62 protein-coding genes, 4 tRNA genes and 1 pseudogene (1 of these 67 cut by a window edge) are annotated in these 54,955 nt (G+C 55.8%); 50 read left to right on the forward strand and 17 right to left on the reverse strand.

The features are described from left to right. The first annotated feature begins 200 nt into the window (after nt 1–200). From birA to AC56DI_RS05590, 50 genes are all read left to right on the forward strand, one after another. A complete protein-coding gene (gene birA, locus AC56DI_RS05345; protein WP_496345269.1) occupies nt 201–1,157 on the forward strand; it encodes a bifunctional biotin--[acetyl-CoA-carboxylase] ligase/biotin operon repressor BirA in 957 nt (318 codons plus the stop codon). Next, on the forward strand, nt 1,147–1,890 hold the full coding sequence (locus AC56DI_RS05350) for a type III pantothenate kinase (RefSeq protein WP_496345270.1): 744 nt from the start codon (nt 1,147–1,149) through the stop codon (nt 1,888–1,890). The genes birA and AC56DI_RS05350 overlap by 11 nt, the downstream gene beginning before the upstream one ends. Nucleotides 1,891–1,904: 14 nt before the next feature. Then, nucleotides 1,905–2,582, forward strand: a complete 678-nt coding sequence (locus tag AC56DI_RS05355; RefSeq protein WP_496345271.1) for an SPOR domain-containing protein — start codon at nt 1,905–1,907, stop codon at nt 2,580–2,582. 140 nt (nt 2,583–2,722) lie between these two features. After that, nucleotides 2,723–2,806: transfer RNA gene (locus AC56DI_RS05360), tRNA-Tyr, on the forward strand. A gap of 22 nt (nt 2,807–2,828) precedes the next feature. After that, nucleotides 2,829–2,902 (forward strand) — tRNA-Gly (locus tag AC56DI_RS05365). Nucleotides 2,903–2,929: 27 nt separating this feature from the next. Then, nucleotides 2,930–3,005 (forward strand) — tRNA-Thr (locus AC56DI_RS05370). 90 nt (nt 3,006–3,095) lie between these two features. Further along, nucleotides 3,096–4,289, forward strand: a complete 1,194-nt coding sequence (gene tuf, locus AC56DI_RS05375; RefSeq protein ID WP_324518793.1) for an elongation factor Tu — start codon at nt 3,096–3,098, stop codon at nt 4,287–4,289. 54 nt (nt 4,290–4,343) lie between these two features. Continuing rightward, nucleotides 4,344–4,419, forward strand: a tRNA-Trp gene (locus tag AC56DI_RS05380). Nucleotides 4,420–4,466: 47 nt separating this feature from the next. Continuing rightward, nucleotides 4,467–4,835: a preprotein translocase subunit SecE gene (gene secE / locus AC56DI_RS05385; RefSeq protein ID WP_324518803.1), complete on the forward strand. Its 369-nt coding sequence runs from the start codon at nt 4,467–4,469 to the stop codon at nt 4,833–4,835. A gap of 10 nt (nt 4,836–4,845) precedes the next feature. Next, the gene (gene nusG / locus AC56DI_RS05390) at nt 4,846–5,379 is read left to right on the forward strand and encodes a transcription termination/antitermination protein NusG (RefSeq protein ID WP_324518802.1); all 534 of its coding nucleotides are present in this window, start codon (nt 4,846–4,848) and stop codon (nt 5,377–5,379) included. Between the two features lie 115 nt (nt 5,380–5,494). Further along, nucleotides 5,495–5,926 (forward strand): 50S ribosomal protein L11, encoded by a 432-nt coding sequence (gene rplK, locus AC56DI_RS05395; RefSeq protein ID WP_324518801.1) that lies wholly within the window; start codon nt 5,495–5,497, stop codon nt 5,924–5,926. After that, complete coding sequence (rplA, locus tag AC56DI_RS05400; protein WP_324518800.1) at nt 5,926–6,621, forward strand: 50S ribosomal protein L1; 696 nt, start codon at nt 5,926–5,928, stop codon at nt 6,619–6,621. The genes rplK and rplA overlap by 1 nt, the downstream gene beginning before the upstream one ends. A gap of 213 nt (nt 6,622–6,834) precedes the next feature. After that, complete coding sequence (rplJ, locus tag AC56DI_RS05405) at nt 6,835–7,335, forward strand: 50S ribosomal protein L10 (protein WP_324518799.1); 501 nt, start codon at nt 6,835–6,837, stop codon at nt 7,333–7,335. A gap of 80 nt (nt 7,336–7,415) precedes the next feature. Further along, on the forward strand, nt 7,416–7,781 hold the full coding sequence (gene rplL / locus AC56DI_RS05410) for a 50S ribosomal protein L7/L12 (RefSeq protein ID WP_324518798.1): 366 nt from the start codon (nt 7,416–7,418) through the stop codon (nt 7,779–7,781). Nucleotides 7,782–8,004: 223 nt separating this feature from the next. Then, nucleotides 8,005–12,078, forward strand: a complete 4,074-nt coding sequence (gene rpoB, locus AC56DI_RS05415; protein ID WP_496345272.1) for a DNA-directed RNA polymerase subunit beta — start codon at nt 8,005–8,007, stop codon at nt 12,076–12,078. 63 nt (nt 12,079–12,141) lie between these two features. Then, nucleotides 12,142–16,341 carry a DNA-directed RNA polymerase subunit beta' gene (gene rpoC, locus AC56DI_RS05420; RefSeq protein WP_496345273.1) on the forward strand — a complete coding sequence of 1,400 codons (4,200 nt, stop codon included), beginning with the start codon at nt 12,142–12,144 and terminating at the stop codon, nt 16,339–16,341. A 150-nt stretch (nt 16,342–16,491) separates the two neighbouring features. Then, nucleotides 16,492–16,863, forward strand: coding sequence for a 30S ribosomal protein S12 (gene rpsL / locus AC56DI_RS05425; RefSeq protein WP_324518795.1), 372 nt, complete (start codon nt 16,492–16,494; stop codon nt 16,861–16,863). A 95-nt stretch (nt 16,864–16,958) separates the two neighbouring features. Beyond that, on the forward strand, nt 16,959–17,429 hold the full coding sequence (gene rpsG, locus AC56DI_RS05430) for a 30S ribosomal protein S7 (protein WP_008089143.1): 471 nt from the start codon (nt 16,959–16,961) through the stop codon (nt 17,427–17,429). A gap of 30 nt (nt 17,430–17,459) precedes the next feature. Continuing rightward, nucleotides 17,460–19,565 carry an elongation factor G gene (fusA, locus tag AC56DI_RS05435; RefSeq protein ID WP_496345274.1) on the forward strand — a complete coding sequence of 702 codons (2,106 nt, stop codon included), beginning with the start codon at nt 17,460–17,462 and terminating at the stop codon, nt 19,563–19,565. 31 nt (nt 19,566–19,596) lie between these two features. Next, on the forward strand, nt 19,597–20,790 hold the full coding sequence (gene tuf, locus AC56DI_RS05440) for an elongation factor Tu (RefSeq protein WP_324518793.1): 1,194 nt from the start codon (nt 19,597–19,599) through the stop codon (nt 20,788–20,790). Nucleotides 20,791–20,942: 152 nt separating this feature from the next. After that, nucleotides 20,943–21,254: a 30S ribosomal protein S10 gene (rpsJ, locus tag AC56DI_RS05445; protein ID WP_003186070.1), complete on the forward strand. Its 312-nt coding sequence runs from the start codon at nt 20,943–20,945 to the stop codon at nt 21,252–21,254. An 82-nt stretch (nt 21,255–21,336) separates the two neighbouring features. Then, entirely contained in the window at nt 21,337–21,972 is a 636-nt protein-coding gene (gene rplC / locus AC56DI_RS05450; RefSeq protein ID WP_496345275.1) for a 50S ribosomal protein L3, read from the forward strand. Between the two features lie 12 nt (nt 21,973–21,984). Then, nucleotides 21,985–22,587: a 50S ribosomal protein L4 gene (rplD, locus tag AC56DI_RS05455; RefSeq protein ID WP_324518791.1), complete on the forward strand. Its 603-nt coding sequence runs from the start codon at nt 21,985–21,987 to the stop codon at nt 22,585–22,587. Next, the gene (rplW, locus tag AC56DI_RS05460) at nt 22,584–22,883 is read left to right on the forward strand and encodes a 50S ribosomal protein L23 (RefSeq protein WP_324518790.1); all 300 of its coding nucleotides are present in this window, start codon (nt 22,584–22,586) and stop codon (nt 22,881–22,883) included. Before rplD ends, rplW begins: the two co-directional genes overlap by 4 nt. 14 nt (nt 22,884–22,897) lie before the next feature. Further along, nucleotides 22,898–23,722: a 50S ribosomal protein L2 gene (gene rplB, locus AC56DI_RS05465; protein ID WP_324518789.1), complete on the forward strand. Its 825-nt coding sequence runs from the start codon at nt 22,898–22,900 to the stop codon at nt 23,720–23,722. Nucleotides 23,723–23,738: 16 nt separating this feature from the next. Further along, nucleotides 23,739–24,014, forward strand: coding sequence for a 30S ribosomal protein S19 (gene rpsS, locus AC56DI_RS05470; RefSeq protein WP_324518788.1), 276 nt, complete (start codon nt 23,739–23,741; stop codon nt 24,012–24,014). Nucleotides 24,015–24,025: 11 nt separating this feature from the next. Continuing rightward, nucleotides 24,026–24,358, forward strand: coding sequence for a 50S ribosomal protein L22 (rplV, locus tag AC56DI_RS05475; protein WP_003210077.1), 333 nt, complete (start codon nt 24,026–24,028; stop codon nt 24,356–24,358). Nucleotides 24,359–24,371: 13 nt separating this feature from the next. After that, complete coding sequence (gene rpsC / locus AC56DI_RS05480; protein ID WP_324518787.1) at nt 24,372–25,058, forward strand: 30S ribosomal protein S3; 687 nt, start codon at nt 24,372–24,374, stop codon at nt 25,056–25,058. A 12-nt stretch (nt 25,059–25,070) separates the two neighbouring features. Further along, a complete protein-coding gene (gene rplP, locus AC56DI_RS05485) occupies nt 25,071–25,484 on the forward strand; it encodes a 50S ribosomal protein L16 (protein WP_324518786.1) in 414 nt (137 codons plus the stop codon). Further along, nucleotides 25,484–25,675 (forward strand): 50S ribosomal protein L29, encoded by a 192-nt coding sequence (gene rpmC, locus AC56DI_RS05490; protein ID WP_002555481.1) that lies wholly within the window; start codon nt 25,484–25,486, stop codon nt 25,673–25,675. The genes rplP and rpmC overlap by 1 nt, the downstream gene beginning before the upstream one ends. Nucleotides 25,676–25,677: 2 nt before the next feature. Then, nucleotides 25,678–25,944, forward strand: a complete 267-nt coding sequence (gene rpsQ / locus AC56DI_RS05495; protein ID WP_324518785.1) for a 30S ribosomal protein S17 — start codon at nt 25,678–25,680, stop codon at nt 25,942–25,944. Between the two features lie 23 nt (nt 25,945–25,967). Then, complete coding sequence (gene rplN / locus AC56DI_RS05500; protein WP_324518784.1) at nt 25,968–26,336, forward strand: 50S ribosomal protein L14; 369 nt, start codon at nt 25,968–25,970, stop codon at nt 26,334–26,336. A 12-nt stretch (nt 26,337–26,348) separates the two neighbouring features. Continuing rightward, nucleotides 26,349–26,663 carry a 50S ribosomal protein L24 gene (gene rplX, locus AC56DI_RS05505; protein WP_324518783.1) on the forward strand — a complete coding sequence of 105 codons (315 nt, stop codon included), beginning with the start codon at nt 26,349–26,351 and terminating at the stop codon, nt 26,661–26,663. 20 nt (nt 26,664–26,683) lie between these two features. Beyond that, nucleotides 26,684–27,223, forward strand: a complete 540-nt coding sequence (gene rplE / locus AC56DI_RS05510) for a 50S ribosomal protein L5 (RefSeq protein WP_324518782.1) — start codon at nt 26,684–26,686, stop codon at nt 27,221–27,223. 13 nt (nt 27,224–27,236) lie between these two features. Then, nucleotides 27,237–27,542, forward strand: coding sequence for a 30S ribosomal protein S14 (gene rpsN, locus AC56DI_RS05515; protein WP_324518781.1), 306 nt, complete (start codon nt 27,237–27,239; stop codon nt 27,540–27,542). Nucleotides 27,543–27,742: 200 nt separating this feature from the next. Next, entirely contained in the window at nt 27,743–28,135 is a 393-nt protein-coding gene (rpsH, locus tag AC56DI_RS05520) for a 30S ribosomal protein S8 (RefSeq protein WP_324518780.1), read from the forward strand. 12 nt (nt 28,136–28,147) lie between these two features. After that, nucleotides 28,148–28,681: a 50S ribosomal protein L6 gene (rplF, locus tag AC56DI_RS05525; RefSeq protein WP_496345276.1), complete on the forward strand. Its 534-nt coding sequence runs from the start codon at nt 28,148–28,150 to the stop codon at nt 28,679–28,681. A 10-nt stretch (nt 28,682–28,691) separates the two neighbouring features. After that, nucleotides 28,692–29,042 carry a 50S ribosomal protein L18 gene (rplR, locus tag AC56DI_RS05530; RefSeq protein ID WP_324518778.1) on the forward strand — a complete coding sequence of 117 codons (351 nt, stop codon included), beginning with the start codon at nt 28,692–28,694 and terminating at the stop codon, nt 29,040–29,042. Nucleotides 29,043–29,045: 3 nt separating this feature from the next. Beyond that, complete coding sequence (gene rpsE / locus AC56DI_RS05535) at nt 29,046–29,546, forward strand: 30S ribosomal protein S5 (protein WP_324518777.1); 501 nt, start codon at nt 29,046–29,048, stop codon at nt 29,544–29,546. Nucleotides 29,547–29,548: 2 nt separating this feature from the next. After that, nucleotides 29,549–29,731 carry a 50S ribosomal protein L30 gene (rpmD, locus tag AC56DI_RS05540; protein ID WP_324518776.1) on the forward strand — a complete coding sequence of 61 codons (183 nt, stop codon included), beginning with the start codon at nt 29,549–29,551 and terminating at the stop codon, nt 29,729–29,731. A gap of 3 nt (nt 29,732–29,734) precedes the next feature. Continuing rightward, nucleotides 29,735–30,169, forward strand: a complete 435-nt coding sequence (rplO, locus tag AC56DI_RS05545; RefSeq protein ID WP_324518775.1) for a 50S ribosomal protein L15 — start codon at nt 29,735–29,737, stop codon at nt 30,167–30,169. Beyond that, nucleotides 30,170–31,498, forward strand: coding sequence for a preprotein translocase subunit SecY (gene secY, locus AC56DI_RS05550; protein ID WP_324518774.1), 1,329 nt, complete (start codon nt 30,170–30,172; stop codon nt 31,496–31,498). It begins immediately after the preceding gene. Nucleotides 31,499–31,526: 28 nt separating this feature from the next. Further along, nucleotides 31,527–31,643 (forward strand): 50S ribosomal protein L36, encoded by a 117-nt coding sequence (gene rpmJ, locus AC56DI_RS05555; RefSeq protein WP_002555468.1) that lies wholly within the window; start codon nt 31,527–31,529, stop codon nt 31,641–31,643. A 131-nt stretch (nt 31,644–31,774) separates the two neighbouring features. Continuing rightward, nucleotides 31,775–32,131 carry a 30S ribosomal protein S13 gene (gene rpsM, locus AC56DI_RS05560; protein ID WP_324518773.1) on the forward strand — a complete coding sequence of 119 codons (357 nt, stop codon included), beginning with the start codon at nt 31,775–31,777 and terminating at the stop codon, nt 32,129–32,131. Nucleotides 32,132–32,161: 30 nt separating this feature from the next. After that, entirely contained in the window at nt 32,162–32,551 is a 390-nt protein-coding gene (gene rpsK / locus AC56DI_RS05565; RefSeq protein ID WP_007924177.1) for a 30S ribosomal protein S11, read from the forward strand. A gap of 15 nt (nt 32,552–32,566) precedes the next feature. Beyond that, the gene (gene rpsD, locus AC56DI_RS05570; RefSeq protein WP_324518736.1) at nt 32,567–33,187 is read left to right on the forward strand and encodes a 30S ribosomal protein S4; all 621 of its coding nucleotides are present in this window, start codon (nt 32,567–32,569) and stop codon (nt 33,185–33,187) included. 22 nt (nt 33,188–33,209) lie between these two features. Beyond that, entirely contained in the window at nt 33,210–34,211 is a 1,002-nt protein-coding gene (locus AC56DI_RS05575) for a DNA-directed RNA polymerase subunit alpha (protein ID WP_324518735.1), read from the forward strand. A 42-nt stretch (nt 34,212–34,253) separates the two neighbouring features. Next, nucleotides 34,254–34,640, forward strand: coding sequence for a 50S ribosomal protein L17 (gene rplQ, locus AC56DI_RS05580; RefSeq protein WP_324518733.1), 387 nt, complete (start codon nt 34,254–34,256; stop codon nt 34,638–34,640). 154 nt (nt 34,641–34,794) lie between these two features. Next, nucleotides 34,795–35,259, forward strand: coding sequence for a bacterioferritin (bfr, locus tag AC56DI_RS05585; protein WP_496345277.1), 465 nt, complete (start codon nt 34,795–34,797; stop codon nt 35,257–35,259). Between the two features lie 309 nt (nt 35,260–35,568). Further along, nucleotides 35,569–35,946: a PilZ domain-containing protein gene (locus AC56DI_RS05590; protein WP_496345278.1), complete on the forward strand. Its 378-nt coding sequence runs from the start codon at nt 35,569–35,571 to the stop codon at nt 35,944–35,946. A gap of 236 nt (nt 35,947–36,182) precedes the next feature. Here the strand turns inward: AC56DI_RS05590 and tssI are convergent. The 17 genes and pseudogenes from tssI to AC56DI_RS05675 all read right to left on the reverse strand — a co-directional run. Next, nucleotides 36,183–37,087, reverse strand: a pseudogene (gene tssI / locus AC56DI_RS05595) (type VI secretion system tip protein TssI/VgrG); the annotation flags it as partial. Between the two features lie 133 nt (nt 37,088–37,220). Further along, the gene (locus AC56DI_RS05600) at nt 37,221–37,658 is read right to left on the reverse strand and encodes an XAC2610-related protein (RefSeq protein WP_496345808.1); all 438 of its coding nucleotides are present in this window, start codon (nt 37,656–37,658) and stop codon (nt 37,221–37,223) included. After that, nucleotides 37,553–37,774 (reverse strand): hypothetical protein, encoded by a 222-nt coding sequence (locus AC56DI_RS05605; protein ID WP_496345839.1) that lies wholly within the window; start codon nt 37,772–37,774, stop codon nt 37,553–37,555. The genes AC56DI_RS05600 and AC56DI_RS05605 overlap by 106 nt, the downstream gene beginning before the upstream one ends. Then, nucleotides 37,771–38,355: a hypothetical protein gene (locus AC56DI_RS05610; protein ID WP_496345279.1), complete on the reverse strand. Its 585-nt coding sequence runs from the start codon at nt 38,353–38,355 to the stop codon at nt 37,771–37,773. Before AC56DI_RS05610 ends, AC56DI_RS05605 begins: the two co-directional genes overlap by 4 nt. Nucleotides 38,356–39,301: 946 nt before the next feature. Then, nucleotides 39,302–39,781, reverse strand: coding sequence for a hypothetical protein (locus tag AC56DI_RS05615; RefSeq protein WP_496345280.1), 480 nt, complete (start codon nt 39,779–39,781; stop codon nt 39,302–39,304). Further along, nucleotides 39,781–42,549 (reverse strand): hypothetical protein, encoded by a 2,769-nt coding sequence (locus AC56DI_RS05620; protein WP_496345281.1) that lies wholly within the window; start codon nt 42,547–42,549, stop codon nt 39,781–39,783. The genes AC56DI_RS05615 and AC56DI_RS05620 overlap by 1 nt, the downstream gene beginning before the upstream one ends. Nucleotides 42,550–42,586: 37 nt before the next feature. Beyond that, nucleotides 42,587–43,057, reverse strand: coding sequence for a hypothetical protein (locus AC56DI_RS05625; protein WP_496345282.1), 471 nt, complete (start codon nt 43,055–43,057; stop codon nt 42,587–42,589). A gap of 17 nt (nt 43,058–43,074) precedes the next feature. Further along, entirely contained in the window at nt 43,075–45,165 is a 2,091-nt protein-coding gene (locus tag AC56DI_RS05630; RefSeq protein WP_496345283.1) for a type VI secretion system Vgr family protein, read from the reverse strand. 88 nt (nt 45,166–45,253) lie between these two features. Further along, on the reverse strand, nt 45,254–46,243 hold the full coding sequence (locus AC56DI_RS05635) for a serine/threonine-protein kinase (protein WP_496345284.1): 990 nt from the start codon (nt 46,241–46,243) through the stop codon (nt 45,254–45,256). Between the two features lie 10 nt (nt 46,244–46,253). Next, a complete protein-coding gene (locus AC56DI_RS05640) occupies nt 46,254–46,982 on the reverse strand; it encodes a PP2C family protein-serine/threonine phosphatase (RefSeq protein ID WP_496345285.1) in 729 nt (242 codons plus the stop codon). Then, nucleotides 46,982–50,521, reverse strand: a complete 3,540-nt coding sequence (gene tssM / locus AC56DI_RS05645) for a type VI secretion system membrane subunit TssM (RefSeq protein ID WP_496345286.1) — start codon at nt 50,519–50,521, stop codon at nt 46,982–46,984. The genes AC56DI_RS05640 and tssM overlap by 1 nt, the downstream gene beginning before the upstream one ends. Then, nucleotides 50,518–51,399, reverse strand: a complete 882-nt coding sequence (gene icmH / locus AC56DI_RS05650) for a type IVB secretion system protein IcmH/DotU (protein WP_496345287.1) — start codon at nt 51,397–51,399, stop codon at nt 50,518–50,520. The genes tssM and icmH overlap by 4 nt, the downstream gene beginning before the upstream one ends. 2 nt (nt 51,400–51,401) lie before the next feature. Further along, complete coding sequence (gene tssK, locus AC56DI_RS05655; RefSeq protein WP_496345288.1) at nt 51,402–52,733, reverse strand: type VI secretion system baseplate subunit TssK; 1,332 nt, start codon at nt 52,731–52,733, stop codon at nt 51,402–51,404. Nucleotides 52,734–52,736: 3 nt separating this feature from the next. Further along, nucleotides 52,737–53,219 (reverse strand): type VI secretion system lipoprotein TssJ, encoded by a 483-nt coding sequence (gene tssJ, locus AC56DI_RS05660; RefSeq protein WP_496345289.1) that lies wholly within the window; start codon nt 53,217–53,219, stop codon nt 52,737–52,739. Nucleotides 53,220–53,224: 5 nt separating this feature from the next. Then, nucleotides 53,225–54,421, reverse strand: a complete 1,197-nt coding sequence (gene tagH, locus AC56DI_RS05665) for a type VI secretion system-associated FHA domain protein TagH (RefSeq protein ID WP_496345290.1) — start codon at nt 54,419–54,421, stop codon at nt 53,225–53,227. A 19-nt stretch (nt 54,422–54,440) separates the two neighbouring features. After that, nucleotides 54,441–54,569, reverse strand: a complete 129-nt coding sequence (locus AC56DI_RS05670) for a type VI secretion protein (protein WP_496345291.1) — start codon at nt 54,567–54,569, stop codon at nt 54,441–54,443. A gap of 89 nt (nt 54,570–54,658) precedes the next feature. After that, nucleotides 54,659–54,955, reverse strand: the 3' end of a protein-coding gene (locus tag AC56DI_RS05675) for a hypothetical protein (protein ID WP_496345292.1). It continues 372 nt past the right edge of the window; only the last 297 of its 669 coding nucleotides appear in the window; its start codon lies off the right edge, out of view — the gene reads right to left on this strand; the stop codon is at nt 54,659–54,661.

Genomic DNA, 54,955 nt, shown 5'->3' on the forward strand with positions numbered 1-54,955 from the left:
AGTGAAACGATTCATCGCCGATGGTAGTGTGGGGTTTCCCCATGTGAGAGTAGGTCATCGTCAAGCTTCTACACCAAACCCCTGATCATCGTAAGATGGTCGGGGGTTTGTCTTTGCGCGATGAAAAGTTATTCACCGTCGGCTGGTCGGGATACGGTCGCGCCGCTATCATGCCGCCTCTATAACCTGGTGCATTCATAATGCGAACTTTGCTGACACTGTTGCAGGATGGAAAATTTCATTCAGGCCAAGCGCTAGGTGCAGCGCTGGGCGTGAGCCGAAGTGCGGTTTGGAAACAGTTGCAGCATCTCCGGACTGATTTGGGCTTGCCTGTTCACAGCGTTCGCGGTCGTGGTTATCGTCTTGAGTCTGCTCTCAGTGTTTTAAATGCTGAGGCGCTAACTGTCGAGGGGCTTGTTTGGCCCATTTTCTTGCATGAGCAAACTGACTCGACAAATGCTGAGGCGTTACGGCTTTTGGATGCTGGAGTCACTGCGCCGTTTCTGGTGCTTGCAGAGCAGCAGTTGCAGGGGCGTGGCCGTCGAGGTCGTACGTGGGTTAGTCCCTATGGGCAAAATCTGTACTTCAGCCTCGCTTGGCGCATTGATGGCGGCGCTCGGCATCTTGACGGTTTAAGTCTTGTTGTTGGGCTTGCGGTTCTGCGGGCACTTCAAAGCGTTGGTTTAAATCAGTCAGGTCTTAAATGGCCGAATGATGTGTTGGTGGGCGGGAGTAAAATTGGCGGCATTTTACTTGAGCTCATCGGGGATCCTGCTGATGTCTGTCACGTCGTAATAGGGGTCGGCATTAACGTTAATATGCGCCTCGATAATCTGGGTATTGATCAGCCCTGGACATCGCTAGTTAACGAGCTTGGTGCGGTCGTTAATCGCAATTCGTTAGTTGCTGCGTTAAGTGTTGAGCTGCAGAAAATTCTGCTGCGTCATCGCCAGGAGGGGTTTGCAGGGCTAAGGGCCGAGTGGGAGTCTGTGCACTTGTGGCAGAATCGCCGCGTTTCTTTGTCTACCGCTCAGCGTGACGTCACGGGTGATGTGCTTGGTGTGGATAGTTGTGGCGCTTTGCGTTTGCTTGTTGAGGGTGTGGAACAAGTTTTTAGCGGGGGCGAAATCAGCTTGAGGCTGCGTGATGATTCTTGAGCTGGACTGTGGAAATACGTTAATTAAATGGCGAGTTCTTAATTCCGGCGTTGGCGATGTTCTGTCTGCTGGGGTGGTTGCAAGCGTTGATGAGTTGCTCGTTGAGCTTCAGGGGCAGTCAGCTCTTTCCTTGCGGCGTTGCAGGCTTGTTAGTGTGCGCAGCGATGAAGAGACAGCCCTGCTGATTGCAGCCATAGAGCGTGCGTTCAGTTTGAGATGCTGTTTGGCGAAGCCGGCCCTTTGTGAGGCGGGTGTGCATAACGGTTATGCAGACTACCAGCGTCTAGGCATGGATCGTTGGCTTGCAATCATTGGTGCGTATCAGTTGGCGCGCGGCCCATGTCTAGTGTTGGATCTTGGGACTGCGATAACGGCGGACTACGTGGATGCAGCGGGGCAGCACTTGGGTGGATATATATGCCCGGGGCTGCCGCTAATGAGAGGGCTGTTGCGAACGCATACTCAGCGTATTCGTTATGAGGATCCTGTTGTTGGCCTTAGAGAGCAGTCATTCCAGCCGGGTCGTACGACCATGGATGCTGTCGAGCGTGGAAGTCTTCTGATGCTGCGAGGCTTTGCTGGTACGCAATTAGCGGTCGCTGCTGAGTGCTTGGGTGCGGAGTTTGAAGTTTTCTTGACTGGAGGCGATTCGGCCTTGATTCAAGATGTTGTGCCATTTGCCAGGGTTGTACCTGACCTTGTCTTCATTGGTTTAGCGGTAGTTTGCCCCTAGTCCTGAGGTCGTATATGCGTTGGTTTTTTCTGCTCCTGCTGGTTTTGAATTTGTTCTATTACGTCTGGCATCAGCAGCAAGCACCTCTGCGGGTAAAAGAGGTTGAATCATTTTCGCTGTACCAGGGCGCACGGCAGAATATTCGCCTGGTGAGTGAGGCTGATGTCGCCAGGGTACCTGTAGAGTCAGGCGCTCAAGTGGTCAGCAGTCAGGCGGTTTGTTTGTATCTTGGTAGTTTTGAGCAGGAGGCTGAAGCTCTTGCGCTAGAGCAGCGGCTTTTGAGTCTTGATATCCAGTCTGGGGTGCGTTCAATTGATGCGGCTGCGGGGGTCGACTACTGGGTATATCTCGTTCCATTGGCTTCTAGGCAGGCATCTTTGCGCCAGTTGAAAGAGTTGCAAGCGCGAAAAATCGATAGCTACATTATTGGTCAAGGTGATCTGGCCAATGGCATTTCTTTGGGGATTTTTCCGCGCAGCGATTCTGCTGAAAGTGTAATGCAGCGTTTACGTGAGGCGGGTTACGAGCCGATGTTGCGCGAGTTATCGCGAGCTCACCGGGCTTACTGGGTGAGAATTGCCCCGGAAAGTCGCCGTTTGGCGAGTGATGCGCTGCTTGAAAGCTTGGCGCGGAACTTTGAGCGACTGGAACACCAGTTAATGCCATGCGAAGGTGTTGCATCGGCGGGCTAGTTTGCATAGAATGGCGCCCGCTTCATGGAGAGCTGCCAAAAGCGGCGTCATGAGGTTGCTGTCGATAGAAGCTAACCTTAGGTTTTTAAAAGGAAAAGCTTGACAGTGGGTCGGCAAGCAAAGAGAATGCCGGCACTTTTGGAGGGGTTCCCGAGTGGCCAAAGGGATCAGACTGTAAATCTGACACGCGAGTTTCGAAGGTTCGAATCCTTCCCCCTCCACCAAATTTAGTATCAGTATCAGGCTGCGGGTGTAGTTTAGTGGTAGAACCTTAGCCTTCCAAGCTAATGATGCGGGTTCGATTCCCGCCACCCGCTCCAAGTTTGATGTTCTGAAAAAAGCGTTTGGCTCATGTAGCTCAGTTGGTAGAGCACACCCTTGGTAAGGGTGAGGTCAGCGGTTCGAATCCGCTCATGAGCTCCATTATTTAAAGGCAGATATGCAGATATCTGCCTTTATTTTAATGGCGGTAATTTGCTCAATTCTTTGATGATTCGATGGGAGACGGTCAAAATGGCTAAAGAAAAATTTGAACGTAATAAACCGCACGTCAACGTCGGCACCATCGGTCACGTTGACCACGGTAAAACCACTCTGACCGCTGCTCTGACTCGTGTTTGCTCCGAGGTTTTCGGTTCGGCTCGCGTTGACTTCGACAAGATCGACAGCGCTCCAGAAGAAAAAGCTCGTGGTATCACCATCAACACCGCTCACGTTGAATACGATTCGGCCGTGCGTCACTACGCACACGTTGACTGCCCAGGTCACGCCGACTACGTAAAAAACATGATCACCGGTGCTGCGCAGATGGATGGCGCTATCCTGGTTTGCTCGGCCGCTGATGGTCCGATGCCGCAAACTCGTGAGCACATCCTGCTGTCCCGTCAGGTAGGCGTTCCGTACATCGTTGTCTTCCTGAACAAGGCTGACATGGTTGACGACGCTGAGCTGCTGGAACTGGTTGAGATGGAAGTGCGCGATCTGCTGAGCACTTACGACTTCCCAGGCGATGACACTCCAATCATTATCGGTTCCGCGCTGATGGCGTTGAACGGTCAAGACGATAACGAAATGGGTACCACCGCTGTTAAGAAGCTGGTTGAGACTCTGGATACCTACATTCCTGAGCCGGTTCGTGCAATCGACAAGCCGTTCCTGATGCCAATCGAAGACGTATTCTCGATCTCCGGTCGTGGCACCGTGGTAACTGGTCGTATCGAGCGCGGGATCATCAAGATCCAAGAGTCGATCGAAATCGTTGGTCTGAAAGACACCGTCACCACCACCTGTACTGGTGTTGAAATGTTCCGCAAACTGCTCGACGAAGGTCGTGCTGGCGAGAACTGCGGCGTGCTGTTGCGCGGTACCAAGCGTGAAGACGTTGAGCGTGGCCAGGTTCTGGTTAAGCCAGGTTCGGTTAAGCCGCACACCAAGTTCACTGCTGAAGTGTACGTGCTGAGCAAAGAAGAGGGCGGTCGTCACACTCCGTTCTTCAAAGGCTACCGTCCACAGTTCTACTTCCGTACCACTGACGTGACCGGTAACTGCGAACTGCCGGAAGGCGTTGAAATGGTAATGCCAGGTGATAACGTTCAAATGACCGTTACCCTGATCAAAACCATCGCAATGGAAGAAGGTCTGCGTTTCGCCATTCGTGAAGGCGGTCGTACCGTCGGCGCTGGCGTCGTGGCCAAGATCGTCGAGTAATCGATTGATCAAATCTCATCGGGCCGGCATAATGGTCGGCCTGATTTTGTTTTTAGGTCAGTAGCTCAATTGGCAGAGCGACGGTCTCCAAAACCGTAGGTTGGGGGTTCGATTCCCTCCTGACCTGCCAGATTCTCCTTCGGATGAACTGGTGTGTCTTTTACAGGATCCTTGCAAATGAATGCCAAGGCTGAAACCGTTGAATCACGTTACGACCTTTTGAAGTGGCTTGTTGTTGCTGCTTTGATTGTAGTCGGTGTGGTTGGTAATCAGTTCTACGCCGCAGAGCCCATTATCTATCGTGTATTGGCGCTGTTGGCTATTGCTGTTGTTGCTGCTTATGTTGGTTTGCAGACGGCAAAAGGTCAGGCGTTCTTTGGCTTGGTGAAAGAAGCGCGCATCGAAATCCGTAAGGTTGTTTGGCCGACGCGCCAAGAAACCACGCAGACTACGCTGATCGTGGTTGCCGTGGTTCTGGTTATGGCGCTGCTGTTGTGGGGTCTTGATTCCCTGCTTGGCTGGCTTGTTTCGTTGATTGTTGGTTAAAAGGTGTCCCGTGGCTAAGCGTTGGTACGTTGTGCATGCTTACTCGGGTTACGAGAAGCATGTAATGCGCTCACTGATTGAGCGTGTGAAGCTGGCCGGCATGGAAGACGGCTTTGGCGAAATTCTGGTTCCCACTGAAGAAGTGGTTGAAATGCGTAATGGCCAGAAGCGCAAAAGCGAGCGCAAGTTCTTTCCAGGCTATGTGCTGGTACAGATGGATATGAACGAGGGTACTTGGCACTTGGTCAAGGATACGCCTCGGGTGATGGGCTTTATCGGCGGTACTGCGGATAAGCCTGCGCCAATCACAGATAAAGAAGCCGAGGCGATTCTGCGTCGCGTTGCTGATGGTAGCGACAAGCCGAAGCCGAAGACGTTGTTTGAGCCGGGTGAAGTTGTTCGGGTCGTTGATGGTCCGTTCGCTGACTTTAATGGTGTGGTTGAAGAGGTCAATTACGAGAAGAGCCGCCTGCAGGTTGCTGTTCTCATCTTTGGTCGCTCGACGCCCGTTGAGTTGGAATTCAGCCAGGTCGAAAAGGCGTAGCTTAAAAGCATCCTAGACCCCGCAGCCTTAGGCTGTGGGGTTTTTTCGTCACTGGGATAAACGTGTAAGTAACCGGGGAGCCGTAAGGCGCTTGAACCCGAATTTGGAGTAGCTCATGGCTAAGAAGATTAATGCTTATATCAAGCTGCAAGTGAAGGCTGGCCAGGCCAACCCTTCGCCACCCGTGGGCCCTGCACTGGGTCAACACGGCGTGAATATCATGGAGTTCTGTAAGGCGTTCAACGCCCGGACCCAGGGTATGGAGGCTGGCTTGCCAACTCCGGTCATCATCACTGTATACAGCGACCGTAGCTTCACTTTCGAAACCAAAAGCACCCCTGCTTCGGTTCTGCTGAAGAAGGCTGCAGGCCTGACCAGCGGTTCGGCTCGTCCGAACACCGTTAAGGTTGGCACTGTTACTCGTGCTCAGCTGGAAGAGATCGCGAAAACCAAAAACGCTGATCTGACCGCTGCCGATATGGATGCCGCTGTGCGCACTATCGCCGGCTCCGCTCGTAGCATGGGCCTGAACGTGGAGGGTGTGTAATGGCTAAGTTGACTAAGCGCCAAAAGGCCATCGCGGCCAAAGTAGTTGCTGGCAAGTCTTACAACTTTGAAGAAGCAGCTGTGCTGCTGGCTGAGTTGTCTGCTGTCAAGTTCACCGAGTCGTTCGATGTTGCTGTGAACCTGGGTGTTGATCCGCGTAAATCCGATCAGGTTGTTCGTGGCGCTACCGTGCTGCCGAACGGCACTGGCAAGACTGTCCGCGTTGCCGTGTTCACCCAGGGTCCAGGCGCTGAAGCTGCCCTGGCCGCTGGCGCTGACAAAGTTGGTATGGACGAATTGGCTGCTGAGATGAAAGCCGGCGACCTGAACTACGACGTAGTAATTGCCTCCCCGGACGCAATGCGTGTAGTGGGTCAGTTGGGTCAGATCCTCGGCCCGCGCGGCCTGATGCCTAACCCGAAAGTGGGTACTGTAACTGCCGACGTCGCCACTGCCGTGAAAAACGCCAAGGCTGGTCAGGTTCGTTATCGCACCGACAAGAACGGCATCATCCACACCTCGATCGGCAAAGTTGGCTTTGAAGCCAGCAAGCTGAAAGAAAACGTGGAAGCACTGATTGCTGACCTGAAGCGTCTGAAGCCTTCGACTTCGAAGGGCATCTACGTTAAGCGCGTAAGCATCAGCACTACCATGGGCCCAGGTCTGGTTATCGACCAGGCTTCGCTCGACGCGTAAGCGGCTGTTGTAAATGAATAGGCGGGTGAGGGTGACCTCATCCGCACGCAAGATTGGGGTCCCTGCCTGGCGGGGGCTATCCAAGACCGTAGGCGGCGCAAGCCTTAAACCATAAGCCTACGCAGATGGTGCTCCCGGTTCTTTACCGAATCAGACACCAAAACGACATCCGGCTTCGGCCAGATGAAACGGTAACAAGCAGGAGTTTTACCCGTGGCAATTAAACTCGAAGACAAGAAGGCCATCGTCGCTGAAGTCAACGAGGCTGCCAAAGCTGCCCTGTCCGCTGTTGTGGCTGATGCCCGCGGTGTGACGGTAGGCGCTATGACCGGACTCCGTAAAGAGGCTCGTGAAGCTGGTGTGTACGTGCGCGTTGTGCGTAACACCCTGCTCAAGCGTGCCGTTGCTGACACTGAATACAGTGTTCTCAACGACGCCTTCACTGGCCCTACCTTGATTGCATTCTCCAACGAACACCCGGGCGCTGCTGCTCGTCTGTTCAAGGAGTTCGCTAAAGGTAACGATAAGTTCGAGATCAAGGCAGCTGCGTTTGAGGGCAAGTTCCTCGCAGCAAACCAGATCGACGTTTTGGCTTCGCTGCCAACTCGCGACGAAGCTATTGCACGACTGATGAGCGTGATTCAAGGCGCTACCAGCAAGCTGGCTCGTACTCTGGCGGCCGTTCGCGATCAGAAAGAAGCTGCCGCTGCCTAAGGCATCGAAAGTACTTTCAACATCATATGTTTAATTTGATAGCTGCCTAGGCTGTCACCCCAATACAGGAATTTATAGTCATGTCTCTGACTAACGAACAAATCATCGAAGCCATCGGCCAGAAAACCGTTCTGGAAGTTGTTGAGCTGATCAAAGCAATGGAAGAAACCTTCGGCGTGACCGCTGCTGTTGCCGCTGCTGGCCCAGCTGCTGCTGCCGCTGTTGTTGAAGAGCAAACCGAGTTCAACGTTGTTCTGGTTGAAGCCGGCGAGAAGAAAGTAAACGTGATCAAGGCCGTTCGTGAACTGACCGGTCTGGGTCTGAAAGAAGCCAAGGCTGTAGTTGACGGCGCTCCTGGCGTGGTTAAAGAAGGCGTGTCGAAAGACGAAGCCGAAGCCGCTAAAAAGGCTCTGGAAGAAGCTGGCGCCAAAGTCGAGCTCAAGTAAGCGAAGACTTTGCGTCTACAGCCTGCGCGACTCGCGTAAGGCTGATGGCTGGTGGCTTTTGCCACCGGCCTTTTTCCGTTATGGGCGTTTGGCTGCGAGCCAGCGCCTCTAACTGAAGTACTACCACCCGATGCGGTGGCGCAAACCAAGGGGTTTGCAAGATTTTCTGGCTGCTCCCGTCGGGAGGGGCCAAACAAGCAGGTGACCAAGCTGGGGAACGCTGATGGCTTACTCATATACTGAGAAAAAACGTATCCGCAAGGACTTTAGCAAGCTGCCGGACGTCATGGATGTGCCCTATCTCCTGGCCATCCAGCTGGATTCGTATCGCGAATTCTTGCAGGCAGGGGCAACCAAAGATCAGTTCCGTGACGTCGGTCTGCATGCGGCCTTCAAGTCCGTGTTCCCGATTAGCAGCTATTCGGGCAATGCTGCCCTGGAATATGTTGGTTATCGCCTGGGCGAGCCGGCCTTTGATGTCAAAGAGTGTGTTCAGCGTGGCGTGACGTTTGCCGTCCCGCTGCGGGTAAAAGTGCGCCTGATCATTTTCGATAAGGAATCGTCGAACAAAGCGATCAAGGACATCAAAGAGCAAGAAGTTTACATGGGGGAAATTCCCCTGATGACCGAGAACGGTACCTTCGTTATCAACGGTACTGAGCGCGTCATCGTTTCCCAGTTGCACCGTTCGCCTGGCGTGTTCTTCGACCACGACCGTGGCAAGACCCATAGCTCTGGAAAACTGCTGTACTCGGCTCGCGTGATTCCTTACCGCGGTTCGTGGCTGGACTTCGAATTCGACCCGAAAGACTGCGTGTTCGTGCGTATCGACCGTCGCCGCAAGCTGCCAGCATCAGTGCTGCTGCGCGCCCTCGGTTACACCACCGAGCAAGTGCTCGACGCCTTCTATGCCACCAACGTTTTCCACGTCAAGGGCGAAACCCTGAGCCTGGAGTTGGTGCCGCAGCGTCTGCGCGGTGAAATTGCCGTTCTCGATATCAAAGACGACAAGGGCAAGGTCATCGTTGAGCAAGGCCGCCGTATTACCGCGCGCCACATCAACCAGTTGGAAAAAGCCGGCATTAAAGAGCTGGAAGTTCCGCTGGACTACGTGATCGGTCGCACCACGGCTAAGGCCATCGTGCACCCGGCCACCGGCGAAATCATTGCCGAGTGCAACACCGAACTGGGTACCGAGCTGCTGGCCAAGATTGCCAGCTCGCAAGTGGTCCGCATCGAAACCTTGTACACCAACGACATCGACTGCGGTCCGTTCGTGTCCGACACCCTGAAAATCGACTCCAGCAGCAACCAACTGGAAGCACTGGTCGAGATTTACCGGATGATGCGTCCTGGCGAGCCACCTACCAAGGATGCCGCCGAAACCCTGTTCAACAACCTGTTCTTCAGCCCAGAACGCTACGATCTGTCGGCTGTTGGCCGGATGAAGTTCAACCGTCGTATCGGTCGTACCGAAATCGAAGGTTCGGGTGTGCTGTGCAAGGAAGATATCGTCGAGGTTCTCAAGACCCTGGTCGATATCCGTAACGGCAAAGGCATCGTCGATGACATCGACCACCTCGGCAACCGTCGCGTACGTTGCGTCGGCGAGATGGCTGAAAACCAGTTCCGCGTTGGCCTGGTCCGCGTTGAGCGGGCAGTCAAAGAGCGTCTGTCGATGGCCGAAAGCGAAGGCCTGATGCCGCAAGACCTGATCAACGCCAAGCCGGTTGCGGCGGCGGTGAAAGAGTTCTTCGGTTCCAGCCAGCTTTCGCAGTTCATGGACCAGAACAACCCGCTCTCCGAGATCACCCACAAGCGCCGTGTTTCTGCGCTCGGCCCGGGCGGTCTGACCCGTGAGCGCGCAGGCTTTGAAGTCCGCGACGTGCACCCGACTCACTACGGTCGCGTGTGCCCGATTGAAACGCCGGAAGGTCCGAACATCGGTCTGATCAACTCCCTGGCGGCTTATGCGCGCACCAACCAGTATGGCTTCCTCGAGACGCCGTACCGTGTGGTGAAAGACACCCTGGTCACCAGCGAGATCGTGTTCCTCTCGGCGATTGAAGAAGCTGACCACGTCATCGCTCAGGCTTCGGCCTTGATGAACGAAAAAGGCGAGCTGGTTGACGAGTTGGTGGCCGTGCGTCACCTCAACGAGTTCACCGTTAAGGCGCCAGAAGACGTGACCCTGATGGACGTGTCGCCGAAGCAGGTTGTTTCTGTTGCCGCCTCGTTGATCCCGTTCCTCGAGCACGACGACGCCAACCGTGCGTTGATGGGTTCGAACATGCAGCGTCAGGCTGTACCGACCCTGCGTGCTGACAAGCCGCTGGTAGGTACCGGCATGGAGCGCAACGTAGCGCGTGACTCCGGCGTTTGCGTCGTGGCACGTCGTGGCGGTGTGATCGACTCTGTTGATGCCAGCCGTGTTGTAGTTCGCGTCAATGACGACGAAGTTGAAACTGGCGAAGCCGGTGTCGACATCTACAACCTGACCAAGTACACCCGCTCCAACCAAAACACCTGCATTAACCAGCGTCCGCTGGTGAGCAAAGGTGACAAGGTTGAGCGCAGCGACATCCTGGCCGATGGTCCGTCCACCGACATGGGTGAGCTGGCTCTGGGTCAGAACATGCGCATCGCGTTCATGGCCTGGAACGGTTACAACTTCGAAGACTCCATCTGCCTGTCCGAGCGTGTTGTTCAGGAAGATCGCTTCACCACGATCCACATTCAGGAACTGACCTGTGTGGCCCGTGACACCAAGCTGGGGCCAGAGGAAATCACTGCCGACATCCCGAACGTGGGTGAAGCGGCGCTGAACAAGCTGGACGAAGCCGGTATCGTTTATGTGGGTGCTGAAGTTGGCGCTGGCGACATTCTGGTCGGTAAAGTTACGCCGAAAGGCGAGACCCAACTGACTCCAGAAGAGAAGCTGTTGCGTGCCATCTTCGGTGAAAAAGCCAGCGACGTTAAAGACACTGGCCTGCGCGTACCGACCGGTACCAAAGGCACCGTAATTGACGTACAGGTCTTCACTCGCGACGGCGTTGAGCGTGACTCGCGTGCCCTGTCGATCGAGAAGAGCCAGCTCGATGAGATCCGTAAGGATCTGAACGAAGAGTTCCGCATCGTTGAAGGTGCAACCTTCGAGCGTCTGCGTTCGGCCCTGGTGGGTCAGAAAGCCGAAGGCGGTGCTGGTCTGAAGAAAGGCGCCGTGATTGACGACGCGTTCCTCGACGGCCTAGAGCGTGGTCAGTGGTTCAAACTGCGCATGGCAGAAGATGCCCTCAACGAGCAGCTGGAAAAGGCTCAGGCCTATATCGTTGATCGTCGTCGTCTGCTGGATGACAAGTTCGAAGACAAGAAGCGCAAGCTGCAGCAGGGCGATGACCTGGCACCGGGCGTACTGAAGATCGTCAAGGTCTACCTCGCCATCAAGCGCCGCATCCAGCCGGGCGACAAGATGGCCGGTCGTCACGGTAACAAGGGTGTGGTCTCCGTGATCATGCCGGTTGAAGACATGCCGCACGATGCCAATGGCACCCCGGTCGACATCGTCCTTAACCCGTTGGGCGTACCTTCGCGTATGAACGTTGGTCAGATCCTCGAAACCCACCTGGGCCTTGCGGCCAAGGGCTTGGGCGAGAAGATCAACCGTATGCTCGAAGAGCAGCGCAAGGTTGCTGACCTGCGCAAGTTCCTGCACCAGATCTACAACGAGATCGGTGGCCGTCAGGAAACCCTGGAGGACCTGAGCGATCAGGAAATCCTCGACCTGGCGAAGAACCTGCGCGGTGGCGTGCCAATGGCAACGCCAGTGTTCGACGGCGCCAAGGAAAGCGAAGTCAAGGCCATGCTGAAGCTGGCTGACTTGCCGGAAAGTGGCCAGATGAAGCTGTTCGACGGCCGTACCGGTAACCAGTTTGAGCGTCCAGTGACCGTTGGTTACATGTACATGCTGAAACTGAACCACTTGGTCGACGACAAGATGCACGCGCGTTCGACGGGTTCTTACAGCCTGGTTACCCAGCAGCCGCTGGGTGGTAAGGCGCAGTTCGGTGGTCAGCGTTTCGGGGAGATGGAAGTCTGGGCGCTGGAAGCCTATGGCGCCGCCTACACCCTGCAGGAAATGTTGACCGTGAAGTCGGACGATGTGAACGGCCGTACCAAGATGTACAAAAACATCGTGGATGGCGATCACCGCATGGAGCCGGGCATGCCCGAGTCCTTCAACGTGCTGATCAAAGAAATCCGTTCGCTCGGTATCGATATCGAACTGGAAGCCGAATAACACGCGACGTGCAGCGGGGGCGGGCAGTTTTGCCCGTCCCCTGTTCCGTGAGGAGAAAAGGCCTTGAAAGACCTACTGAATTTGCTGAAAAACCAGGGTCAAGTGGAAGAGTTCGATGCCATTCGCATCTCTCTTGCCTCGCCTGAGATGATCCGTTCCTGGTCCTTCGGTGAAGTTAAAAAGCCGGAAACCATCAACTACCGTACGTTCAAGCCTGAGCGTGATGGCCTGTTCTGCGCCAAGATCTTTGGCCCGGTTAAGGACTACGAGTGCCTGTGCGGTAAGTACAAGCGCCTCAAGCATCGCGGCGTAATTTGCGAGAAGTGCGGCGTTGAAGTGGCCCTGGCCAAGGTTCGTCGTGAGCGCATGGCGCACATCGAGCTGGCTTCGCCGGTTGCCCACATCTGGTTCCTCAAGTCGCTGCCAAGCCGTATCGGCCTGCTGCTGGACATGACCCTGCGTGATATCGAGCGCGTGCTCTATTTCGAGAGCTACGTCGTGATCGATCCGGGCATGACCACCCTCGAGAAGGGTCAGTTGCTGAACGACGAGCAGTACTTCGAAGCCATCGAAGAGTTTGGTGACGACTTCGACGCCCGCATGGGTGCCGAGGCTGTGCGCGAGCTGCTGCACGCGATCGACCTGGAGCACGAGATTGGCCGTCTGCGCGAAGAAATTCCGCAAACCAACTCGGAAACCAAGATCAAGAAGCTGTCCAAGCGCCTCAAATTGATGGAGGCCTTCCACGGTTCAGGCAACCTGCCTGAGTGGATGGTGCTGACCGTTCTGCCGGTTCTGCCGCCAGATCTGCGTCCGCTGGTTCCGCTGGACGGTGGCCGTTTCGCCACCTCCGACCTGAACGATCTGTATCGTCGGGTGATCAACCGTAACAACCGTTTGAAGCGCCTGCTCGACCTGTCCGCGCCGGACATCATCGTGCGCAACGAAAAGCGCATGTTGCAGGAAGCGGTTGACGCCTTGCTCGACAACGGCCGTCGCGGTCGCGCCATCACTGGCTCGAACAAGCGTCCGCTGAAGTCCCTGGCTGACATGATCAAAGGTAAGCAAGGTCGTTTCCGTCAGAACTTGCTCGGTAAGCGCGTGGACTACTCCGGTCGTTCGGTAATTACTGTAGGCCCGACCCTGCGTCTGCACCAGTGCGGTCTGCCGAAGAAGATGGCCCTTGAGCTGTTCAAGCCGTTCATTTTCGGCAAGCTGGAAATGCGTGGTCTGGCGACCACCATTAAAGCGGCCAAGAAGATGGTTGAGCGCGAGCTGCCAGAGGTTTGGGACGTTCTCGCTGAAGTCATCCGCGAACACCCGGTGATGCTTAACCGTGCACCGACCCTCCACCGTCTGGGCATCCAGGCGTTTGAACCGGTTCTGATCGAAGGTAAGGCCATCCAGCTGCACCCGCTGGTCTGCGCCGCGTACAACGCCGACTTCGACGGTGACCAGATGGCTGTGCACGTACCGCTGACACTGGAAGCTCAGCTGGAAGCCCGTGCGCTGATGATGTCGACCAACAACATCCTCTCGCCAGCCAACGGTGAACCAATCATCGTTCCTTCGCAGGACGTGGTACTGGGTCTGTATTACATGACCCGCGAAGCGATCAATGCCAAGGGCGAAGGTCGTGTGTTTGCCGACCTGCAGGAAGTCGACCGCGTATTCCGCGCCGGCGAAGCAGCGCTGCACGCCAAGGTTAAAGTGCGCATCAACGAGGTCATCAAAGACCGCGATGGCAGCATCACCAAGAACACCCGCATCGTCGATACCACTATCGGCCGCGCGTTGCTGTTCCAGGTGGTTCCGGCCGGCCTGTCGTATGACGTGGTCAACCTGCCGATGAAGAAAAAGGCGATCTCCAAGCTGATCAACCAGTGCTACCGCACTTGTGGCTTGAAAGACACCGTGATCTTCGCTGACCAGCTGATGTACACCGGTTTCGCTTACTCGACCATCTCCGGTGTTTCCATCGGTGTGAATGACTTCGTTATTCCGGACGAGAAAGTGCGCATCATTGATGCCGCGACCGAAGAAGTTAAAGAGATCGAAACCCAGTACGCCTCCGGCCTGGTAACCCAGGGCGAGAAGTACAACAAGGTGATCGACTTGTGGTCCAAGGCCAACGACGAAGTGTCGAAGGCGATGATGTCCAACCTCTCGAAAGAGAAGGTTATCGACCGTCACGGCGTTGAAGTTGACCAAGAGTCCTTCAACTCCATGTACATGATGGCCGACTCCGGTGCGCGGGGTTCTGCTGCGCAGATCCGTCAGCTCGCTGGTATGCGTGGTCTGATGGCCAAGCCGGACGGCTCGATCATCGAAACGCCGATCACCGCGAACTTCCGCGAAGGTCTGAGCGTTCTGCAGTACTTCATCTCGACGCACGGTGCGCGTAAAGGTCTGGCGGATACCGCGTTGAAAACCGCGAACTCCGGTTACCTGACTCGCCGTCTGGTGGACGTTGCCCAGGATCTGGTGGTTACCGCGATCGATTGCGGTACCGAGCACGGTCTGCTGATGACGCCGCACATTGAAGGCGGTGACGTGGTTGAGCCGCTGGGCGAGCGCGTACTGGGTCGAGTGATCGCCCGTGACGTACTCAAGCCAGGCACCGAGGAAATTCTGGTTCCGGCCGGCACCTTGGTTGACGAGCAGTGGGTTGAATTCATCGAGCTGAACAGCATCGACGAAGTGATCGTGCGTTCGCCGATCAGCTGCGAAACCCGCTACGGCATCTGCGCCAAGTGCTACGGTCGCGACCTGGCCCGTGGTCACCAGATCAACATCGGCGAAGCCGTTGGTGTGATCGCGGCCCAGTCGATTGGTGAGCCGGGTACCCAGCTGACCATGCGTACCTTCCACATCGGTGGTGCGGCAAGCCGGACCTCTGCAGCTGACAGTGTTCAGGTTAAGAACGGCGGTACTGTTCGCCTGCACAACCTGAAGCATGTAGAGCGCTTGGATGGCAACCTGGTAGCGGTTTCCCGCTCTGGTGAGCTGGCCATCGCCGACGACTTCGGTCGTGAGCGCGAGCGTTACAAGCTGCCGTACGGTGCCGTGATTTCCGTGAAGGAAGGCGACAAGGTTGACGCTGGTTCCATCGTCGCCAAGTGGGACCCGCACACCCACCCGATCGTTACCGAAATGAAAGGTACCGTGACCTACGTGGGCATGGAAGAAGGCATCACGATCAAGCGTCAGACTGACGAATTGACCGGTTTGACCAACATTGAAGTTCTGGATGCCAAAGACCGTCCAGCCGCCGGCAAAGATATTCGCCCGGCTGTGAAGATGGTCGGTGTGGATGGTAAGGACTTGCTGCTGCCAGGTACCGATGTACCGGCCCAGTACTTCCTGCCTGCCAACGCCCTCGTCGGTGTAGCGGATGGTGCGCAAGTGGGCGTGGGTGACGTTATCGCCCGTATCCCGCAAGAGACCTCCAAGACCCGCGACATCACCGGTGGTCTGCCACGCGTTGCTGACCTGTTTGAGGCCCGTCGTCCGAAGGAAGCTTCGATTCTGGCGGAAATCAGCGGCACCATCGCTTTCGGTAAGGAAACCAAAGGCAAGCGCCGCTTGGTTATTACGCCTACCGATGGCAGCGAGCCGTACGAAGAGCTGATTCCTAAGTGGCGTCACCTGAACGTGTTCGAAGGCGAGCAGGTTAACCGCGGCGAAGTTATCTCCGACGGTCCAAGCGATCCGCACGACATCCTGCGTTTGCTGGGCGTCAGTTCGCTGGCCAAGTACATCGTTAACGAGATCCAGGACGTTTACCGTCTGCAAGGCGTGAAGATCAACGACAAGCACATCGAGACCATTCTGCGTCAGATGCTGCGTAAGGTTGAGATTGCCGAGTCTGGCGATTCCACCTTCATCAAGGGCGACCAGATGGAGTTGACTCACGTACTGGTGGAGAACGAGCGTCTGGTTGCGGAAGACAAGTTCGTCGCCAAGTTCGAGCGCGTTCTGCTCGGTATCACCAAGGCATCGCTGTCCACCGAGTCGTTCATCTCGGCGGCATCTTTCCAGGAAACCACTCGCGTACTGACCGAGGCGGCTGTAACTGGCAAGCGCGACTACCTGCGTGGTCTGAAAGAGAACGTGGTGGTCGGTCGTTTGATCCCGGCCGGTACCGGTCTGGCTTATCACGCCGAGCGCAAGCGTCGTCGTGAAGCCGACAAACCGGTTCGCGTCAGCGCCAGCGAGGTCGAAGCAGCACTGACCGAGGCGCTGAACTCGAGCGGTAACTAAGAGAAAAGTGAGGCCCTGGACGAGATCTTCGTCCGGGGCCTTGTCTTGACGGTGGGCAAGAAGCTCTTTAGACTCTTGTACCCCTAAATTTGACAGGGCTCGCGTCCTGTCATTTTTGTTTATGTCGAAAGACAACAGTGGAGCTAGTAGATGGCAACTATCAACCAGCTGGTACGTCAGCCGCGCAAGCGCATCGTCGATAAGAGCGACGTGCCTGCCCTGCAGAACTGCCCGCAACGCCGTGGTGTGTGCACTCGCGTGTATACCACTACGCCGAAAAAACCTAACTCGGCACTGCGTAAAGTATGTCGTGTGCGCTTGACCAACGGTTTCGAGGTTTCCTCGTACATCGGCGGTGAAGGCCACAACCTGCAAGAGCACAGCGTCGTACTGATTCGTGGCGGTCGTGTAAAAGACTTGCCAGGTGTTCGTTACCACACCGTGCGTGGCTCGCTGGATACCTCCGGCGTGAAAGGTCGTAATCAGAGCCGTTCGAAATACGGTACTAAGCGTCCTAAGTAATTCCGAATTCTATTTATTTAAGTCGATAAGAGTAAGGTCGGGCTCAGCACATGCTGGTGTTCCGGGCTACCTGAAGACCGTTTGAGGGCTTATCCATGCCAAGACGTCGTGTAGCAGCAAAACGTGAGATTCTGGACGATCCGAAATACGGAAGCCAAATCCTCGCCAAGTTCATGAACCACGTGATGGAGAGCGGCAAGAAAGCCGTTGCCGAGCGTATTGTTTATGGTGCTTTGGACAAAGTTAAAGAACGCAAGAACAGCGATCCCCTGGAAATCTTCGAGAAAGCTCTCGACGCCATCGCTCCGCTGGTCGAAGTGAAGTCGCGCCGTGTAGGCGGTGCTACTTACCAGGTTCCGGTCGAAGTTCGTCCGTCCCGTCGTAACGCTCTGGCAATGCGCTGGTTGGTAGATTACGCCCGTAAGCGTGGCGAAAAATCTATGGCTCTGCGCTTGGCTGGCGAGCTGCTGGATGCTGCTGAAGGCAAAGGTGCTGCAGTTAAGAAGCGTGAAGACGTGCACCGCATGGCAGAAGCCAACAAGGCTTTCTCGCACTACCGCTTCTAATTTCAGCGCTTCTAAATTTGCGAGGGCTTTATGGCTCGTACTACACCGATTAATCGCTACCGTAACATTGGTATCGTGGCTCACGTGGATGCTGGTAAAACCACCACCACCGAGCGCGTCCTTTTTTACACCGGCAAAAGCCACAAAATGGGCGAGGTGCATGACGGCGCCGCGACCACCGACTGGATGGTGCAGGAGCAGGAGCGTGGTATTACCATTACTTCTGCTGCTATTACCGCCTTCTGGCAGGGTTCCGAGAAGCAGCACAAAGACCAATACCGTTTTAACGTCATTGATACCCCGGGCCACGTTGACTTCACAATTGAAGTTGAGCGTTCCCTGCGTGTTCTCGACGGCGCGGTCGTGGTGTTCTGTGGTACTTCGGGTGTTGAGCCGCAGTCCGAAACCGTATGGCGTCAAGCCAACAAGTACGGCGTTCCACGTATTGTTTACGTGAACAAAATGGACCGTGCTGGCGCTGACTTCCTGCGCGTGATCGGTCAGATCAAGCAGCGTCTGGGCCACACTCCGGTGCCGATCCAGTTGGCTATTGGTTCTGAAGACAACTTCCAGGGTCAGATCGATCTGATGGCCATGGAAGCGGTTTACTGGGACGATGCCGACAAGGGTATGACTCCGCGTCGCGAAGCCATTCCGGCTGAGCTGCAAGAGTTGGCTGCCGAGTGGCGCAGCAACATGGTTGAGGCTGCGGCCGAAGCCAGCGAAGATCTGATGAACAAGTACCTCGAAGGTGAAGAGCTCACTAACGCGGAAATAAAGGCCGCTCTGCGTCAGCGTACTATCGCTGGTGAGATCGTTCTGGCTGTTTGCGGTTCTTCTTTCAAGAACAAGGGTGTTCCCCTGGTTCTCGACGCCGTTATCGATTACCTGCCTGCACCAACTGACATTCCTGCCATCAAGGGTACTGACCCGGATGACGAGGAGAAGCAGATGGAGCGTCATGCGAACGATGACGAGCCGTTCTCGGCTCTGGCGTTCAAGATCGCTACCGACCCATTCGTGGGTACTTTGACCTTTGTCCGCGTTTACTCGGGCGTGTTGGCTTCCGGCGACGGCGTGATCAACTCGGTTAAAGGTAAAAAAGAGCGCGTGGGTCGTATGGTGCAAATGCACGCAAACGCCCGTGAAGAGATCAAGGAAGTGCGCGCTGGTGACATCGCGGCCCTGATCGGCATGAAGGACGTCACCACTGGCGAAACTTTGTGCAACGCTGACAAGCCAATCATCTTGGTTCGTATGGACTTCCCGGAGCCGGTTATCTCGGTTGCCGTTGAGCCGAAGACTAAAGATGACCAGGAAAAAATGGGTATCGCTCTGGGCAAACTTGCTCAGGAAGACCCGTCTTTCCGCGTCAAGACTGATGAAGAGACTGGTCAAACGATCATCTCCGGCATGGGCGAGCTGCACCTGGACATCCTGGTTGACCGGATGCGCCGTGAGTTCAACGTCGAAGCCAACATCGGTAAGCCTCAGGTTTCCTATCGTGAGCGCATCACGAAGAACTGTGAAATCGAAGGCAAGTTCGTTCGTCAGTCCGGCGGTCGTGGTCAGTTCGGCCATTGCTGGATCCGTTTTGCTCCTGCTGACGAAGGTCAGGAAGGTCTGCAGTTCGTGAACGAAGTAGTGGGTGGTGTGGTTCCTAAGGAATACATCCCGGCTATCCAGAAGGGTATCGAAGAGCAGATGAAGAACGGTGTTGTTGCCGGCTATCCGCTGATCGGCCTGAAGGCTACCGTGTTTGATGGTTCTTACCACGACGTCGACTCGAACGAGATGGCGTTTAAGGTGGCTGCTTCCATGGCAACCAAGCAACTGGCCCAGAAGGGCGGTGGTGAGTTGCTTGAGCCGATCATGGCGGTAGAGGTTGTTACGCCTGAAGACTATATGGGTGACGTGATGGGCGACCTTAACCGTCGTCGCGGCATGATCCTGGGTATGGAAGATACGGTTTCCGGCAAAGTAATTCGTGCTGAGGTTCCGTTGGGCGAGATGTTCGGTTATGCGACCGACGTTCGTTCCATGTCTCAAGGTCGCGCAAGCTACTCTATGGAATTCAAAAAATACAATACTGCTCCGTCGCACATCGTCGAAGCCGTAACCAAAAAACAAGGCTGATTCAGCCCCTTTAGGCAAGGAGTTAATTGTCGTGGCTAAAGAAAAATTTGAACGTAATAAACCGCACGTCAACGTCGGCACCATCGGTCACGTTGACCACGGTAAAACCACTCTGACCGCTGCTCTGACCCGTGTTTGCTCCGAGGTTTTCGGTTCGGCTCGCGTTGACTTCGACAAGATCGACAGCGCTCCAGAAGAAAAAGCTCGTGGTATCACCATCAACACCGCTCACGTTGAATACGATTCGGCCGTGCGTCACTACGCACACGTTGACTGCCCAGGTCACGCCGACTACGTAAAAAACATGATCACCGGTGCTGCGCAGATGGACGGCGCTATCCTGGTTTGCTCGGCCGCTGATGGTCCGATGCCGCAAACTCGTGAGCACATCCTGCTGTCCCGTCAGGTAGGCGTTCCGTACATCGTTGTCTTCCTGAACAAGGCTGACATGGTTGACGACGCTGAGCTGCTGGAACTGGTTGAGATGGAAGTGCGCGATCTGCTGAGCACTTACGACTTCCCGGGCGATGACACTCCAATCATTATCGGTTCCGCGCTGATGGCGTTGAACGGTCAAGACGATAACGAAATGGGTACCACCGCTGTTAAGAAGCTGGTTGAGACTCTGGATACCTACATTCCTGAGCCGGTTCGTGCAATCGACAAGCCGTTCCTGATGCCAATCGAAGACGTATTCTCGATCTCCGGTCGTGGCACCGTGGTAACTGGCCGTATCGAGCGCGGGATCATCAAGATCCAAGAGTCGATCGAAATCGTTGGCCTGAAAGACACCGTCACCACCACCTGTACTGGTGTTGAAATGTTCCGCAAACTGCTCGACGAAGGTCGTGCTGGCGAGAACTGCGGCGTGCTGTTGCGCGGTACCAAGCGTGAAGACGTTGAGCGTGGCCAGGTTTTGGTTAAGCCGGGTTCGGTTAAGCCGCACACCAAGTTCACCGCTGAAGTGTACGTGCTGAGCAAAGAAGAAGGCGGTCGTCACACTCCGTTCTTCAAAGGCTACCGTCCACAGTTCTACTTCCGTACCACTGACGTGACCGGTAACTGCGAACTGCCGGAAGGCGTTGAAATGGTAATGCCAGGTGATAACGTTCAAATGACCGTTACCCTGATCAAAACCATCGCAATGGAAGAAGGTCTGCGTTTCGCCATTCGTGAAGGCGGTCGTACCGTCGGCGCTGGCGTCGTGGCCAAGATCGTCGAGTAATCGTTGATCTGCTGGTAGGAAAGGCCCCTTCGGGGGCCTTTCCTATTTGTTGATCATTTATTGACACCCATAGAGCTCGTCCGTACAATTGCGCCTCCTTTTATCGGGCGTATTGCGCACGATGGGAATGGCAAATTGGAGTCTGAGGTCAAATGCAAAATCAACAAATACGTATTCGGTTGAAGGCTTTTGATCATCGCCTGATCGATCAATCTACCCAGGAAATCGTGGAAACCGCGAAACGTACTGGTGCTCAGGTGCGTGGTCCGATTCCTCTGCCTACTCGCAAGGAGCGTTTCACTGTTCTGGTTTCTCCGCACGTCAACAAAGACGCGCGCGACCAGTACGAGATTCGCACTCATAAGCGCGTTCTGGACATCGTCCAGCCAACGGATAAAACCGTTGATGCGTTGATGAAGCTTGATCTTGCGGCTGGCGTGGAAGTGCAGATCAGCCTCGGCTAAAACCTTGGGGTTTTAGTCGTGTAACGCTCTGAAATGGGCGGCCATAGCGGGTGAAAGCCCCGTACACTCATGAGGTTACAACATGACTATTGGTGTAGTCGGTCGTAAATGCGGTATGACCCGCATTTTTACCGAAGATGGTGTCTCTATTCCGGTTACGGTCATTGAGATCGAGCCGAATCGCGTCACTCAGTTCAAAACTGAAGAAAGCGATGGCTATCGCGCTGTGCAGGTTACTGTTGGTGAGCGTCGTGCTTCCCGCGTAACTAAAGCTCAGGCAGGTCATTTCGCTAAAGCTAACGTTGCTGCTGGTCGCAGTGTTTGGGAGTTCCGTCTTGAAGATGGTGCCTACCAGGCTGGCGATCTGATCAACGCTGAAATTTTCCAAGCTGGTCAGCTGGTGGATGTCACCGGTCAGTCCAAGGGTAAAGGCTTTGCCGGTACCATCAAGCGTTGGAATTTCCGTGGTCAAGACAACACTCACGGTAACTCCGTCTCCCACCGCGTCCCGGGCTCTATCGGCCAGTGCCAGACTCCTGGTCGTGTATTCAAGGGCAAGAAAATGTCCGGTCATATGGGCGCTGAGCGCGTGACCGTGCAGTCCCTCGAAGTTGTGCGCGTCGACGCTGAACGCAATCTGCTGCTGGTTAAAGGTGCTGTTCCTGGCGCTCCCGGTGGTGATGTGGTTGTGCGTCCGGCAGCCAAGGCTCGCGGTTAAGGGGAAGCTGACATGCAATTAAATGTAAATGGTGCTCAGGCGATCGAGGTCTCCGAGCACACCTTTGGCGGCGAATACAACGAGACCCTGGTTCACCAGGCAGTTGTGGCCTACATGGCCGGTGGTCGTCAAGGTAGCAAGCAACAGAAAACCCGTTCCGACGTTTCCGGTGGCGGTAAGCGCCCATGGCGTCAGAAGGGTACTGGCCGTGCACGTGCCGGTACTATCCGTAGCCCAATCTGGCGTGGCGGCGGTACCACTTTCGCTGCTCGTCCGCAGGATCACTCGCAAAAGCTGAACAAGAAGATGTATCGCGCTGCATTGCGCTCCATCCTTGCTGAGCTGGTGCGTTCGGATCGTCTGGTCGTCGTTGAAGACTTCGCAGTTGATGCGCCGAAGACCAAAGTGCTGCTGGACAAGCTGAATGGCATGGGTCTGACCGACGTATTGATCGTGTCCGACGCCGTTGATCAGAACCTGTACCTGGCTGCCCGTAACCTGCCGCACGTAGATGTACGTGATGTGCAAGGTTCCGATCCGGTTAGCCTGATCGCGTACGACAAAGTGTTGATCACTGTGTCGGCCGTGAAGAAATTCGAGGAGCTGCTGGGATGAACCAGGAACGCGTATTTAAAGTGCTGCTGGGCCCGCACATCTCCGAGAAGGCCACAGTATTGGCTGATAAGAAAAGCCAATTCGTTTTTAAGGTTGCGACTGACGCAACCAAGCTGGAAATCAAGAAGGCCGTTGAAAGCCTGTTCAGCGTGAAAGTTGAGCGTGTTACTACCCTGAATGTTCTGGGTAAGAGCAAGCGCACCGCTCGCGGCGTGGGCAAGCGTAACGACTGGAAGAAGGCAGTTATCTCCCTTCAGCCAGGCCAAGATCTCGATTTCGCCAGCAGTGCTGAGTAAGGAAGGGGTGCATCATGGCAATTGTTAAATGCAAACCGACTTCCCCGGGCCGCCGCTTTGTGGTCAAGGTGGTCAACCAGGAGCTGCACAAAGGCGCTCCGTACGCACCGCTGCTCGAGAAGAAGTCGAAAACTGGTGGTCGTAACAACAACGGTCGCATCACTACCCGTCATATCGGTGGTGGTCACAAGCAGCATTACCGTTTGGTCGATTTCCGTCGCAACGACAAAGATGGCATTCCAGCCACTGTTGAGCGCATCGAATATGACCCGAACCGTACCGCGCACATTGCTCTGCTGATGTATGCAGATGGTGAGCGTCGTTACATCATCGCTCCGAAAGGCGTGAGCGCTGGCGATCAGCTGATTGCTGGTAGCCATGCTCCGATCAAACCGGGTAACAGCCTGCAACTGCGCAACATTCCAGTTGGTAGCACTGTTCACGGTATTGAGCTGAAGCCGGGTAAAGGTGCTCAGATCGCTCGTTCCGCTGGTGCTTCGGCTCAGCTGGTTGCGCGTGAAGGCGTCTACGTTACTCTGCGTCTGCGTTCGGGCGAGATGCGTAAGGTTCTTTCTGAGTGCCGTGCAACTCTGGGTGAGGTTTCGAACTCCGAGCACAGCCTGCGTTCACTGGGTAAAGCTGGTGCCAAGCGCTGGCGTGGCGTTCGTCCGACAGTTCGTGGTGTTGCCATGAACCCGGTCGATCACCCGCATGGTGGTGGTGAAGGTCGTACCTCTGGTGGTCGTCATCCGGTATCGCCGTGGGGCTTCCCGACTAAGGGCGCGAAGACTCGTGGTAATAAGCGTACCGACAAAATGATCGTCCGTCGTCGCAAGTAAATAGAGGGATACGACAGTGCCACGTTCTCTGAAAAAAGGTCCTTTTATTGATCTTCACCTACTGAAGAAGATCGAAGTGGCGGTGGAAAAGAACGATCGCAAGCCGGTGAAAACCTGGTCGCGTCGTTCGATGATCCTGCCGCAAATGGTCGGTCTGACCATTGCTGTGCATAACGGCCGTCAACATGTCCCAGTTGTTATCAACGAAGACATGGTCGGTCACAAACTGGGCGAATTTGCCGGCACCCGTACCTATCGTGGGCACGTGGCTGACAAGAAAGCCAAGCGTTAAGGGGTTAGGAAATGGAAGTAGCCGCTAAGTTGTCGGGCGCTCGAATCTCCGCCCAGAAAGCCCGCTTGGTCGCCGACCAGATCCGCGGGAAGAAGGTGGGCGAAGCGCTCAACCTGTTGGCTTTCAGCAGTAAGAAAGCCGCCGAGATCATTAAGAAAGTGCTGGAGTCGGCTGTAGCCAACGCCGAGCACAACGAAGGCGCAGACGTTGATGACCTCAAAGTCTCCACCGTCTTCGTCAACGAAGGGCGTTCGCTGAAGCGCATCATGCCGCGTGCCAAAGGCCGCGCTGATCGCATCGTCAAGCGGTCTTGCCATATCACTGTCAAGGTTGCGGACAAGTAACGGAGTCGATCAGATGGGTCAGAAAGTACATCCCACTGGCATACGCCTGGGAATCGTCAAGGAGCACACCTCCGTCTGGTACGCAGACGGTCGGACTTATGCGGACTATTTGTTCGCTGATCTGAAGGTGCGTGAGTATCTCCAAGACAAACTAAAAAGCGCGTCCGTAAGCCGTATCGATATCCATCGTCCGGCACAAACCGCACGCATCACCATCCACACCGCTCGTCCCGGCATCGTGATCGGCAAGAAAGGTGAAGATGTTGAGAAGCTGCGTCAGGACCTGACCAAGCAAATGGGTGTGCCTGTGCACATCAACATCGAAGAGATCCGCAAGCCGGAGCTCGACGGTATGCTGGTTGCGCAAAGCGTAGCTCAGCAGCTGGAACGCCGCGTAATGTTCCGTCGCGCCATGAAGCGCGCCGTACAGAACGCCATGCGTATTGGTGCCAAGGGCATCAAAATCCAGGTGAGCGGTCGTCTTGGCGGTGCTGAAATTGCCCGTACAGAATGGTATCGCGAAGGTCGTGTGCCACTGCACACCCTGCGTGCTGATATCGACTATGCCATCTACGAAGCTCACACCACTTATGGTGTGATCGGTGTGAAGGTTTGGATCTTCAAAGGTGAGGTCATCGGTGGCCTCAAAGAAGAGCTGAAACCACAAGCACCTGCGCCTCGTAAAAAAGCTGCTAAGTAAGGGGTACGCCAAATGTTGCAACCAAAGCGTACGAAGTTCCGCAAGCAGATGACAGGCCACAACCGTGGTCTGGCACAGCGCGGTAGCAAGGTCAGCTTCGGCGAGTTCGCGCTGAAAGCTGTCGCTCGCGGTCGTCTCACCGCTCGTCAGATCGAGTCCGCTCGTCGTGCTCTGACTCGTCACGTTAAGCGTGGCGGCAAGATCTGGATTCGTGTTTTCCCCGACAAGCCGGTCACCAAAAAGCCCCTCGAAGTTCGTATGGGTAAAGGTAAGGGCGGCGTGGAGTATTGGGTTTGCCAGATTCAACCAGGCAAAGTCCTTTACGAAATCGAGGGTGTTTCCGAAGAGCTGGCGCGTGAGGCTTTTGCCCTGGCTGCTGCGAAGCTGCCACTCGCCACCTCCTTTGTTAAGCGGACGGTGATGTGATGAAAGCGAATGAACTTCGTGAAAAATCAGCACAGCAGCTGAACGAGCAACTGCTCGGCCTGCTGCGTGACCAGTTCAATCTGCGTATGCAGAAAGCAACTGGCCAGTTGGGGCAGTCTCACCTGCTCTCGCAAGTTAAGCGTGACATCGCTCGCGTGAAGACTGTGCTCAACCAGCAGGCAGGTAAGTGATCATGGCTGAAGCCGAAAAAACCGTCCGTACGCTGACTGGCCGTGTTGTCAGCGACAAAATGGACAAGACCATCACCGTTCTGATCGAGCGTCGCGTAAAGCACCCGATCTACGGTAAATACGTCAAGCGTTCGACCAAGCTGCACGCACACGACGAAACCAACCAGTGCCATATCGGCGACAAGGTCACTATTCGTGAGACCCGTCCGCTGGCCAAGACTAAGTCTTGGATGCTGGTTGATGTTCTCGAACGCGCAGTGGAAGTCTAAGGGCTAGGGGTCGGAGAAATTATATGATTCAGACTCAATCCATGCTCGATGTTGCTGATAACAGTGGCGCTCGCCGTGTTATGTGCATCAAGGTGCTCGGCGGTTCCCACCGTCGTTACGCTGGCATCGGCGACATCATCAAAGTTACCGTTAAGGAAGCAATTCCGCGCGGTAAGGTCAAAAAAGGCCAGGTGATGACCGCTGTGGTTGTTCGTACTCGTCACGGCGTTCGTCGCCCTGATGGCTCGATCATCCGCTTTGACGGCAACGCTGCTGTGATGCTTAACAACAAGCAAGAGCCGATCGGCACCCGTATCTTTGGGCCCGTGACCCGTGAACTTCGTACTGAGAAGTTCATGAAGATCGTCTCGCTCGCCCCTGAAGTGCTGTAAGGAGAAGCGATCATGCAAAAGATTCGTCGTGACGACGAGATCATCGTCATCGCCGGCAAAGACAAGGGCAAGCGCGGTAAGGTGCTTAAGGTTCTCGCTGACGACCGTCTGGTCGTTGGTGGGGTCAACCTGGTTAAGCGTCATACCAAGCCAAACCCTATGGCTGGCGTTCCTGGTGGGATCATCGAAAAAGAGGCGCCACTGCACGTCTCTAACATCGCCATTTTCAACGGCGAAACCAACAAGGCTGACCGCGTTGGTTTCAAAGTAGAAGAAGGTAAAAAAATTCGTGTCTTCAAGTCGACCCAAAAAGCGGTTGATGCTTGAACACTGCTAGGTAGAAGACCATGGCACGACTAAAAGAGATTTACCGGAAGGAAATCGCCCCCAAGCTGAAAGAACAACTTCAGCTGGGCAACGTGATGGAAGTTCCGCGCGTTACCAAGATCACCCTGAACATGGGTGTAGGCGAAGCGATCGGCGACAAAAAAGTCATCGAGCACGCTGTAGCTGACTTGGAAAAGATCACCGGTCAAAAAGCGGTCGTAACTTACGCTCGCAAATCCATCGCTGGCTTTAAAGTCCGTGAAGGTTGGCCGATTGGCGTTAAGGTAACCCTGCGCCGTGATCGTATGTACGAATTCCTGGATCGTCTGCTTGCGATCTCCCTGCCGCGCGTACGTGACTTCCGCGGCCTGAATGCCAAGTCCTTCGATGGTCGTGGTAACTACAGCATGGGCGTCAAAGAGCAGATCATTTTCCCGGAAATCGATTACGACAAAATCGACGCATTGCGCGGTCTGGATATCACTCTGACCACCACTGCCCGTAACGATGATGAAGGTCGTGCCTTGCTGCGCGCCTTCAACTTCCCGTTCCGTAACTGATTGGAGTAGGAACATGGCCAAAACGAGCATGAAAAACCGCGAGCTGAAGCGTCAGCTAACGGTAGCCAAGTACGCCAAAAAGCGTGCCGAGCTGAAAGCTACCATCGCCAATCCGAACTCCACTCCGGAAGCGCGTTGGGAAGCACAAGTAGCCCTGCAGAAGCAGCCACGTGATGCTTGCGCTGCGCGCATGCGTAACCGCTGCCGCCTGACAGGTCGTCCGCATGGCGTGTACCGCAAGTTCGGCCTTGGCCGTAACAAACTGCGCGAAGCTGCTATGCGTGGCGATGTACCAGGTCTGGTTAAAGCCAGCTGGTAAATTGCTAACGTTTGGTCGGTAAGCGTGGTGAAAGTCACGCTTACCGCTGAGCGGTTATGAATCAAGCCCCTTTTGGGGCTTGATTCATTTATGAGCAGTCTCTAGAATACCCGGCTCGCCAGAGCACGCCTTCGTTGGTGGTGCTTCTGTCGGCTCTTAGCCACTTGGCTAATTCATTTTGTATCAGGAGCGTCTAGCCCATGAGTATGCAGGACCCGTTAGCGGACATGCTAACTCGTATCCGTAATGCCCAGATGGCTGAAAAGGCCGTTGTAAGCATGCCTTCTTCTACCTTGAAGGTGGCAGTAGCTAAAGTCCTTAAGGGTGAAGGCTACATCGCGGATTTTCAGATCAGCAGCGAAGTTAAACCGCAGCTGACCATCGAGCTGAAGTACTTCGAAGGCCGTCCGGTCATCGAAGAAGTGAAGCGCGTCAGTCGTCCTGGCTTGCGTCAGTACAAGGCCGTTGAAGATCTGCCGAAAGTTCGTGGCGGTCTTGGCGTGTCTATCGTCTCCACCAACAAAGGTGTGATGACGGATCGTGCTGCGCGCGCTGCCGGTATCGGCGGCGAAGTCCTTTGCACTGTGTTCTAAGGGGGGATAAGCATGTCTCGCGTTGCTAAGAACCCCGTAAAGCTGCCCGCTGGAGTTGAAGTTCAACTGGCTGGCCAGCAGCTTTCGGTGAAGGGTGCCAAGGGCACTCTAGACCTAAAAGTACATTCGTCCGTTGAAGTCATCATGGAAGCTGGTGAGCTGCGTTTTGCAGCCCGCAATGGCGACCAGCAGACTCGTGCAATGGCAGGTACTACCCGTTCACTCGTGAACAACATGGTAACTGGCGTCAGCCAAGGCTTTGAGCGCAAGCTTCAGCTGGTTGGTGTTGGTTATAAAGCACAAGCTAAAGGCGAAGTACTGTCCTTGGCGCTGGGCTTCTCGCATCCGGTTGATTACGACCTTCCGGCAGGCGTCACTGCTGAAACCCCTAGCCAGACCGATATCCTGATTAAGGGTATTGATAAGCAACTGGTTGGTCAGGTGGCCGCTGAGATCCGCGACTTCCGTCCGCCAGAACCTTACAAAGGTAAAGGTGTGCGTTACGCAGACGAAGTCGTCCGTCGTAAAGAAGCCAAGAAGAAGTAGGGCATAGCAAATGACCGACAAAAAAGTTACTCGACTGCGTCGCGCTCGCAAAGCACGCCTGAAAATGCACGAGCTAGAAGTCGTGCGTCTGTGCGTGTATCGCTCCTCGCAGCACATCTACGCCCAGGTCATCTCGGCCGACGGCGGCAAGGTCTTGGCCAGTGCCTCGACTTTGGACAAAGAACTGCGTGATGCTGCCACTGGCAACATTGACGCTGCCAAGAAGGTAGGGCTGCTGGTTGCTGAGCGTGCGAAAGTCGCTGGCATCACCCAAGTTGCTTTTGACCGTTCTGGCTTCAAGTACCACGGTCGTGTCAAGGCACTGGCTGATGCTGCTCGTGAAGGCGGGCTGGAGTTCTAAGTTATGGCAAATAACGACCAAAAGCGCGACGAAGGCTACATCGAGAAGCTGGTTCAAGTGAACCGCGTTGCCAAGACCGTTAAAGGCGGCCGTATCTTCACTTTCACCGCGTTGACCGTGGTGGGTGATGGTAAGGGTCGTGTTGGTTTCGGCCGTGGCAAATCTCGTGAAGTGCCTGCTGCCATCCAGAAAGCGATGGAGGCTGCTCGTCGCAACATGATTCAAGTGGACCTTAACGGTACCACTCTGCAGTACGCGATGAAGTCGGGTCATGGCGCCTCTAAGGTGTACATGCAGCCTGCTTCTGAAGGTACCGGTATCATCGCTGGCGGCGCTATGCGTGCTGTTCTCGAAGTTGCTGGTGTGCAGAACGTCCTGGCCAAGTGCTATGGCTCGACTAACCCGGTAAACGTGGTTCACGCCACTTTCAAGGGTCTGAAGGCTATGCAATCTCCTAGCTCTATTGCTGCTAAGCGCGGCAAGACTGTTGAGGAGATCCGCTAATCATGACTACTGCAACTGTGAAAGTTACGCTGATCAAAAGCATGACTGGCCGCATCCCTAACCACAAGCTGTGCGTTAAGGGTCTGGGTCTGCGTCGCATTGGTCACACCGTAGAAGTTTTGGATACTCCTGAGAATCGCGGGATGATCAACAAGGCTTACTACATGCTGCGAGTCGAGGGTTAATCGATGAAACTCAATGATCTGAGTCCAGCGCCGGGTTCCCGTCGTGAAAAGCATCGTCCGGGCCGTGGTATCGGTAGTGGTTTGGGCAAGACCGGTGGCCGTGGCCACAAAGGTCAAAGCTCCCGCTCCGGTGGCACTATTGCTCCGGGTTTTGAGGGTGGTCAACAGCCGTTGCACCGCCGTCTGCCGAAATTCGGTTTCGTTTCCCTGAAGGCCATGGATCGCGCAGAAGTGCGTACCTCCGAACTGGCTAAAGTGGCAGGCGATGTCGTTACTCTGCAGTCGCTGAAGGATGCCAACGTAATCAACCAAAACATTCAGCGTGTAAAAGTCATGCTGTCTGGCGAAGTTGGTCGCGCTGTTACCCTTAAAGGTATCGCTGCCACCAAAGGTGCGCGTGCGGCTATCGAAGCAGCTGGCGGTAAGTTCGAGGAATAAATGGCTAAGCAAGGTGCTCTCTCAGCGCTCAGCAATGGCGGGTTATCCGAGCTCTGGGCTCGACTGCGTTTTCTGTTTCTGGCGATCATCGTCTATCGGATAGGTGCGCACATCCCAGTTCCTGGGATTAACCCTGACCGGCTGGCCGATCTGTTTCGACAGAATGAGGGGACCATTCTTAGCTTGTTCAACATGTTTTCCGGCGGCGCGCTCGAGCGGATGAGCATCTTTGCATTGGGGATCATGCCGTACATTTCGGCATCGATCATCATGCAGCTGATGACCACTGTTAGTCCGCAGCTGGAGCAGTTGAAGAAGGAAGGGGAAGCTGGCCGTCGCAAGATCAGTCAGTACACCCGCTACGGCACGTTGGTCTTGGCTGTAGTTCAGGCTGTCGGCATGTCCGTCGGCCTTGCTGGTCAGGGCGTCGCGTTCTCGGCTGATTTCGGCTTCCACTTCGTAGCAGTCACCACGTTTGTGGCGGGTGCGATGTTCATGATGTGGTTGGGCGAGCAGATTACCGAGCGCGGTGTTGGCAACGGCATCTCGATGCTGATTTTTGCCGGCATTGTTGCAGGTCTTCCGAGTGCTGTCGGGCAGTCTTTCGAGTCTGCACGTCAGGGCGATATCAACATCTTCGCTCTGGTGGCCATCGGTTTGTTGGCTGTGGCTATCATCGGTTTCGTGGTGTTCATTGAGCGTGGCCAGCGTCGCATTGCGGTGCACTACGCCAAGCGTCAGCAGGGTCGCAAGGTCTTCGCTGCACAGACAAGCCACTTGCCGTTGAAGGTGAACATGGCGGGCGTAATCCCGGCTATTTTCGCCAGCAGCATCCTGCTGTTCCCTGCGTCTTTGGGCGCCTGGTTCGGTCAGTCTGAAGGTATGGGCTGGTTGCAGGATCTGTCGCAGTCAATCGCGCCCGGTCATCCGTTGAATATTCTGCTGTTTAGTGCGGGGATTATTTTCTTCTGCTTCTTCTACACAGCGTTGATGTTCAATCCGAAAGACGTAGCGGAAAACCTTAAGAAGTCCGGTGCCTTTATTCCGGGTATTCGTCCAGGTGAGCAGTCTGCGCGCTATATCGATGGCGTGTTGACTCGTCTGACCATGTTCGGTGCTTTGTACATGACGGCGGTGTGCTTGTTGCCCCAGTTTCTGGTGGTGGCGGCCAACGTACCGTTCTACCTTGGCGGGACTTCGCTGCTGATCGTGGTGGTGGTTGTGATGGACTTTATGGCCCAAGTGCAATCGCATCTCGTATCGCACCAGTATGAATCCCTGATGAAGAAAGCCAACCTGAAGGGTTACGGCGGCGGAATGCTCCGCTGAAGCATCCATAAGGTTCGAGGAGTTGGTGATGAAAGTTCGTGCATCGGTGAAAAAGCTGTGCCGCAACTGCAAGATTATCCGTCGCGAAGGTGTCGTGCGCGTAATCTGCAGCGCAGAGCCGCGTCACAAGCAGCGCCAAGGCTGATTGTGATCTGAGCGTTACAAGCCCGGCAGCTAGTGCGCTGCCGGGTTGATTATTTGTTATTACAGCGTTAATATCTCGCGCCCTTTTCTTGGTTCTGGGGCGTAGGTAGCTGTCAAATGGAGTCCCACTGAATGGCCCGTATTGCAGGCGTAAACATTCCGGATAACAAGCATACTGTTATCTCGCTGACCTACATCTTTGGTGTTGGTCGCACTACTGCACAGAAGATTTGTGCAGCGACCGGGGTTAACCCGGCGGTAAAAATTAAAGATCTGAGTGACGAGCAGGTTGAACTGTTGCGTACAGAGGTTTCCAAGGTTAATACCGAGGGTGACCTGCGTCGTGAAATCAACATGAAAATCAAGCGCTTGATGGACCTGGGCTGCTACCGCGGTCTGCGTCATCGCCGTGGCCTGCCGGCTCGCGGTCAGCGTACTAAGACCAACGCGCGTACCCGTAAGGGCCCGCGTAAGCCGATCCGCAAGTAATCGCGCCCGCGAATCGACAGGAATATAGTCATGGCAAAACCTGCTGCTCGTCCTCGTAAGAAAATTAAAAAGACAGTGGTTGATGGCATCGCCCACATCCACGCGTCTTTCAACAACACCATTGTGACCATTACTGACCGTCAAGGTAATGCCCTGTCTTGGGCTACTTCTGGTGGTTCAGGTTTCCGCGGTTCACGCAAGTCCACTCCGTTCGCCGCCCAGGTGGCTGCTGAACGTGCTGGTCAAGCTGCGCTGGAATACGGCCTGAAAAACCTCGACGTAAACGTCAAGGGTCCAGGTCCAGGTCGTGAGTCCGCTGTCCGTGCTTTGAACGGTTGCGGTTACAAGATCGCCAGCATCACCGACGTGACGCCAATCCCGCATAACGGGTGCCGTCCGCCGAAGAAGCGTCGCGTGTAATTAGGAGACAGATAAATGGCACGTTACATTGGTCCAAAATGCAAACTGTCTCGTCGTGAAGGCACAGATCTTTTCCTGAAAAGTGGCGTCCGCGCTCTGGAATCGAAGTGCAACATCGAAGCAGCCCCAGGTATCCACGGTCAGCGTCGTGGTCGTCAATCCGACTACGGTACTCAGCTGCGTGAGAAACAAAAAGTTCGCCGCATCTATGGCGTACTTGAGCGTCAATTCAGCGGTTATTACAAGGAAGCTGCCGGCCGTAAAGGCGCTACCGGTGAGAACCTGCTGCAGATCCTCGAGTGCCGTCTGGACAACGTCGTTTACCGTATGGGCTTTGGCGCTACTCGTGCCGAATCCCGTCAGCTGGTTTCGCACAAAGCGATCAGCATCAACGGTAAAACCGTAAACGTCCCGTCCTACCAGGTTAAAGCTGGCGACGTGGTTGCGGTTCGTGAGAAGTCGAAGAATCAGCTGCGCATCGTTCAAGCTCTTGAACTGTGTGCTCAGCGTGGCCGCGTTGAGTGGGTAGATGTTGACGTTGAGAAGAAGTCTGGCGTGTTCAAAAGCGTCCCGGCTCGCAGCGATCTGTCCGCCGACATCAACGAAAGCCTGATTGTCGAGCTCTACTCCAAGTAAGGGCTAGAAAATAGGTGCATCCATGCAGATTTCGGTAAATGAATTCCTGACCCCTCGTCACATTGATGTGCAGGTGGTCAGTCCGACCCGCGCCAAGATCACCCTCGAGCCTCTCGAGCGTGGTTTTGGCCATACGCTGGGCAACGCGCTGCGTCGCATCCTGTTGTCCTCAATGCCTGGCTGTGCAGTAGTCGAGGCCGAGATTGACGGTGTACTCCATGAGTACAGCGCCATCGAAGGTGTGCAGGAAGACGTAATTGAAATCCTGCTGAACCTCAAAGGTCTGGCTATTAAGCTGCACGGTCGTGACGAAGTTACGCTGAACCTGGTTAAAAAAGGTTCGGGTGTGGTTACTGCTGCCGATATTCAGCTGGATCACGATGTCGAGATCGTCAACGGCGATCACGTTATTGCCAACTTGGCTTCCAACGGCGCACTGAGCATGAAGCTCACCGTACGCCGTGGTCGTGGCTATGAACCTGCTGACTCTCGTCAGAGCGATGAAGATGAAAGCCGCAGCATTGGTCGCTTGCAGCTTGACGCTTCGTTCAGCCCGGTTCGCCGCATTGCCTATGTTGTTGAAAACGCCCGCGTTGAACAGCGTACTAACCTGGACAAGCTGGTTATTGACCTGGAGACCAACGGTACTCTGGATCCGGAAGAGGCTATCCGCCGTGCCGCGACCATTCTGCAACAGCAGTTGGCCGCGTTCGTCGACCTCAAAGGTGACAGTGAGCCAGTGGTTATCGAGCAGGAAGACGAGATCGATCCGATCCTGTTGCGCCCGGTTGATGATCTTGAGCTGACCGTTCGTTCGGCCAACTGCCTGAAGGCAGAAAACATCTACTACATCGGCGATCTGATTCAGCGCACCGAAGTAGAGTTGTTGAAGACGCCGAACCTGGGCAAGAAGTCTCTGACTGAGATCAAAGACGTTCTGGCCTCGCGCGGTCTGTCCCTCGGTATGCGCCTCGACAACTGGCCGCCGGCAAGTCTTAAGAAAGACGAAAAGGCTACGGCCTGATCGTCGTAATCACCGAACGTGAGTTTGGTAAGGAATTGAACCATGCGTCATCGTAAGAGTGGTCGTCACCTCAACCGCACCAGCGCGCATCGTAAAGCCATGTTTCAAAACATGGCGGTGTCGCTGTTTGAGCACGAGCTGATCAAAACTACCCTGCCTAAGGCCAAAGAACTGCGTCGCGTTGCCGAGCCGCTGATCACCTTGGCTAAAATTGATAGCGTTGCAAACCGTCGTCTGGCTTTCGACCGTACTCGTTCGAAAGCTATGGTTGGTAAGCTGTTCAATGATCTGGGCAAGCGCTACGCCACCCGTCAGGGCGGTTATCTGCGTATCCTCAAGTGCGGTTTCCGCGCTGGCGACAATGCGCCAATGGCGTATGTCGAGCTGGTTGATCGTCCAGTCGGTGGTGAAGCTGTTTCCGCCGAGTAAGACATCAGTCTGAACAAAAAGCCGGGCCTAGTGCCCGGCTTTTTGTTGCCTGAAAATTAATGATCAGGGCGCCTCCAGTGGTGTTTCGCTTGACCCACGCAGCGGCTGCACCGAGCATGTGTGCTCTTAGATTGCGCACAAAAGGAGTCGCCGGATGAAAGGCCATGCTGAAGTTATCGAGTATTTAAAACAGCTGCTCAAAGGTGAGCTGGCGGCTCGAGATCAGTACTTTGTGCATTCGCGGCTGTATGACGACCTGGGGCTTTCCAAGCTTTACGCCCGTATTAGCCATGAGATGGAAGAGGAAACCCAGCATGCTGACGCACTGCTGCGGCGTATTCTCTTTTTGGAAGGCGAGCCAGATATGTCGCCCAATCCATTCATCTTCGGGCGCACTGTACCCGAGATGCTAAAGCTGGATCTGGCTCTTGAGTACGAGGTTAGGGCTGCTCTGAGCAAAGGCATTAGCCTCTGCGAGCAGCATCAGGACTATCAAAGCCGGGATATTTTGCTCGCGCAGCTCAAGGATACAGAGGAAGACCATGCCTACTGGCTTGAGATTCAGCTGCGTCTGATTGACCAAGTCGGTCTCGAAAACTACCTGCAGGCGCAGATATAAGCAGCGCTTATAGCACCAGGTATATTTACATAACTGGTTTTTTGTATAACTGCGCAGTGCTAAGGGTGGGAGCGGGAGCCAAGGAATGGCTCAAAAGCGGCTTGGCGCCTTAACGCGACCGGTTGCTTACCCTGCTAAGCAGGTGCCGTCTAATTTGCCAGTAGCGTTGTTCACTAAGTCGTTACCCCCTCTCGAAACCCAACTGTTAACGTCTCGGCATGTGCCTTCTTGTCGCGGGACTGATTCACCTCGCGTGACGAAAATTCGGGTGGGCAGGCTATAGTTAGCTTAACTAGACAGGAGTTTCCCATGAGCGATACCGTCAACAACCGCCGGCGCTTTCAGCGCATCGCCTTCGATGCAGCTACCGAGCTGCTGCAAGGTCCGCATCGCTGGGATGTGGAGCTCCTCGACCTGTCGCTTAAAGGACTACTGGTCCGCTCTCCGGCTGACTGGAGCGGCGATCAGGCACATCCATTCCTCGCCAATATCACCTTGGCCAGCGACATTCAGGTGCAAATCGAAGTTGATCTGGCCCGCACTCACAATGGCCAACTGGGTTTTGTGTGCAGGCATATCGACCTCGACTCCATCAGCCATTTGCGACGTCTCGTAGAGCTTAATCTGGGCGACGAAGGCCTGTTGGAGCGCGAGCTGGCAGCCCTTGGAGAGGATGATCAGTCGTAGGTAGGACGGCACGCTGCTGGCGCAGCCGGCTTTGCAGGTCGAGGTCGGGGCGCTTGCTGACTAGCTCAAGCTAGAAGCGATACGGCTGAGTGATACTCTCCCGCCCTAGGCCCTGACTATTGGCGTAGTCAGTGAAGTGTTTTTGACAGCCTTGAATAAACTTACGTCTGTTAAACCCTCTCCCCCGGCCCCTCTCATGAATGGGAGAGGTCAGTTATGGACTCTTCCAGTATCTAGGGTTGTTCGCCTTGGTGGATCACCTCATGCAGCAGCCAGAGGTCGTTGTACTCCTGGCGCGGGAGGTCGCAGAGTTCGAGAAAGTTCCTGCTGAGCAATTTTGGCTGATCGCCACGGCCTTCGGCCAGGCGGTAATCGGCGCGGTGGCGCTCGAGGCGGCGTTGGCTGAGGTGCTTGCCGCGTGCACGGTCGACAAAGCGGCAGGGGTAGTCGTAGTCCTCGAGATCCGGCAGCGGATTGGCCTCGGGATCACGATCCTCCTTGACGGCGGCTCCAGCAGCAGGCGCGGTTGTTCGAAGTCGTAATCGCGACGGGTGATGCGGCTGGTGCGGGTTTCCAGGCGCACGGCAAAGCGCTTGATCACAGGCGTATCGGCGGTCATGCCGTTGTCTTGCAGGTAGGCGGTGGGCTGGCCGAGTTTGCCGAAGGCGCTCTGGTCATCGCCGAAGACCAGCACATGGCCCTGCTCGCTGTGCTGGAAGTGGTAGTGAATGCCTTCCTCCTCACACAGGCGCTGGACGAAGTGCAGGTCGCTCTCGTCGTACTGCACGCAGTAGTCGCGCTTGGGGTAAACGGTTGGACCGAGCTGGAACTGGTAACCGCCAAGGGCGATGCCGTGCTCTTGCAGCACCTGGGCGACGATCTGCGGCACCGTCATGTGCTGGAAGATCCGCTGGTTGGTGCGCAGGGCCAGGTAGCTCAGCTGCGGCACGATGCTCAGTTTGTAGCGGGTCAGGCGCTTGCCAGATTCGCCTTGGGCGACCTGGTAGATCAGGCCGTGGATGCCCAGGCCATCTGGACTAAAGGCGAGAAAGGCGCGCTGATGCAGCAGGCTTTGCAGCTCAAGGTCTGGGCGCTCGCTGACCAGTTCCAGCTCGAAACGATAGGGTTGACTGATGGTTTCGCCCTTGGCGTCAGGTGACGCCAAGGCTTTGTGTTGTTGAGTTAGTTGTTAAAGAACAGAATTTTTTGAACAAATTGAAAATTGATCGAGGGATTTATTGAGGAAAAATGACACCAATCCCATTGATCCTGTGTTATTTTTCTTCAGTTAACGGTTTAACAGTCTTATGTACTATGTGACCATTTTTATAAGACTCAAAATAACTATAAGCCTCTCCTGTGGCTGGGTCGCAATATGTGCCTTTCGTAGAGGTAAGTTCAAGTGAGTTGTCGTTGATTTTGTACTGCTCACTCCAGCGGTCACATACGCTAGAGGAGAAACACTCACCCGAAATTAAACTTTTTTCAGGATCTATTTTTAAGCACGGAATATCGCTTAGGGGTTGATTTTTTTTGTAAGTTTTATTTGCTTTATCGAATAGGAAAACCGAAGACATCCTAACTTGTCCAGCAGGTCGGTGCTGAACTAAAATATCAGGCTCTCCATCAAAGTTAACATCCGTGCACTTAATTTTGTCTCTTCGGCATAGCCTTCGCTGAGTACTTCTTTTGTTAGGTCGCTTGAAATGCACAACATGCCATTTTTGCATTTCAGCACTTCAAACTGCTCGCCTCCAGATACACATTGCGTTGCGTGAGAAATCTGCGCTGAAAATAGTAGTGTTATAAAAGTCAAATATTTTTTCACGGTAGTTGTCTATCCACAATGGAGGGTAATAAAGTCATGTCACCATTTTCAGGAAAGTAGTGCTCAGATAAAGTCAACAAGCAGCTTGAAAATACTACATGTCGTAGCGTTAACCCGTTGACTACCCCCGTACCCGTGGGATTTCCAGTGTTAATGCCACGGGTAACAGGTTCCAACTGCGGGCAAACATAATAATTAATATTACGTAGTGCCACCAGGCACTGTCTTTGTGGGTAGCTATAGTTAGTGCAAATATTTTCCAGTTCTTGGAGATCTAGAGTAGGAAATATGTCTGCGTATCTACTAAGACAAAGTGAGTTGGTTGCCGGGCGAGCTGTGCTTACCCAGTAGAATCCAGCACTCTCAGCGGCATGAGCTAAGTCGCTCTCGAGTGCTTCGCGAAATATTGGTGTTTCTGAGCCGGTTTTAAATTTTGTATAGCGTTTGTAGTTTTCTTCCCAAGTTAACTGCGTCATGCCTCTGTCATACCAAGGAGCATATGATAGTGTCGGTCCGTCGCCTTCAGCGGTTCTAGATAAATAAGTTGTTTCCTGTATTGTGTTTGCAAGGAAATAATTCATTCTTTTTTTGCTCGATGACACAAGGAGTTTTCTTAGCGCCTTATTTAGGGGGGCTAAACCTGTTTGCCCTAGCAAGAGCAGTATTCCAGGCAATAGTAGATTGCGGGTAAACGGTCTGCCCCTGACTGCGCGTTTGCTCAATTACCTTTCTCGGAATGCATTGGACCAGTTCACGTGCACTTAGCCACCCACATTTCCTAAACAAGTTAATTAGTTCTCTGGGCGGGAAATGCCAATGCTTCGCCTCAATCCCCGCCAGTGCCGCTGATTGCCTAGTTAAAATACTAATGACAGTCAGCCCTAATAGTACACCTGCCTCACAAGCAAAATTTAAAAATTCAGAAAACAACCTATTAAAGCAAATTGAAGATTTAAAAAGCAGTTGCATAGTGATAGACAAGCTAATCATGAAAAAAGCTGGCTAAATTCTAATGGCGCAGGATTCATTATGTCGGCCTGGCGGCAGTTTAAGTCAGACTATATAAGCAACTATATAGATCTAACAAACGCAACCACTCCTCAAAGCATAAAGCTGTATCTGGCGCACTGCGATTTGAACGAAAAAAACTTTAACGGACTAACAGCCTGGATTGAACTGATCGATAAGCGTCTTGATAGCTTGGAAGCAGAGTACACTTAGGCTAAATCAACATCCTCAGCTGTAACTCAAAGTCCAAACTTTCTGTCAGCGCGCAGCGGCCTAGATCGGCCAGCCTTCGTGACCAAAACTACATCGATGTTCTTACTCTGCCAACCTCATCACCAATGCCACGCATGTAAATGACTATGCGCTCGAAGGTATTCATCACCTAGAAGATCAAGTCAGGTCTTGCCTTTTGCTTTTTTGGCGCAGGGCTCAGCAAAAGACAAGACCTGACTCCTCAATATCCCGGTTGACTGGACTGCGTACATTCGGGTCTTGATGGCTCAGGGGGATTGCGTCTGTTTATTGGTCTTTGCATCTGGAGAAAATGTTATTTCTTGTTGCAAGAAAATCCGGCTCGCTAACCCATGTTCTATTTTTCAATCTTTCATTGTAGAAACCTAGCCACTCTACCTTAGATTTATCTTCAGAAATAAACTTGATTTTAGCGATTGGCTTTTCCTTTGAGAAATTATCCCACTCTAACATCATGCCACCTCTCCCAAGATCTTCGGGGGATTTTAAGGTGATAGTTAGAGTGTCGTCGCTAATAGTGCCAGTTGAGTGTATATGTATTTGGTTTGAGTTTACTTCTATTGTTATTTTTTTGGGGTCATAGATGTTGATTCCGTTTATTTCTGCGCAGTTTGGAGACCATCTGCCGACAGTATCCTCGAATTTCCATCGAATGATGTCGTTATTGGGCGCGGGGGTCGAAGCTATAGCGCAGCCAGTTACTGATAGGTAATATAAAAAAAAAGCTGCTGTTTTGATGGGTTTCATTAATATCCAAACTCCTTTAAGAATCCAGGCTTCAAGTAGAGATCCGAAATTCCGTTTTTTTCTTCTTGAAGGAATTTTTCGTAATTCTCTATGGCCTCTTGCATTGTCTCTATGGGCTGACCATATCGGCCAGGGGGAAGGCTGGCCCACTCCCAACTGCTATTTTCTATAGCTTCTTTAATTTTCCCGGAAATAATTAGATCTAGAGTTTTACCTCTGACCTTGAATTTTAACAGTGCTACGCAAAATCTATCTTGCGAGAGTGGCGTGAAATCATGAATGTTTAGTTTGTTTCTAAAATTCATGACAGATTTGTCAGTCCATGTATAACCCATAACTTGGTACGCGCCGGAAGCAGATGATGTGTAACCACTTTTCTTGATTTTGATTTGTGGATGATCAGAGAAAGTTTTCCCATGATCTTTAATAAAAGATGAGCCTCCAAAGAGCTTTTCATAGCCGCCAGTGCCTACGGTTCCTTCACCGACTCTGATCATTCTTAGAAATGCCCGGACCTGAAGCTCGCGAAGATCGGTGGTTTCTGGATGAATTAGAGCCATGGGATGAAAGTGCCAAGCTACCCCATCTGCCGCAATCCCCGGCTGGCCGACCAATTCTTTCCACCAAGATAACGTTTTAATTCTTTCCTTCTCTGCGACCCAATTCTGGTTGGGATCATCGGCTGCGTTGCCCATCAGGTCATCGAGTTCGTCCCAGCGCGCAGCATCCCAGAACCATTCGCTGTCATGGCGCGTGACGAGCTGCGAGATGGATTGGGCATGCCAGGGCTTTTCCAGTGCTGCCTTGACTTCTTCGGAGGTCATCTTGCCGTCGCGGTTGGTGTCGATGATGTCGTAAAGACGGCTGCGCACCGGGCCTTTGTCGGACTGGTTGATGGCGCCTTGGTAGCTTGCCTGTTCATCCTCGGAAAGGCGGCGAGCCGTGTTGAGGTAGTAGGCCAGCCCCGAGCGTGGGGTGTCAGTATCTTCTACAAAGTCGAAGCCTTCCCATTCCCATGGGCTATGGCGGGTTGTGATGAGATCCTGTTCTGCCAGCCAGCCGCTGATGGGCTGACCATCCTTGTCGGCCAGAAGGTTATCGAGTCGCCACCAATTGGTTTCAGGGGTGCAGCCAGTAGCTGTATTGCTGGCTGCTACCTTGATCTTGGCCTCAGGCGGTAATGCATCTAGCAAGCTTTGAGGGAGGATCAGATCGACACCGATTTCTGTCCCTGCATCGGTCAGTTTCGGAGGGTTGCCAGCCTTGATATTGTCTCTATGTGGGATCAGCTTGCTCGCCCCCGCATGGACTTTGAGCAGCGTCCTTTCCTCAGCCGGTAGACTCTGTGCCCACGCGCGGCTTTTCTCAATGAACGCAGGCACGTCCTCGCAACTGAATACTTCCAGATGTAGCAGTTCCTGAGGCGAACCGTCGCTCTGGTTCTGGTACTTACCGACATGGCCGATCAGGTCGCCGGCCTTGATCGGCACGGGCGGGTCGAGGATTACCACCGAGTCCGTGGCCTTGGGCTGCGATTGAGCCCTCAGGAAGGAGGAGGCTACATAACCTGGCAGGTTACCGTCCGCCCTTGGTGTGAGGACGGGCTGATCATTGCCGCTTATCACCTGTTCGAGCTTGAGAAAGGCCCCTTCGCCCGAAGCGCGAACCTGAGCGCCCTTGCTGAGTTTGCCGATAATCGACGCATTGCTGCGCGCTTCGGCCCTGACGTTGAGTTCGTCACTGCGGGTATTGACGGTATAGGTGTTGGAGCTCCAGAAGGCTGGCCGCTCCAGCTTCTCGTTCTGTCTGTAGTCTTTCCAACACTTGAGATGCATGTAGAGGCTGTAGAGGCTCAGCGTCGGCGGTTTGGGTTGCGCCTCGCCAGCGGTTGCGGTCGCCTTGGGCTGGAGCGTATGCCTGACCAGGACAAAGCCGGTGGAGAACGGCGCCCTTATCTGTAGTGGTCGTCGACCTGCGTAGGTGCTGATTGGGTACTCTTCGTCTATGCGATAAGTGACCACTTCACCATGAGTCATGCAGTTTACACGGCTCTGATCGAAGGCTTCGCAGGTGCCCTTGTCCAGGTGGATACCGCCGTGCCAAAGGCCGTTTCCACCGATGGGATAGAACCCGGACTTGGCCTTGCTCAAGGCGGTCAGGTTTTGCAGCGTATTGCCGGCGGATGCGGTGCACGGGTAGCACCAGTCTCCGCTGGCGGTGTTTTCCCCATCACTTCCGAGGTTTGGTTTTTCATCGTCCGGGTTGAGGGTGCCGTTGATAATGTCAGCAATGTAGCGTTTGAAGTCGGCTTCTTCGAGTTCGGCATGGACGTGAATTGCGTAGCTCTGCGTCCCGGTCCGCCCTGTCCCGGCCTGTACACCGATGTGCTGGCCATAGCTGATTGCATCGCCATCATTGACCTTGAAGGCCGGGTCTAGGTGCAGGATCTGCCCAAGTAGCTTTCCATTGCTCGGGGCATCGAAAATCTTCAACGTGCCGTAGGCGCGATTTGTCTTGGCATAGCCTTGCAGAGGGCTGGGAACGGGGATGGAGCGGTTGCTGCCATTGACCAGCAGCACGAAGTCCTTCTTGATGAGCGTGCGACCACCTATAGGACGCACTTCTTCGAGCTGGCCATTGATTGTCTCGTAATCCCGGTTCGGCTCACGACCCGAGGAAGGATGGTGCTTGGCGAGATCTTCGTAACTGTTTACGTCCTCGAGACGGCTGCCCACACTTTCAACGATTTTGAAGCGACGCCCTGTCATGACTTGTCCTATGAAAAATTGTGATCGTCTTTAACGGTCAGAGGCCGCAGGCCGCTCCGAAGGTCTTGTAGGTAGCCGTTTGGCCGGCAGATTCGAAGCTAAGGTCAACGTGCCGGTCATCTGACTCGTTGTATTCGGACTGATTGAACTGGCTGACCGTGGTGAGGGTGGCGCTCATGTCTCCGAAGGCATAGGCGGTGCGCGTTTCATCGATCTCGCGTTGCTGCAATTCATGGACAAATCCATCAATCTTGACGAACAGCACTTCATCGATCTCGACGGCGATTGGTTGGGAATCGTCCAGAGTTTTGTACTGCTCATCGGCCGGAAACAGCGCGCAGCGGTAATTCTCGATGCCACCCCCTTCCTGATATTGGGTGACGGCTTCTTCATAGGTAATGGGTTCAAGTTCAAGGGCTTTACAACCAGTCAGATAACCACAGGACAGGATGAAAACGATCATCTGGCCGGTTATAGATTGGCTCCTAGGCGTGTTTGTTTTGGTCATGGTGTTCACTGTCTACCTCAGCCTGAAAAATTCATGGTTCTTTGTAGTTTATTTTTGGGGGTGGGCAGGTCGCCAACCAACGCCTCATCCAACAAACTCCCCGCCTTATCGCTGTCCGCCGTACCTGGTAGCGACGGTGGTTTAATCCCGATCCCCAAGCCTTTACCCGCTGCGCCGCCCGCGTTGATTTTGGCCAGGGGGCCGCTGAGGGTGATGCCGCCGGGGTCGAGTTTGATAAAGCTGCCGCCGGCGTTGAGGGTCAGTTCGGTGGCGGCTTCGATGACCATTTTCTGCCCGGCTTTGAGGTGGATTTCGCGGCCGGCGTTGGTCAGTTGCGCGGTGCCGAGTTTGATGTGTTGGTTCTGCCCGACGGTGAGGTGGTCGTCGGGTTTGACCTCGACCTTGCGCTCGGTTTTGACGGTCAGGTGTTCTTCGGCTTTGAGCTCGGTGTAGCTGTTGGCTTCGACCGTGTCGTGGCGTTCATGGCCGACGCGGATCTTCTGGTCGTGCTCGATGTTTTCGTCCCAGTCGCGCTGGGCGTGCAGGTAGATCTGCTCGGCGCCTTTCTTGTCTTCGATGCGCAGCTCGTTGTAGCCACCGCCACCCGGTGTACTGAGGGTTTTGAATACGGTGCGGGTCTTGTTCGCCGGCAGTTCATAAGGCACGACGTGTTCGGCGTGGTACAGGCAGCCGGTGACCAGCGGTTGGTCGGGGTCGCCTTCGAGGAAGGTCACCAGCACTTCCATGCCAATGCGTGGGATGGCGATGCCGCCGTAGCCATCGCCGGCCCAGCTGGAGGCCACGCGCAGCCAGCAACTGGTCTTATCGTCTGCCTGGCCTTCGCGGTCCCAGAAAAATTGCACTTTGATTCGGCCGTACTCGTCGCAGTGGATTTCCTCACCCGCGGGTCCGGTGACCACGGCGGTCTGGCTACCTAGCACCTTGGGTTTTGGATGGGTAAGCTGCGGGCGGAAGGGTACGTCCCAAGGTGTGGCGGTGAAGTGGTTGCGGTAGCCCTGGATAAAGTTTGCGTCGGTCAAACCCTCTCCCCCGGCCCCTCTCCCATGAATGGGAGAGGGGAGTGAAAAGTCGGTGATGGACTCTTCCAGCACTTGGGGCTGTTTGCCTTGGTGGATGACTTCATGCAGCAGCCAGAGGTCGTTGTAGTCCTGGCGCCGGTGGTCGGAGAGTTCGAGAAAATGCCCGCTGAGCAGTTTTGGCTGATCGCCACGGCCTTCAGCCAGACGGTAATCGGCGCGGTGGCGTTCGAGGTGGCGTTGGCTGAGGTGCTTGCCGCGCGTACGGTCGACAAAGCGACCGGGGTAGTCGTAGTCCTCTAGATCCGGCAGCGGCTTGGCCTCGGGATCACGATCCTCCTTGACGGCGGCTTCCAGCAGCAGGCGCGGTTGTTCGAAGTCGTAATCGCGACGGGTGATGCGGCTGGTGCGGGTTTCCAGGCGTACGGCAAAGCGCTTGATCACCGGCTCATCGGCGGTCATACCGTTGTCCTGCAGGTAGGCAGTGGGTTGGCCGAGTTTGCCGAAGGCGCTTTGGTCATCACCGAACATCAGCACATGGCCTTGCTCGCTGTGCTGGAAGTGGTAGTGAATGCCTTCCTCCTCGCACAGGCGCTGGACGAAGTGCAGGTCGCTCTCGTCGTACTGCACGCAGTAGTCGCGCTTGGGGTAAACGGTTGGACCGAGCTGGAACTGGTAACCGCCAAGGGCGATGCCGTGCTCTTGCAGCACCTGGGCGACGATCTGCGGCACCGTCATGTGCTGGAAGATCCGCTGGTTGGTGCGCAGGGCCAGGTAACTCAGCTGCGGCACGATGCTCAGTTTGTAGCGGGTCAGGCGCTTGCCAGATTCGCCTTGGGCGACCTGGTAGATCAGGCCGTGGATGCCCAGGCCATCTGGACTAAAGGCGAGAAAGGCGCGCTGATGCAGCAGGCTTTGCAGCTCAAGGTCTGGGCGCTCGCTGACCAGTTCCAGCTCGAAGCGATAAGGCTGACTGATGGCTTCGCGACCGCTGAACTCGAGCACTTGCAGGTCGTGCTCAAGGCCTTCGATGCTCAGGCTGAAGTGGGTTGCATTGGCCAAGTTGAACATAGTCATTTCCTTGTTAAAAAATCATCCATTGGTGCCGGGTATTGCTAGTTGCACGGTGCAGAGTTGGGCTTCGTGCCTCAGCACCAATCTACGAGTTGTCGTGCCGTAGCCAGCGCCGCCAGCCGCTGGGCGCGGGCTTTCGAAATACCTCAAGCAGCTGTGCGCAAGTGATGCTGCGCTGCGCTTCATCGAACGCCAGCGCGGTGCGCAAGGCTGGCCAGCAATGCGCGGGTAACCGCTCGGGGCGGTGCAGCTGTTTACCCAGGTCCATGGCCTTGGCCTGTTTGGCGCTCTGCCGGCTGAATGGGTGACGACCACTGGCCAGCTCGTACAGTACGCACGCCACGGCATAGACATCAGCGGCAGCACTAAGCGGCGCACCGTCGAGCAATTCCAGGGCGGCGTAACGCGGCGTCCAGGCGGTAAAGCGGTTGCGGCACAGGCGCGGCAGGCTGGGCGCCAGACCATCTACGAGCTGGCCGAGGCCATAATCGAACAGGCGCAGGCCGCCTTCGGCGAGCATCACATTGCTCGGTTTCAGGTCGCCATGCAGCACGCCGAGGCCGTGCGAATAGCTCAGGGCCTCGAGCAGGGCGATGGTGATTTCCTGTAGCTCGCCCCAGGGCAGGCCGTCGGGGCGTTCACTGAGCAGTTGATCCAGCGTCAGGCCCTTGAGCAGCTCCAGGGTGAGGAAAGCGCGCTGGCTTGGCACATCCACCTCGAAGCCGAGCAGGCGCACCACATGCGGATGATTAAGCCGTGCAGTGAGGACGAACTCGCTGTACAGCAGCGCGTTGGCGTCCGGGTACTCGGCGAAGTCATCGCTAAGGGTTTTCAGCGCCACATACGGTTCGGGGTCACCGAACTGTTCGCGCAGCAGGTCACGGGCGCGATACACCGCCCCCATGCCGCCGACTCCGAGCAGGCGCTCGATCTTGTAACGGCCGCCGAGCACTTCCGGCAGTTCGCTGAGTACTTCGCGCGGGGCTTGTGCGGCCGCTTTGGCAGCCGTCGCGGCTAGGGCGAAGTAGGTTAGGTCGCTGGCCCGCGGCATGTCGTCGAGCAGTTGTTCACTCATTCGTGAGTCCTCATCGGCGTATCACCACCGCACTCAGGTTGTCCCGCGCAGGGCCGTCGAGGGCCTGTTGGAACAAACGATTCAGGGTGAGCTGTGGTGAGGGCAGATTAAGCGCAGCCCCGAGGTTGTCGACGGACACGCCTTGGTAGAGGCCATCGCTGCACAGCAGAAAGGCGTCGCCAGGGAGGGTGTCCAGCTCGAGGATTTCCAGCTTCAGTTCGTCACTGGCACCGATGGCGCGCGTCAGGGCGTGCGCGGCCGGATGTTGAGCGGCTTCGCTGGGACTCAGTTGCTGTTCATTGATCAGTTGCTGCAGCAGCGAGTGATCACGGCTGAGCTGGTACAGTCGGTTGCCGCGCCACAAGTAGCAGCGGCTGTCGCCGGCCCACACGCAGGCCGCGCGATCGCCTTCGATTAGCAGCGCTACTACCGTGCTGCCTATCACCGGGTCAGGGTGCTCTGAGGTGACCGTCAGTTCCTGGCCGAGGCGGCGGTTAAGGGTGTGCAGGCGTTTGCGCAGCTCGTCCAGACGCTGCGGCAAGTCACCCATGCTCGGTTCGGCCAACTGCTCGACAATCAAACGGCTGGCCAGGGCACCGTTCTGGTGCCCGCCCATGCCGTCGGCAACCACCCACAAGCCCTGTTCCGGCAGGGCCAGAAAGGCATCTTCGTTGCGCGCTCGCACCTTGCCAGTGTCGGTACGCGCCGCGCTGCGCCAGCGGTTGGCAACTGTCGTCATCAGAGCGTGGCCGGTAGTTTGAAGCTGCGCAGCTGCTCCAGGTCAAACGGGTTCGGCGAGCGCTGGCTGTGCAACAGGTAGTTGGCGCGCAAGCCGCCAAGATCGGCCTTGAGCATCAGCACATCGCGGCCACTGTGGTGGTCCACACTCATCAGGTCGAGCAGGCGGAACAGTGACCAGGGGCCGGTGTTCTTCTCGATCCCGACCTTGCGCCCGCCGAGCTCTTCCACCACCAGGCTGGTGCGGCCTTCATCGGCAGCGGCTGGCCAACTGAAGGCGGTCTGCACAATGGGCCCGTGGCGGTATTCCATCTGTTGGCTGCCGAAGCGAAAATCAGCGCGCCCCAGACTGGAGTCCAGCGAGTAGGGTTCGAGCTTGAACAGCACATGCGGCTCGTTGGGGTTCTCGGCGAAGAAGCTGCGGCGGATGGTTTGCGCATGGCTCATTTGCTGCAGGAACTCGCGCGACAATGGCAGGCCACGGCCGTCCACCCGGCGCAGTTGGTACTGCCCCGCGGTGCCGCTGACGAACGGTTTGAGGTAGCTGTCGAAGAAGCGCTCGGCAATCCCCTGGGCCTTGAAGAACTCACGAAAGTCCGCAATCGCCACATCGCTTTCGCTGTCTGCGCTGAACGGATAACGCTGCTTCAGCGAGCCGTCATAGGCGGCATAGAGCTCTGTTTTATAGCGCTGGTTGAGGTAGTGGTAGGCGTCGTTAAGCACCAGCGTCCAGCTGTCTTCCGCGACTAGGCTGAGCCAGTTGCCGATCGGTTGCGGCAAGCGTGTGGCACTGCTGCGCACCTGGTTGATCGCATCCCGTTGGCCACCCATGCGTGCTTTGGCCAGTTCAAACGCAGCCTGCTCCGGAGCGCTGGCATGGGCCAGGCTGGCCAGTTGCAGTTGCAGGGCATCCAGCGCCTGCAGGGTGGTGGCCAGTTCTGGGCCAGCCCCACCGTTTTCGTCGAGCAAACGGTGCAGTGGTTCAAAGCGGCGCTCTAGGGTTTTACGGGCGGTGTCGGGCAGATTTTTCACCAGTGCCGCCTGCGCCTGTTCGGCGGCAGCACTGGCGAGTTTGGCGGCTTTACCGAGTTTTCCCTTGGCACCCTCTAGCGCTTCGGCGGCTGCCCCGGCGTCATCGGCGGCTTCGGCCATGCCTTTGAAACGGGTGTTGTCGCGCACCTCCACCAGCAATTGCAGCAACGGCGAATTGGCGGCGGTCAGGCCGGCCAGTTGCAGGGCGCCCTGGCCGGCGCTGTCGATTGGGTCCAGGAACAGTTGTGCGAGGGCTTCGCCCCAGTAGTTGGCGTAATCGCGGAAGTACAGCTGCTCCATCTCCACCAGCAGACGGCTGAGGTCGTTACTGCTCAAGGTATCGCCTTCGCCGAGCACCCAGTTGTCGCGCAGCAGGTTGCGCACCAGGTCGGCGCCCTTGGCGGTGAAGGTCTTCTGGTAGCCAACCTGGGTGTAGAAGCCCGGAATGGCATAGTCACTGCCGGCGAACAGACCCGCTTGCGGGCCGAGTTTCTGACTCAGACGATACTCCGGCAGGCTGCGGGCCTGGTCACGGAGCATGCGGTAGACCACGTTGGCCAGCGATTCGCTGCGCAGGATCTGCCGGGCCTGAGCCACCAGTGGTGCATTTAGCGAATAAGGTGTGAACGACGCGGACAACAGACGCTCGAAGTGCTCGTTCAGACCGCGCTGGCCGCTGCTATTGCCGGCGTAACGCAGCGACCAGTCGGCCGCCAGCCACTCCTGCAGGAAGGCCTTATCGCGGCGCTCCTCCAGGTTGAGCATCAGATAAGCACGCAGGCTGTTGAGCAGGCGCTCACGGTCATTCAGGTTGGCGCGCACTTGTGCTTCCAACTGGCGACCTACGCGGCTCAACAGCAGGTTTTCCAGCTCGGCGCGGTAGGCCTGTTGCAGCGTCGGGTCGACGTTCTCGCCCTGGTACAGGCCGCCGCGTTGCAAGTAGGGCACTTCGTCCACTGGCGGGAACACCTGGGTGGCGGCGTAGCTGTGATCCAGCGCTTTGAGGGTGCGCAGGGCGTCATCTTGAGCGCTGAGGTTGCTGTGCTGCTGGGTCAGTTGCAGCGCCAGGTTGCGCAGCTGTTCCAGGCGGCCATGGTTGCCGGAATAGCTACCTGCCCAGACCAAGCCGAATACGCCGATCACCATCAAGGCCGTGGTGTACATGGCGCGCTGCCCCCAGTCGATACGCCGTACTTCCTTCTGGTCGAGGCCAGCCAGATCCGCTTCGGGGAAGATCACCCGGCTGAGCAGTTGATTGATAAAGCGTGCGCGTCCTGTACGGAAGGTCGGCAGCGCGTTACTTGCCAACCCCAAATTGCGGCCGATGCTGCTGGTGCTGGGATCGAGCGGGTCGTTCAGCTCAGGTGCGCTGGTCAAATAGAACCCTCGCAACTGGCTGGCGCGCTGGTAACGGTTGCCGCTGAACGCCAGTTCGCTAAACAGACACAGACGCTCGCCGAGCAGGCCCAGCTGGTGTGGGAAGTCGAGAATGCGGCCACGGCGCTGGGTGTCGCGCTCTTGGTGCATGTGCAAAATCACCTGGCTGTTGAGGCGGCGTAGCAGTACCTCGAACTCCTCACGAATCACGTGCACATCGGTGGCGTTCTGCTCCTTGCGGAAGGTCGCGCCGAGGACTTGATCGCTTTCTTCGCGAGACAATTGGTCGAAGAACTCATCGAAACCCAGGACCTTATCGGCCTTACTCAGCACCAGGTAAACCGGTACATCAGCGCCCAGGCGCTGGTGAATGTCCTGCAGGCGTTGACGGGTTTGGCGGGCGAGGTTTTCCAGTTCGATTTCGCTGCCGCCTTGCAGCTGCTCCACCGGAATAATCACCAGCACGCCGTTGAGCGGTCGCGCGCGGCGTTTGCGTAGCAGGCCCAGCAGAGTGTCCCACGCGCGGCTGTCGATGGCCGGGTCGGGCTGGGTCAGGTAGCGTCCGGCGGTGTCGATCAGTACCGCGTGGTCGGCGAAATACCAGTCGGCATAACGGGTGCCAGAAACGTCCTTGGTCAGGCGTTGCTGGTCACCGCGGTTGAGCGGGAACTCCAGGCCAGAAAAGTCCAGCAGGCTTGTTTTGCCGCTGCTTTGCGGACCAAGTAACAGGTACCAGGGCAGTTCATTGCGCCATTTCTCGCTGTGCCCGCGGTACAGGCTGGAGCGCTTGAGGGTGTGCAGGGCCTGCTTGAAACGATTGCGCAGTTCGAACTGCTCTTCGTTGATCAGGCCTTCGCGGCGCAGGCGTTCCTGGGCGTCTGCGTCATCCTCTTCGGCCTGCTTGCGGGCGGTTGCTTTCCAACTGGCGAAGACCATGGTCAGGCCCCAGATCAGGAACAACCCGCTGATGCTCAGCAGGCGGCTGGTGGCTGATTCCCAGAACTTGTAATCATTGACCGCGAGCACCGGGCCGATAAACCACACCAGCAGCGCCAGGACCAATACCAGGCACAAGCTCCATACCCACGTCTTGCGGAAAAATGCGGCTAACTTGCCGAAAAAAGGCTTCATTTCAGATCATCCATGCTGACACCCGCAGACGGGTCGAGTTGCTCGTACGGCTGCAAAACAGTCTCGCGCTGTTCGCCCAATACCCAGGCGAAGCCGCCATACATCACCATCAGGCACACCAGGGTGAACACCGCCACCAGCCACCACGGCACGATGCGCACCAGGCGCCGGCGGGTGTCTTTCAGGCCTTGCCAGTGCGGCGAAACCTCGCGCGGCACGTCGCCGCGCATCTGCCGGATTTGCCGGTACAGGCTGTCGCGCACCGCTTCCAGCTCAAGCATGCCGCGTGGCAGCACGCGGTACTTGCCCTCGAAACCGAGGGACAGGCACAGGTACATCAGCTCGAGCATCGGCAGGTGCTTGACCGGGTTGCGCGACAGGCGCTCGAGCAGCTGGAAGAACTTCTCGCCGCCGAAGGTCTCGTTGTGGAAGGAGGACAGCAGGCTCATCTGCGACCATTCGCTCTCGTTGCCCCATGGCGTAGTGACGACTGCCTCATCGACCACGGTGCACAGCACATAGCGCGCGGCCATCACCTGACTGCTTTCCGCGCCTTCATGCAGGGCGCGGTGCTCGAACAGCTTGATGGCGCTGGCCAGGCGCTGGTTCAGCGCATGCATGTCTTCACCGTCGAAGCTGTGCTTGAGGCGCACCACTTCCGACAGCAGGCTGGCCGCCGCGGCTACGAGCGGGTTGAGGCTGACGTTGAAGCTCTCCGCTGGGCGCAGGCGCGCGGCGTAAATCATCCGCTCTTCCAGTTGCTCGAATTTCGGCGGCGCGGCGAAGTCTGTCAGCGGGCTGAGTGCCGGGGCATCACCCTTGCGGTTGAGGATGACGGTTTTGTCGTCCTGGCCGAATTCCATTTCTTTGGTCGTCATCGTCAGTTCCTGATCGCCCAGAATTTCATCTCAAGCCCGGAGAACTCGCCGGACACGTGGAAGGCGAAGCCGCCGGAGCGTTCCAACTGCGCCAGTTCCTCGGAGCCCAGTTCCAGGGCGAAGTAGGTCTTGCCCGAGTGGAAGGGGATCTGCCGCGGTGCCACGGGCATCGGTTTGACCTTGATGCCGGGCAGGTGCAGGTTGACCAGTTGGCGAATCTGCTCCACCGGACCAACCTTGAGGTGCGCAGGCAGGCGCTGGCGCAGTTCTTCCGAGTCGCACTGGGCGCTAGCGGCGAGGACAAAGGTGGAGGTGGCGAGTAGTTTGTGGTCGTGCAACGGCGACACTTGAATGCCGTACTGACGCTGCTGCAGAAGCATCTCAATGGCGTGCTGTTCCAGCACCATCGATAGCACCTGGCGGATCGCATCCATCAGTTTGCGGAAGCTCACACCCTGGTCGCTGTGCAGGTAGCGGCCTTCCAGGCGCGGGCGTTTGATCTCGCTGGAGAAGGTTGCGAGCTCACCGAGCAGGCCGAGCAATTCACGGTAGATCTGTTCCGGGTGTACCTGCTCGATGCCCAGGTAATGACGCAGCACCGGTTCGAAGCGGTTGATCAGCTGCAGCATCATAAAATCGCCGACTTCCGCGCCGCCGACTTTGCCGGTGGCGCGAATACGTTCAGCAAGGATATCGCCCCGGTGGGCGAGCATGCTGATCACTTCCTTGAGGCAGCTCAGCAAGTAGGCGGACGCCTGGAAGTTGACGTAGGTGGGAATAAATTCCGGATCAATGCTGATCACCCCGTCCGGGGTGGTGTCGAGTACGTCGCACAGCTGCAGTTTGACGTAGGCCTGATCGCTCTGTTGCTCGCCGAGCAGCAGGCGGAAGTCCGGGCGGCCACAGCTGACTTGACTCGATGCGCTGTCGCCGGCATTGGAGTCAGTCACCTCCTCATCGAAGGCGGTAAAACGCGCCAGCACGTCCTGCTGCTCCGGACGGCGGCTCTCGATATGGTTACCGGTAACCAGCGGCAGGGCCAGGTACACCGGTGTGTTGCCGGTGTTCGGTGGTATGTCCATGGCCAGCGGTTCACGCTCGGCGCCGATGTCGAACAGGGTGCCATCGGGCAGGATGCCGCTGGCTTTGCTCACCACCAGCTTGCCCATGTTGAGAAACTGACGATCAATCTCTAATTCGAAAAACCCCCAGGCGTAGCTGTCGAGCTTCTGTGTGCGAGTTTTCAGTTGATAGTCGTAGTAACGGTCGTTCTGCTGGAAGTGCTGCGGGCGCAGCAGCATGCCTTCCTGCCAGACCACTTTATGCATGGCCATGGCTTATTTCCCTGCCTTGTTGAGGTCATTTTGGGTTTTGATGCCCTGGGCATTAAGGGTCAGGACGCTGCTGTTCCGCTCGTGCTCCTGCAGTGGAATGACCACGCGCCAGTTGCTTTCCGGCAGGTCACGGTAGGCCGCCAGCACGCCGACATAACGACTGCCTGGCTGCACCGAGAGTTTCATTTCGCGCTGCTCGCCAGGGCGCAGCTCAAGCTCTTCGAGCACCACCAAATCGGGAGCCAAGACTTCTTTGGGACGCTGATAGAGCGAGAAGAAATCGGCGGTTTCAAAGGCCACCGGGTGCTTCAACTCGATCAGATGCAGCACGATCGGCGAAGGGCGGCCATTGAGATCCGGGTTGAGCTCATCGGTGCCGTTGAGGGTCAGGTCGAGCTTGGTCATATCCGAATAGGGCGAAAGCGCCGCGCAGCCACTCAGGCTGAACAGCGCGGCCAACAGGGCCATGCAGGTGAAACGGGGCATGAAGATCATCCTTGAAGATCGGTGTTTAGGGTGGCGATCAGGCGAGCCTGTTCTTCGTAGGTATGGGCGAAGTCGCGGGCGAACAGGCGGTCGCTCCAGTCATCGTTCTGCGTAAGGCGCGTGTGCAGGCGACGGTAAGCGCGCCAGCGGCTGCCGGCGGTGGCGATCAGCGGCTTACGACCTTCGCGCTCGAACCGCAGGCTCAGTTGCTCCGGCGACAGTTGCTCGAACATGCCCTTGACCGCTGCGCGGCTGGCAGCGAGCAGCGCCACTTGGTGCGCTTGCAGATCACGGAAGCTGCGGCTGATAGTCTGCTCAGCGCTCAGTTGTCCGGCCTTGCCGCCACGTAGCAGCGTGGTCAAAGCCTCCGCGCTGTCGGCGGTGTGCTTAAGCGGGTTGTTGCCAGCGCTCTGCACGGTGGTTAGAGCCAAACGCAGTTCGTTCTTCAGCTCGCTGCGAGTGTGCAGGGCCTGCTGCAGGCTGCCGATGCTCTGCTTGAGCAGCTTGGCGCTGTGAATGGCCAGGGCTTCGCGGGCATCGTCATCGAGGTCATCGAGTTTGACTCCGAGGGCCTCGCTGAACTTTTCCCAGAAGGTCGGCGGCAGGCGCACCGGCTCCGGCGCACGCTTGGGCTGCGGCTCTGGCGTGGGCATCACCAGCGCAGGTACCAGCAGGTTTTCTTCATCAATCTGCGCGTAGTCGCGTTGCTGCGCCTGCACGCTATGCGGACGCAGAATCGCCGTCAGGTCATCGACCTCGGCATACACGCGCTCCTGTTGGTCGATGGCGGTCAGCGGGTCTAGGTCGAGAAACGCGTCGTCCGGGATGATGCTGCCGGCGGGCTGCGCACGGCCGATGTCGCCGGCGAACAGCGCCGGGTCCTGAATCAGCCGCGCCCGCAGCTCGAAGTCGCCAAAGCAATACACACTGCCATGCTCGATGCGCTGGGCCTCGCCCTTGCGCAGGCTGGCACCGCTGTCTTTCAGCTGGATACCGTTGCTGCTGGTATCGGTCAGGTAGAAGGCGCCATTGCGATAGGTCACCTCGGCATGCCGGCTGGACAGCACACGCTTGCGATCCGGAATCACCCAATCGCATTCTTCCGCCCGCCCAATAATTCCGCCGGCCTGCTTGAAGGTTTTGGTGGTCAATAGCCCCGGCACAAACTGCTGCGCACTGACCACATCGAATACCAGTTCCATGGCTGTTAACTCCTTAAACTCAGTTGCTGCGCTGTACGGCTTGCGGTTCGCCCAGTGGGCGGTATTCCTCATCGTTGAACGTGTAATTGCCGCTGCAGGCGGTGAGGCATAGGGCAAGTAAGGCGGCGGCCCAGTAACGTATAAACATGAGAGTGATTTCCTTCGCTAAAGAAGTAAGTTATTTAGTCAATGGTGACGTCTGTAGTTGATGGTGAGAGTAAGTCTTTACGTTTTGTCTTATTCCGTCTGTCGTGCGGATTGCCATTCCTGCCATTGCCACCATGTTTTCCCGCTGAGCTTCTTTCGCATAAGTGCGTTGAATTCATCGTTCGATACTTTCACTGCGGCCCGTTTCAATAAGGCGCGCCAGGTTGGGTGCCAGAAGTACCACTGATGTGGTGCGTCATAGTCTTGTAACGGGAAAAATACCGATCTCAAGATTTTGTAATCTATTTTATTTTCCTGGTAGAGGCTCAGTGCAACTTCAGCGAAGTCAAAATAATCTGGGCCGCTCAGGGTTTGCATGGAAATTAC

This window comes from Pseudomonas sp. BGA-UO-ETr-WB11 (assembly GCF_059567785.1).

What these genes read in the sequence shown, in the direction of transcription:
- birA (WP_496345269.1), top strand. Translation starts at nt 201, where the DNA reads ATGCGAACTTTGCTGACACTGTTGCAGGATGGAAAATTTCATTCAGGC.
- AC56DI_RS05350 (WP_496345270.1), top strand. Translation starts at nt 1,147, where the DNA reads ATGATTCTTGAGCTGGACTGTGGAAATACGTTAATTAAATGGCGAGTT.
- AC56DI_RS05355 (WP_496345271.1), top strand. Translation starts at nt 1,905, where the DNA reads ATGCGTTGGTTTTTTCTGCTCCTGCTGGTTTTGAATTTGTTCTATTAC.
- tuf (WP_324518793.1), top strand. Translation starts at nt 3,096, where the DNA reads ATGGCTAAAGAAAAATTTGAACGTAATAAACCGCACGTCAACGTCGGC.
- secE (WP_324518803.1), top strand. Translation starts at nt 4,467, where the DNA reads ATGAATGCCAAGGCTGAAACCGTTGAATCACGTTACGACCTTTTGAAG.
- rplK (WP_324518801.1), top strand. Translation starts at nt 5,495, where the DNA reads ATGGCTAAGAAGATTAATGCTTATATCAAGCTGCAAGTGAAGGCTGGC.
- rplA (WP_324518800.1), top strand. Translation starts at nt 5,926, where the DNA reads ATGGCTAAGTTGACTAAGCGCCAAAAGGCCATCGCGGCCAAAGTAGTT.
- rplL (WP_324518798.1), top strand. Translation starts at nt 7,416, where the DNA reads ATGTCTCTGACTAACGAACAAATCATCGAAGCCATCGGCCAGAAAACC.
- rpoB (WP_496345272.1), top strand. Translation starts at nt 8,005, where the DNA reads ATGGCTTACTCATATACTGAGAAAAAACGTATCCGCAAGGACTTTAGC.
- rpsL (WP_324518795.1), top strand. Translation starts at nt 16,492, where the DNA reads ATGGCAACTATCAACCAGCTGGTACGTCAGCCGCGCAAGCGCATCGTC.
- rpsG (WP_008089143.1), top strand. Translation starts at nt 16,959, where the DNA reads ATGCCAAGACGTCGTGTAGCAGCAAAACGTGAGATTCTGGACGATCCG.
- fusA (WP_496345274.1), top strand. Translation starts at nt 17,460, where the DNA reads ATGGCTCGTACTACACCGATTAATCGCTACCGTAACATTGGTATCGTG.
- rpsJ (WP_003186070.1), top strand. Translation starts at nt 20,943, where the DNA reads ATGCAAAATCAACAAATACGTATTCGGTTGAAGGCTTTTGATCATCGC.
- rplC (WP_496345275.1), top strand. Translation starts at nt 21,337, where the DNA reads ATGACTATTGGTGTAGTCGGTCGTAAATGCGGTATGACCCGCATTTTT.
- rplD (WP_324518791.1), top strand. Translation starts at nt 21,985, where the DNA reads ATGCAATTAAATGTAAATGGTGCTCAGGCGATCGAGGTCTCCGAGCAC.
- rplW (WP_324518790.1), top strand. Translation starts at nt 22,584, where the DNA reads ATGAACCAGGAACGCGTATTTAAAGTGCTGCTGGGCCCGCACATCTCC.
- rplB (WP_324518789.1), top strand. Translation starts at nt 22,898, where the DNA reads ATGGCAATTGTTAAATGCAAACCGACTTCCCCGGGCCGCCGCTTTGTG.
- rplV (WP_003210077.1), top strand. Translation starts at nt 24,026, where the DNA reads ATGGAAGTAGCCGCTAAGTTGTCGGGCGCTCGAATCTCCGCCCAGAAA.
- rpsC (WP_324518787.1), top strand. Translation starts at nt 24,372, where the DNA reads ATGGGTCAGAAAGTACATCCCACTGGCATACGCCTGGGAATCGTCAAG.
- rplP (WP_324518786.1), top strand. Translation starts at nt 25,071, where the DNA reads ATGTTGCAACCAAAGCGTACGAAGTTCCGCAAGCAGATGACAGGCCAC.
- rpmC (WP_002555481.1), top strand. Translation starts at nt 25,484, where the DNA reads ATGAAAGCGAATGAACTTCGTGAAAAATCAGCACAGCAGCTGAACGAG.
- rpsQ (WP_324518785.1), top strand. Translation starts at nt 25,678, where the DNA reads ATGGCTGAAGCCGAAAAAACCGTCCGTACGCTGACTGGCCGTGTTGTC.
- rplN (WP_324518784.1), top strand. Translation starts at nt 25,968, where the DNA reads ATGATTCAGACTCAATCCATGCTCGATGTTGCTGATAACAGTGGCGCT.
- rplX (WP_324518783.1), top strand. Translation starts at nt 26,349, where the DNA reads ATGCAAAAGATTCGTCGTGACGACGAGATCATCGTCATCGCCGGCAAA.
- rplE (WP_324518782.1), top strand. Translation starts at nt 26,684, where the DNA reads ATGGCACGACTAAAAGAGATTTACCGGAAGGAAATCGCCCCCAAGCTG.
- rpsN (WP_324518781.1), top strand. Translation starts at nt 27,237, where the DNA reads ATGGCCAAAACGAGCATGAAAAACCGCGAGCTGAAGCGTCAGCTAACG.
- rpsH (WP_324518780.1), top strand. Translation starts at nt 27,743, where the DNA reads ATGAGTATGCAGGACCCGTTAGCGGACATGCTAACTCGTATCCGTAAT.
- rplF (WP_496345276.1), top strand. Translation starts at nt 28,148, where the DNA reads ATGTCTCGCGTTGCTAAGAACCCCGTAAAGCTGCCCGCTGGAGTTGAA.
- rplR (WP_324518778.1), top strand. Translation starts at nt 28,692, where the DNA reads ATGACCGACAAAAAAGTTACTCGACTGCGTCGCGCTCGCAAAGCACGC.
- rpsE (WP_324518777.1), top strand. Translation starts at nt 29,046, where the DNA reads ATGGCAAATAACGACCAAAAGCGCGACGAAGGCTACATCGAGAAGCTG.
- rpmD (WP_324518776.1), top strand. Translation starts at nt 29,549, where the DNA reads ATGACTACTGCAACTGTGAAAGTTACGCTGATCAAAAGCATGACTGGC.
- rplO (WP_324518775.1), top strand. Translation starts at nt 29,735, where the DNA reads ATGAAACTCAATGATCTGAGTCCAGCGCCGGGTTCCCGTCGTGAAAAG.
- secY (WP_324518774.1), top strand. Translation starts at nt 30,170, where the DNA reads ATGGCTAAGCAAGGTGCTCTCTCAGCGCTCAGCAATGGCGGGTTATCC.
- rpmJ (WP_002555468.1), top strand. Translation starts at nt 31,527, where the DNA reads ATGAAAGTTCGTGCATCGGTGAAAAAGCTGTGCCGCAACTGCAAGATT.
- rpsM (WP_324518773.1), top strand. Translation starts at nt 31,775, where the DNA reads ATGGCCCGTATTGCAGGCGTAAACATTCCGGATAACAAGCATACTGTT.
- rpsK (WP_007924177.1), top strand. Translation starts at nt 32,162, where the DNA reads ATGGCAAAACCTGCTGCTCGTCCTCGTAAGAAAATTAAAAAGACAGTG.
- rpsD (WP_324518736.1), top strand. Translation starts at nt 32,567, where the DNA reads ATGGCACGTTACATTGGTCCAAAATGCAAACTGTCTCGTCGTGAAGGC.
- AC56DI_RS05575 (WP_324518735.1), top strand. Translation starts at nt 33,210, where the DNA reads ATGCAGATTTCGGTAAATGAATTCCTGACCCCTCGTCACATTGATGTG.
- rplQ (WP_324518733.1), top strand. Translation starts at nt 34,254, where the DNA reads ATGCGTCATCGTAAGAGTGGTCGTCACCTCAACCGCACCAGCGCGCAT.
- bfr (WP_496345277.1), top strand. Translation starts at nt 34,795, where the DNA reads ATGAAAGGCCATGCTGAAGTTATCGAGTATTTAAAACAGCTGCTCAAA.
- AC56DI_RS05590 (WP_496345278.1), top strand. Translation starts at nt 35,569, where the DNA reads ATGAGCGATACCGTCAACAACCGCCGGCGCTTTCAGCGCATCGCCTTC.
- AC56DI_RS05610 (WP_496345279.1), bottom strand. Translation starts at nt 38,355, where the DNA reads ATGAATTATTTCCTTGCAAACACAATACAGGAAACAACTTATTTATCT.
- AC56DI_RS05615 (WP_496345280.1), bottom strand. Translation starts at nt 39,781, where the DNA reads ATGAAACCCATCAAAACAGCAGCTTTTTTTTTATATTACCTATCAGTA.
- AC56DI_RS05620 (WP_496345281.1), bottom strand. Translation starts at nt 42,549, where the DNA reads ATGACAGGGCGTCGCTTCAAAATCGTTGAAAGTGTGGGCAGCCGTCTC.
- AC56DI_RS05625 (WP_496345282.1), bottom strand. Translation starts at nt 43,057, where the DNA reads ATGACCAAAACAAACACGCCTAGGAGCCAATCTATAACCGGCCAGATG.
- AC56DI_RS05630 (WP_496345283.1), bottom strand. Translation starts at nt 45,165, where the DNA reads ATGTTCAACTTGGCCAATGCAACCCACTTCAGCCTGAGCATCGAAGGC.
- AC56DI_RS05635 (WP_496345284.1), bottom strand. Translation starts at nt 46,243, where the DNA reads ATGAGTGAACAACTGCTCGACGACATGCCGCGGGCCAGCGACCTAACC.
- AC56DI_RS05640 (WP_496345285.1), bottom strand. Translation starts at nt 46,982, where the DNA reads ATGACGACAGTTGCCAACCGCTGGCGCAGCGCGGCGCGTACCGACACT.
- tssM (WP_496345286.1), bottom strand. Translation starts at nt 50,521, where the DNA reads ATGAAGCCTTTTTTCGGCAAGTTAGCCGCATTTTTCCGCAAGACGTGG.
- icmH (WP_496345287.1), bottom strand. Translation starts at nt 51,399, where the DNA reads ATGACGACCAAAGAAATGGAATTCGGCCAGGACGACAAAACCGTCATC.
- tssK (WP_496345288.1), bottom strand. Translation starts at nt 52,733, where the DNA reads ATGGCCATGCATAAAGTGGTCTGGCAGGAAGGCATGCTGCTGCGCCCG.
- tssJ (WP_496345289.1), bottom strand. Translation starts at nt 53,219, where the DNA reads ATGCCCCGTTTCACCTGCATGGCCCTGTTGGCCGCGCTGTTCAGCCTG.
- tagH (WP_496345290.1), bottom strand. Translation starts at nt 54,421, where the DNA reads ATGGAACTGGTATTCGATGTGGTCAGTGCGCAGCAGTTTGTGCCGGGG.
- AC56DI_RS05670 (WP_496345291.1), bottom strand. Translation starts at nt 54,569, where the DNA reads ATGTTTATACGTTACTGGGCCGCCGCCTTACTTGCCCTATGCCTCACC.